Source organism: Streptomyces reniochalinae (assembly GCF_003323735.1).
GTDB classification, from domain to species: Bacteria; Actinomycetota; Actinomycetes; order Streptomycetales; family Streptomycetaceae; genus Streptomyces; species Streptomyces reniochalinae.
In genome coordinates this window covers 1-57,671 of the sequence record NZ_QOIM01000033.1, presented here as the reverse complement: position 1 = coordinate 57,671, position 57,671 = coordinate 1, and the positions used below count along the sequence as shown (strand labels likewise).

The 57,671-nt window shown below is 71.6% G+C and carries 43 protein-coding genes (1 of these 43 running past the window's edge); 32 read left to right on the top strand and 11 right to left on the bottom strand.

Annotated elements, in window-relative coordinates; all coding sequences use genetic code 11:
- Positions 1–2,013: the 3' portion of an ATP-binding protein gene (locus DQ392_RS13650; protein ID WP_114015860.1), read on the top strand. The gene continues 201 nt to the left of window position 1, outside the view; 2,013 of the gene's 2,214 nt are visible here — the last part of the coding sequence; its start codon lies beyond the left edge, outside the window; the stop codon is at positions 2,011–2,013.
- A 73-nt stretch (positions 2,014–2,086) separates the two neighbouring features.
- On the opposite strand, the gene DQ392_RS13645 is transcribed toward DQ392_RS13650, so the two are convergent.
- The gene (locus tag DQ392_RS13645) at positions 2,087–3,838 is read right to left on the bottom strand and encodes a UDP-N-acetyl glucosamine 2-epimerase (protein ID WP_147266527.1); all 1,752 of its coding nucleotides are present in this window, start codon (positions 3,836–3,838) and stop codon (positions 2,087–2,089) included.
- Between the two features lie 378 nt (positions 3,839–4,216).
- Between DQ392_RS13645 and dxr the strand changes: the two genes are divergently transcribed.
- The 6 genes from dxr (at position 4,217) to DQ392_RS13615 (ending at position 11,641) form a co-directional block, all read left to right on the top strand.
- Positions 4,217–5,482 carry a 1-deoxy-D-xylulose-5-phosphate reductoisomerase gene (gene dxr / locus DQ392_RS13640; protein ID WP_114015858.1) on the top strand — a complete coding sequence of 422 codons (1,266 nt, stop codon included), beginning with the start codon at positions 4,217–4,219 and terminating at the stop codon, positions 5,480–5,482.
- On the top strand, positions 5,479–6,783 hold the full coding sequence (locus DQ392_RS13635) for a M50 family metallopeptidase (RefSeq protein WP_114015857.1): 1,305 nt from the start codon (positions 5,479–5,481) through the stop codon (positions 6,781–6,783). Before dxr ends, DQ392_RS13635 begins: the two co-directional genes overlap by 4 nt.
- 170 nt (positions 6,784–6,953) lie before the next feature.
- Positions 6,954–8,111: a flavodoxin-dependent (E)-4-hydroxy-3-methylbut-2-enyl-diphosphate synthase gene (ispG, locus tag DQ392_RS13630; protein WP_114015856.1), complete on the top strand. Its 1,158-nt coding sequence runs from the start codon at positions 6,954–6,956 to the stop codon at positions 8,109–8,111.
- 162 nt (positions 8,112–8,273) lie between these two features.
- Positions 8,274–9,116 carry a GNAT family N-acetyltransferase gene (locus DQ392_RS13625; protein ID WP_114016013.1) on the top strand — a complete coding sequence of 281 codons (843 nt, stop codon included), beginning with the start codon at positions 8,274–8,276 and terminating at the stop codon, positions 9,114–9,116.
- A 143-nt stretch (positions 9,117–9,259) separates the two neighbouring features.
- Positions 9,260–9,829, top strand: coding sequence for a GNAT family N-acetyltransferase (locus DQ392_RS13620; RefSeq protein WP_114015855.1), 570 nt, complete (start codon positions 9,260–9,262; stop codon positions 9,827–9,829).
- A gap of 102 nt (positions 9,830–9,931) precedes the next feature.
- Complete coding sequence (locus tag DQ392_RS13615) at positions 9,932–11,641, top strand: proline--tRNA ligase (protein WP_114015854.1); 1,710 nt, start codon at positions 9,932–9,934, stop codon at positions 11,639–11,641.
- A 37-nt stretch (positions 11,642–11,678) separates the two neighbouring features.
- Here DQ392_RS13615 and DQ392_RS13610 read toward each other — a convergent pair whose 3' ends face one another.
- The 3 genes from DQ392_RS13610 to DQ392_RS35825 all read right to left on the bottom strand — a co-directional run bounded on the left by DQ392_RS13610 (position 11,679) and on the right by DQ392_RS35825 (position 13,881).
- A complete protein-coding gene (locus tag DQ392_RS13610; protein ID WP_114015853.1) occupies positions 11,679–12,632 on the bottom strand; it encodes an aminoglycoside phosphotransferase family protein in 954 nt (317 codons plus the stop codon).
- A gap of 86 nt (positions 12,633–12,718) precedes the next feature.
- The gene (locus DQ392_RS13605) at positions 12,719–13,198 is read right to left on the bottom strand and encodes a ferritin-like domain-containing protein (RefSeq protein ID WP_114015852.1); all 480 of its coding nucleotides are present in this window, start codon (positions 13,196–13,198) and stop codon (positions 12,719–12,721) included.
- Positions 13,195–13,881: a hypothetical protein gene (locus tag DQ392_RS35825; protein WP_114015851.1), complete on the bottom strand. Its 687-nt coding sequence runs from the start codon at positions 13,879–13,881 to the stop codon at positions 13,195–13,197. The genes DQ392_RS13605 and DQ392_RS35825 overlap by 4 nt, the downstream gene beginning before the upstream one ends.
- 389 nt (positions 13,882–14,270) lie before the next feature.
- On the opposite strand from DQ392_RS35825, the gene rimP reads away from it, so the two are divergent.
- The 9 genes from rimP to DQ392_RS13555 all read left to right on the top strand — a co-directional run bounded on the left by rimP (position 14,271) and on the right by DQ392_RS13555 (position 26,683).
- Positions 14,271–14,843, top strand: a complete 573-nt coding sequence (rimP, locus tag DQ392_RS13595) for a ribosome maturation factor RimP (RefSeq protein WP_114015850.1) — start codon at positions 14,271–14,273, stop codon at positions 14,841–14,843.
- Positions 14,844–14,845: 2 nt separating this feature from the next.
- The gene (gene nusA, locus DQ392_RS13590) at positions 14,846–15,868 is read left to right on the top strand and encodes a transcription termination factor NusA (RefSeq protein WP_114015849.1); all 1,023 of its coding nucleotides are present in this window, start codon (positions 14,846–14,848) and stop codon (positions 15,866–15,868) included.
- A 125-nt stretch (positions 15,869–15,993) separates the two neighbouring features.
- Positions 15,994–16,332 carry a YlxR family protein gene (locus tag DQ392_RS13585; protein WP_114015848.1) on the top strand — a complete coding sequence of 113 codons (339 nt, stop codon included), beginning with the start codon at positions 15,994–15,996 and terminating at the stop codon, positions 16,330–16,332.
- Positions 16,333–16,433: 101 nt separating this feature from the next.
- Positions 16,434–19,457, top strand: a complete 3,024-nt coding sequence (gene infB / locus DQ392_RS13580; protein WP_114015847.1) for a translation initiation factor IF-2 — start codon at positions 16,434–16,436, stop codon at positions 19,455–19,457.
- A gap of 232 nt (positions 19,458–19,689) precedes the next feature.
- A complete protein-coding gene (locus DQ392_RS13575) occupies positions 19,690–19,986 on the top strand; it encodes a DUF503 domain-containing protein (RefSeq protein WP_114015846.1) in 297 nt (98 codons plus the stop codon).
- A gap of 209 nt (positions 19,987–20,195) precedes the next feature.
- Entirely contained in the window at positions 20,196–20,672 is a 477-nt protein-coding gene (gene rbfA, locus DQ392_RS13570) for a 30S ribosome-binding factor RbfA (RefSeq protein WP_114015845.1), read from the top strand.
- A gap of 3 nt (positions 20,673–20,675) precedes the next feature.
- Positions 20,676–21,602: a tRNA pseudouridine(55) synthase TruB gene (gene truB / locus DQ392_RS13565; RefSeq protein WP_114015844.1), complete on the top strand. Its 927-nt coding sequence runs from the start codon at positions 20,676–20,678 to the stop codon at positions 21,600–21,602.
- Between the two features lie 369 nt (positions 21,603–21,971).
- The gene (locus tag DQ392_RS13560) at positions 21,972–25,538 is read left to right on the top strand and encodes a serine protease (protein WP_114015843.1); all 3,567 of its coding nucleotides are present in this window, start codon (positions 21,972–21,974) and stop codon (positions 25,536–25,538) included.
- A 197-nt stretch (positions 25,539–25,735) separates the two neighbouring features.
- A complete protein-coding gene (locus DQ392_RS13555) occupies positions 25,736–26,683 on the top strand; it encodes a bifunctional riboflavin kinase/FAD synthetase (RefSeq protein WP_114015842.1) in 948 nt (315 codons plus the stop codon).
- 99 nt (positions 26,684–26,782) lie between these two features.
- On the opposite strand, the gene DQ392_RS35820 is transcribed toward DQ392_RS13555, so the two are convergent.
- From DQ392_RS35820 to eccE, 3 genes are all read right to left on the bottom strand, one after another.
- Entirely contained in the window at positions 26,783–30,037 is a 3,255-nt protein-coding gene (locus DQ392_RS35820) for an SCO5717 family growth-regulating ATPase (protein ID WP_147266526.1), read from the bottom strand.
- Between the two features lie 114 nt (positions 30,038–30,151).
- Positions 30,152–30,856 (bottom strand): hypothetical protein, encoded by a 705-nt coding sequence (locus DQ392_RS13545; protein ID WP_114015840.1) that lies wholly within the window; start codon positions 30,854–30,856, stop codon positions 30,152–30,154.
- The gene (gene eccE, locus DQ392_RS13540) at positions 30,856–32,235 is read right to left on the bottom strand and encodes a type VII secretion protein EccE (RefSeq protein ID WP_114015839.1); all 1,380 of its coding nucleotides are present in this window, start codon (positions 32,233–32,235) and stop codon (positions 30,856–30,858) included. Before eccE ends, DQ392_RS13545 begins: the two co-directional genes overlap by 1 nt.
- Before the next feature lie 451 nt (positions 32,236–32,686).
- Here eccE and eccB point away from each other — a divergent pair, with 451 nt between their 5' ends.
- The 7 genes from eccB to DQ392_RS13510 all read left to right on the top strand — a co-directional run bounded on the left by eccB (position 32,687) and on the right by DQ392_RS13510 (position 40,164).
- Complete coding sequence (gene eccB, locus DQ392_RS13535) at positions 32,687–34,213, top strand: type VII secretion protein EccB (protein WP_114015838.1); 1,527 nt, start codon at positions 32,687–32,689, stop codon at positions 34,211–34,213.
- 13 nt (positions 34,214–34,226) lie between these two features.
- Positions 34,227–35,501, top strand: a complete 1,275-nt coding sequence (mycP, locus tag DQ392_RS13530) for a type VII secretion-associated serine protease mycosin (protein ID WP_114015837.1) — start codon at positions 34,227–34,229, stop codon at positions 35,499–35,501.
- Positions 35,502–35,727: 226 nt separating this feature from the next.
- Entirely contained in the window at positions 35,728–36,204 is a 477-nt protein-coding gene (locus DQ392_RS13525; RefSeq protein WP_114015836.1) for a hypothetical protein, read from the top strand.
- 36 nt (positions 36,205–36,240) lie between these two features.
- Positions 36,241–38,004 carry a hypothetical protein gene (locus DQ392_RS34070; protein WP_147266525.1) on the top strand — a complete coding sequence of 588 codons (1,764 nt, stop codon included), beginning with the start codon at positions 36,241–36,243 and terminating at the stop codon, positions 38,002–38,004.
- A gap of 4 nt (positions 38,005–38,008) precedes the next feature.
- Positions 38,009–39,259, top strand: coding sequence for a S8 family serine peptidase (locus tag DQ392_RS13520; protein WP_245981435.1), 1,251 nt, complete (start codon positions 38,009–38,011; stop codon positions 39,257–39,259).
- A gap of 60 nt (positions 39,260–39,319) precedes the next feature.
- Entirely contained in the window at positions 39,320–39,775 is a 456-nt protein-coding gene (locus tag DQ392_RS13515; protein ID WP_114015834.1) for a WXG100 family type VII secretion target, read from the top strand.
- Between the two features lie 68 nt (positions 39,776–39,843).
- Positions 39,844–40,164 (top strand): WXG100 family type VII secretion target, encoded by a 321-nt coding sequence (locus DQ392_RS13510; protein ID WP_114015833.1) that lies wholly within the window; start codon positions 39,844–39,846, stop codon positions 40,162–40,164.
- 127 nt (positions 40,165–40,291) lie between these two features.
- On the opposite strand, the gene DQ392_RS13505 is transcribed toward DQ392_RS13510, so the two are convergent.
- Together DQ392_RS13505 and eccCa are read right to left on the bottom strand one after the other, a co-directional pair.
- Positions 40,292–40,552, bottom strand: a complete 261-nt coding sequence (locus tag DQ392_RS13505; protein ID WP_114015832.1) for a DUF397 domain-containing protein — start codon at positions 40,550–40,552, stop codon at positions 40,292–40,294.
- A 193-nt stretch (positions 40,553–40,745) separates the two neighbouring features.
- Entirely contained in the window at positions 40,746–44,726 is a 3,981-nt protein-coding gene (gene eccCa, locus DQ392_RS13500; protein ID WP_114015831.1) for a type VII secretion protein EccCa, read from the bottom strand.
- Between the two features lie 268 nt (positions 44,727–44,994).
- On the opposite strand from eccCa, the gene eccD reads away from it, so the two are divergent.
- The 6 genes from eccD (at position 44,995) to DQ392_RS13470 (ending at position 52,095) form a co-directional block, all read left to right on the top strand.
- Complete coding sequence (gene eccD, locus DQ392_RS13495; protein WP_114015830.1) at positions 44,995–46,521, top strand: type VII secretion integral membrane protein EccD; 1,527 nt, start codon at positions 44,995–44,997, stop codon at positions 46,519–46,521.
- Between the two features lie 93 nt (positions 46,522–46,614).
- On the top strand, positions 46,615–46,905 hold the full coding sequence (gene rpsO, locus DQ392_RS13490) for a 30S ribosomal protein S15 (protein ID WP_016470189.1): 291 nt from the start codon (positions 46,615–46,617) through the stop codon (positions 46,903–46,905).
- Between the two features lie 306 nt (positions 46,906–47,211).
- Positions 47,212–49,455: a polyribonucleotide nucleotidyltransferase gene (locus DQ392_RS13485; RefSeq protein ID WP_114015829.1), complete on the top strand. Its 2,244-nt coding sequence runs from the start codon at positions 47,212–47,214 to the stop codon at positions 49,453–49,455.
- A complete protein-coding gene (locus DQ392_RS13480; protein ID WP_114015828.1) occupies positions 49,452–50,834 on the top strand; it encodes a M16 family metallopeptidase in 1,383 nt (460 codons plus the stop codon). The genes DQ392_RS13485 and DQ392_RS13480 overlap by 4 nt, the downstream gene beginning before the upstream one ends.
- 44 nt (positions 50,835–50,878) lie before the next feature.
- Positions 50,879–51,631: a 4-hydroxy-tetrahydrodipicolinate reductase gene (dapB, locus tag DQ392_RS13475; protein ID WP_114015827.1), complete on the top strand. Its 753-nt coding sequence runs from the start codon at positions 50,879–50,881 to the stop codon at positions 51,629–51,631.
- 14 nt (positions 51,632–51,645) lie between these two features.
- A complete protein-coding gene (locus DQ392_RS13470; RefSeq protein WP_114015826.1) occupies positions 51,646–52,095 on the top strand; it encodes a hypothetical protein in 450 nt (149 codons plus the stop codon).
- A 20-nt stretch (positions 52,096–52,115) separates the two neighbouring features.
- On the opposite strand, the gene DQ392_RS13465 is transcribed toward DQ392_RS13470, so the two are convergent.
- A complete protein-coding gene (locus tag DQ392_RS13465) occupies positions 52,116–52,697 on the bottom strand; it encodes a hypothetical protein (protein ID WP_114015825.1) in 582 nt (193 codons plus the stop codon).
- Positions 52,698–52,853: 156 nt separating this feature from the next.
- Complete coding sequence (locus DQ392_RS13460) at positions 52,854–53,090, bottom strand: hypothetical protein (protein ID WP_114015824.1); 237 nt, start codon at positions 53,088–53,090, stop codon at positions 52,854–52,856.
- 322 nt (positions 53,091–53,412) lie between these two features.
- Here DQ392_RS13460 and thyX point away from each other — a divergent pair, with 322 nt between their 5' ends.
- The 3 genes from thyX (at position 53,413) to DQ392_RS13445 (ending at position 57,244) form a co-directional block, all read left to right on the top strand.
- Complete coding sequence (thyX, locus tag DQ392_RS13455; protein ID WP_425470531.1) at positions 53,413–54,105, top strand: FAD-dependent thymidylate synthase; 693 nt, start codon at positions 53,413–53,415, stop codon at positions 54,103–54,105.
- 388 nt (positions 54,106–54,493) lie between these two features.
- Positions 54,494–55,393, top strand: a complete 900-nt coding sequence (gene dapA, locus DQ392_RS13450) for a 4-hydroxy-tetrahydrodipicolinate synthase (RefSeq protein ID WP_114015822.1) — start codon at positions 54,494–54,496, stop codon at positions 55,391–55,393.
- 165 nt (positions 55,394–55,558) lie between these two features.
- The gene (locus tag DQ392_RS13445; RefSeq protein WP_114015821.1) at positions 55,559–57,244 is read left to right on the top strand and encodes a ribonuclease J; all 1,686 of its coding nucleotides are present in this window, start codon (positions 55,559–55,561) and stop codon (positions 57,242–57,244) included.
- Positions 57,245–57,671: the final 427 nt, after the last annotated feature.

The following is a 57,671-nucleotide window of genomic DNA, read 5'->3' as shown; positions in this document are numbered from 1 at the left end:
CGGCGGCGGGCAGCCGCCGCGGCGGAGGGCGCGACGTCCGAGGTGGTGCGCCCGCTGGTCGTCGCCGTCAGCGGCATCGGCGGGGCCGGCAAGACCGCGCTGGGGCTGCGGCTGGCACACGAGGCCCACCGCGAACGCGGCTGCGGCGCCCTCTACGTCGACCTGGACGACTACCGTCGGGAGGGCGGGGTGTCCCCGTCGGACGTGCTGGCCGTCCTGCTGCGCGGCCTGGGCGTCCACGAGCCCTGGCTGGCCAAGGACCTCGCAGGGCGGCACCGCCAGTACGCGCAGCGCACCTGGGGACGCGAACTCGTCGTCGTCCTGGACAACGTGGCCTACGCCAGCGAGGCCGAACCGCTGCTGCCCGTCTCCGCGTCCGCGGTCGCCGTCGTCATCAGCCGCAAGCGGCTGGAAGGACTGACGGGCGCCTTGGAGGTCCCGCTGGGGCCGCTGCCGGGCTCGGCGGCCGAGGGGCTGCTGCACACCCTCGTCGACGGCGCGGGTCCCGCGGGAGGCCGCCCCGAGGTGGTCGCCGAGATCGCCCGCATGTGCGGTGGGCTGCCCGCCGCACTGCACGTCGCGGGGCGCTACCTGCGCACGCACCGGCGCAGGCCCCCCGAGCGGCTCGTCGCCGCGCTGCGCACCGAACTCGACGAGGAGGGCCTGCCCGTGGTCGAAGCAGTCTGGGACGCCGCCTACCGCGAACTGACCGCACCGGCGGCCCGCCTCTACCGGCTCCTGGCCGCCCACCCGGGGCCGTCCTTCACGGCCGCCTCCGCCGTCGCCCTCCTCGGCGCCGAGGACATCGACACCGGCTACGACGCACTGGGGGAGCTGGAGGACGCCCGGCTCGTCGCACTCTGGGAGGGCGGCGACGAGCGGGACGGCGCGGTCCCGCATGCGGCCGAACGCCTCCGCATGCACGACCTGCTGCGGGCCCACGCGCAGCGCTGTGCCCGGCGCGACGGCCGACCGGGAGAGGTGGCGGCGGCGCACCGGCGGGTGGTGCGCTGGTACCGCAGGCAGGCCGAACGCGCCGACGCGCTGGTCGCGGGGGGCCGGATGCGCTTCGCCGACCCGGTTCCGCCCCTGCCGTACGCCCCCGACGTGCCCCTCGGGGACAAGGCGGAGGCTGCCCGCTGGATGGCCGCCGAACACCCCGCGCTGCACGCCTGCGTCCACCTGGCACACGAGGTGGGCGACCCGGAAGCCGACGCCGACGCCTGGGGCCTGTGCGAGCCTCTGTGGACCCACTACATGGACCACCGTCACCACGCCGAGGCCATCGACGCCTTCGGCGCCGGACTCGCCTCGGCGCAGCGCACGGAGAACCTGGCGGCACAGGCGCGGATGCGCTGCCAACTGGCCCGCGCCCTGTGGGAGTCCGGGCAGCTCGCACAGGCACGCGTCGAGATCGACCACGCCGTCAGGGCCGCCGCCGGACTGCGAGCAGAACCGAAACTGCGCGCCTCCACGCTCGAGTTCCGCGGACTGCTGCACCGCGAGGAGGGCGACACGGCTGCCGCCGTTGAAGAGTTCACCGCCTCCCGCCGCATCCACGAACAGATCGGCAACGCCTACGGCGTGCTCCTGCTCGGCTACCTTCTCGGGAAGACCCTCACCGACCACGGCGCACCGCAGCGCGCCGCGGAACTCCTCGAAACCGCCCACCGAGAGGCGCTCGCGCAAGACCGCGAGCGCATGACGGGGCTGACCGCCTACGAGCTCGCCCGCGCCCTGCAACAGGCCGCCGGAGCGAGCGGAGGGGACCTCACGGATCCGACGGACCTCACGGACCTCGCAGGAGGGAGTGGCGGGGACAGCATCAGGTCGCTCTACGAGCGTGCACTCGCGAGCGCCCGCACCCGTGGCGCCGACCACGACGAAGCCAAGGCGCTGCACGCGCTGGCCGATCTCGCCGAGGAGACGCATCAGCCGGAGACGGCCGCGGACCGCCGCGCCGCGGCCCGTGCCATAGAGACCCGCGCGGGAGCTCGGGTGCTGCGGAGCTGACCCGTACGGGACAGCGCCCGAAGCCCGTCCGTGCCACCGAGGACCACTGTGAGGGCGTCTGTGAGGACCACCGCTACGACCACTGTGAGGACACGTCCACCGCGTCCCCCGCGGGGGTGAGGTTCTCCACGGGGGAGAGCACCGCGACGGCCCGCTGCCCGCCCACCCCGCACAAGACCCGCTGTCCGGACCGGACGGGACCGCGCCACTTGGCCAGCCAGGCGTGCACTCCGCACACCACGGCCACCGGATCGGGCGGCGCTCCCTCCGGCTCGATCCGGACGTGCAACAGGCCGCAGCCGCGTACCCGCACCACACAGCGGTACCGACCGAGGAGCGCCGCGGCCGTACGGCAGCCCGGATACCGCGCGAGTACGTCGGCGCTCCACTCCGCCGCCGAAGCCTCTTCCGCCGAAGCCCGTCCTGTCGGTGCCCCTCCTGCCGCGGTCTCGCCCGCCGGTGACTCTTGCCGCATGTGCCGGTAGAGCAGCCCGGCGCTCTGCACGTGGCGCAGGCCCGCCCAGTCGGCCTCGGCCGCCAGGTGGTCCCCTGGCCGGCCGGAGACGGGGCGGCGCACCACCCGAACGGTGGGAAGGGCCCCGGCCCGCTCCTGGGGAACCGTGTGAGCCGGGGCGTCGGCGAGGGCCACGTCCACGGCGAAGGCCCAGGGGGCGGGCGAACGCCGGGCCACGTCGTGGGGGAGCGGCAGGGGTTCCGGCTCGGCCGGCACCCGCGGCGGCGCCAGCCCCAGCAGGCCGTACAGATGTTCCCGTAGTCGGGGCAGGGCGTCCCCTGGCCGGGCGAAGGCACCCGCCGCCGCCTGCCGTACGGTCGCCGTCCGGTGCCCGGCCAGCACCCGCTCCATCTGCTCCTCGTAGGGCGTCCGTTCGTCCAGCCTGGGCGCGCCCTCCATCAGCTCCGCCATGGGGGTGCCACCGAGCAGTTCACTCCCGCCCTCGCAGGCACTCACCACCGGCAGACCGAGCGCCGCCGCGTACAGCGCTGTCGACCCGTGGTCGGAGATCACACAGTCCGCCGCGACCAGCAGCGCGGCCCACTCCTCGTACGGGCGGGGCAGCAGCATGCCCGCCCTCCGTTCCGGGGTGAAGTCCTGGCGGATGCCGAACCGCTCCTTGCGCGCGTGCTCGTTCGGATGGAGGACCAGAGCCGTCTGGTACGCGTCGTGGGGCAGCTCCGTGGCAAGCCGCAGCGGCAGCTGCGGGCGCTGCTCGAGCAACGACTCCTCGCCCCAGGTGGAGACGGCCACCACCAGCCGCCGGCGCCCCGTACCCAGCGTCTGTCGGTACCGCTCCCGGCGCGGCAGGGACTCCAGCATCCTGTCGAGCGTCGGATCGCCCACGACGGCGGCGGGGGCGGCGGCGCGCGGCGAATGCGCGGCGAGCCGGTCGAGCTGGCTGGGGTGGGCGAGCGCGTGCAGGGCCGCGAGGGCCCGTCCGTCAGGGCGCAGCAGCTGCTCGGGGTGCAGGCCGTTCGCCGGGTCCCTCCCGTCCTCCCGGGGCGGGCCGCCGCCGGATCGGGCAGGCATCCGTTTGCCGAAACCCGCCCCGTGCGGCAGCAGGGCCAGCGGCCCGCGCAACAGGTGCAGGGCGCCCCGCGCCGAAGCCGCCAGTACGAGTGCGAAGGGCCGTCGGCGCGCCTCGTCCCACGGCAGTTGCAGCGCCCGCAGCCCCTCCAGTGCGGCCAGTGCGTCCGCGTCGAACTCCGACCCGGGGACGAGCGTCACGTACGGGCGTATGCGGCGGTCGCCCGCCAGCGCCGGAGCGGCGTCCAGCAACCGGTGCAGTGTCGTGGCTGTCCGCACCACGAAGAGCACATCCGCGCCACGCCCCGGCTTCCCGGCTTCCCGGCTTCCCGGCTTCCCGGCTTCCCGGCTTCCCGGCTTCCCGGCTTCCCGGCTTCCCGGCTTCCCGGCTTCCCGGCTTCCCGGCTTCCCGGCAAACTGTCCATTCTAGCTTTCCCCAGCGCTCATGTACGCCGTTTTCCCGGTCGGACGGCGTGCCCGGGTGTTCGCTCGACGGCATGGCCGTGATCGTACTGGGGCGTGCGGCGTCCTCAGGGCGGGCCCCGGAGGGGGCGGGCGGCACGTCGCGCGCCCCCGGGTGCGCCTGTCGTCGGGTACGCCGGGGACGGCGTACCCCGGTGCGCTGTCCTGGCCGGCTCACGGAGCGGACACAATAGGGGCATGACCGACTCCCTCGCTGACCCGCATCTGCGTTATCCCGGCGCCGCGCCGGGAGCGGGCACCGCACCGCGCGACATCGTGATCCTCGGCTCGACGGGTTCGATCGGCACCCAGGCGGTCGACGTGGTGCTGAAGAATCCCGGCCGGTTCCGGGTCACCGCGCTGGCCGCGTCAGGCGGCCGGGCGGAGTTGCTGGCCCGGCAGGCGCGCCAACTCGGCGTCCGTACCGTCGCGGTGGCCCGTGAGGAGGCGCTGCCCGTGCTGCGGGAGGCGCTCCGTGCGGCCTACGGGGCGGGGGAGCCGTTGCCTGAGGTGCTGGCGGGCCCGGACGCCGCGACCGAGTTGGCCGCTTCGGACTGTCACACGGTGCTCAACGGCATCACAGGCTCCATCGGTCTGGCGCCGACGCTGGCGGCGCTGGAGGCCGGGCGGGTGCTGGCCCTGGCCAACAAGGAGTCCCTCATCGTCGGGGGCCCACTGGTGCGGGCGGTCGCCAGGCCGGGACAGATCGTGCCGGTCGACTCGGAGCACTCGGCGCTGTTCCAGGCGCTGCTGGGCGGCACCCGTGCGGAGGTGCGCAAGCTGCTGGTCACCGCGTCGGGCGGGCCGTTCAGGGGGCGGAGCAGAGCGCAGCTGGCGGACGTGACGCCCGAGGAGGCGATGGCCCATCCCACGTGGGACATGGGCCCGGTCATCACCGTCAACTCGGCCACCCTGGTCAACAAGGGTCTCGAGGTCATCGAGGCGCACCTGCTCTACGACATTCCGTTCGAACGTATCCAGGTGGTGGTGCACCCCCAGTCGGCCGTCCACTCGATGGTGGAGTTCACCGACGGTTCGACCCTCGCGCAGTGCGGCCCGCCGGACATGCGGCTGCCGATCGCGCTGGGCCTGGGCTGGCCGGAGAGGGTTCCCGAGGCGGGACCTGTCTTCTCCTGGACCGAGGCGGTGTCCTGGGACTTCTACCCGCTGGACACGCAGGCGTTCCCCGCTGTCCCGCTGGCGTGCCACGTGGGCGCGACGGGCGGCACGGCCCCGGCCGTCTTCAACGCGGCGAACGAGGAGTGCGTCGAGGCGTTTCTTGCGGGAAGGCTGCCGTTCACAGGCATCGTGGATACGGTTGCGGCTGTGGTGGAGGAGCACGGCACCCCGGACGGAACCGGTCTGACCCTTCCCGATGTCCTCGCCGCAGAGACCTGGGCGCGCGCCCGCGCCCGTGAACTGGCGGCACGGCCCGCCACAGCACCAGCGGAGGCTCGCGCATGACGGCGTTCATGACCATCCTCGGCATAGTCGTCTTCGTCGTCGGCCTGCTCTTCTCCATTGCCTGGCACGAGCTGGGGCACTTCTCGACGGCCAAGATGTTCGGCGTCCGGGTTCCGCAGTTCATGGTGGGCTTCGGGCCCACGATCTGGTCCAAGCGCAAGGGCGAGACGGAGTACGGCGTCAAGGCGGTGCCCCTCGGCGGCTACATCCGCATGATCGGCATGTTCCCGCCGGGTGACGACGGGGCGGTGCGCCAGCGCTCCACCTCGCCGTTCCGCGGGATGATCGAGGACGCGCGCGCGGCGGCGTACGAGGAGCTCCAGCCCGGCGACGAGCACCGGATGCTCTACACGCGCAAGCCGTGGAAGCGCGTCGTGGTGATGTTCGCCGGCCCGTTCCAGAACCTCGTCCTGGCCGTGGTGATCTTCCTTACGGTGCTGATGACCTTCGGGATCAACACCCAGACGACCACCGTCTCCACGGTGTCCGACTGTGTGATCCCCGCCTCGGCGCAGACCGACAAGTGCACCGGTTCGGCGAAGGACTCCCCGGCCAAGGCGGCCGGGCTGCGGCCGGGCGACACGATCGTCTCCTTCGACGGCAGGCCCGTGGAGGACTGGGACGCTCTCCAGCAGCGGATCCGGGACACCACGGGGCCCGCCACGCTCACCGTCGAACGGGACGGCGACCGGCGTACGCTGCACGCCGACCTGATCGAGAACAAGGTCGCCAAGACCGACGGCAACGGCGGCTATGTGCCCGACGAGTACGTCACGGCGGGCTTCCTCGGCTTCACCCCGGCCAGCGGCGTGGTGCAGCAGTCGTTCCCGCAGGCCGTGGACCGGATGGGCGACATGATGGTCAACGGCGTCCACGCGCTGGTCGACCTGCCGGGCAAGGTGCCTGACCTGTGGAACGCCGCGTTCGACGGCGGTGAGCGCAAGCAGGACTCGCCGATGGGCGTGGTCGGTGCCGCGCGGGTGGGCGGTGAGGTCTTCTCGCTCGACATCCCGTCGAGCCAGCGGGTGGCGACGATGTTGCTGCTGGTGGCCGGGTTCAACCTGAGCCTGTTCCTGTTCAACATGCTGCCGCTGCTGCCGTTGGACGGCGGGCACATCGCGGGGGCGCTGTGGGAGTCGCTGCGCAGGAATGTCGCCAAGGTCTTCCGGCGCCCCGACCCGGGGCCTTTCGACGTCGCCAAGCTGATGCCGATCGCGTACGTGGTGGCCGGGGTCTTCCTCTGCTTCACTCTTCTGGTGCTGGTGGCCGACGTGGTGAATCCGGTCAGACTCACCGGGTAGCAGGACGTGCGTTCGCTCACCGTGGCGCCCGTGCGATTCCTGCGCGGGCGTCATCTTATGCGGCTTTTTCCGGGGAGTGATGTGCCCGGCGGGTGGCCGGTGCCGTAATCTCGGGGGCCTGGAGCCCGCCGAACCCGGGACTTGAACGACACCGTTGGGGTTGCACGCTGATGACAGCGATTTCGCTCGGAATGCCGGACGTTCCGGCCAAGCTCGCCGACCGCAGGGCCAGCCGGAAGATCCAGGTAGGGACGGTCGCCGTCGGTGGAGACGCGCCCGTGTCCGTGCAGTCCATGACCACGACCCGCACTTCGGACATCGGTTCGACGTTGCAGCAGATCGCTGAGCTGACCGCCTCCGGCTGCCAGATCGTCCGGGTGGCGTGTCCCACTCAGGACGACGCCGACGCGCTCGCCACGATCGCCCGCAAGTCGCAGATCCCCGTGATCGCCGACATCCACTTCCAGCCCAAGTACGTCTTCCAGGCGATCGACGCCGGCTGCGCCGCCGTCCGCGTCAACCCCGGCAACATCAAGCAGTTCGACGACAAGGTCAAGGAGATCGCCCACGCCGCGTCCGCGTCCTCCACGCCCATCAGGATCGGCGTCAACGCGGGTTCCCTGGACAAGCGGCTCCTCGAGAGGTATGGCAAGGCCACCCCGGAGGCGCTGGTCGAGTCCGCGCTGTGGGAGTGCTCGCTGTTCGAGGAGCACGGCTTCCGGGACATCAAGATCTCGGTCAAGCACAACGACCCCGTCGTCATGGTCAACGCTTACCGGCTGCTCGCCCAGCGCTGCGACTACCCGCTGCACCTGGGCGTCACCGAAGCGGGCCCGGCCTTCCAGGGCACCATCAAGTCGGCCGTCGCCTTCGGCGCGCTGCTGTCCGAGGGGATCGGCGACACGATCCGTGTCTCCCTCTCGGCACCGCCGGCCGAGGAGGTCAAGGTCGGCATCCAGATCCTGGAGTCCCTGGGGCTGCGCCAGCGCGGTCTGGAGATCGTCTCCTGCCCCTCCTGCGGGCGCGCCCAGGTGGACGTCTACAAGCTCGCCGACGAGGTCACCGCCGGGCTGGAGGGCATGGACGTCCCGCTGCGGGTCGCCGTCATGGGCTGTGTCGTCAACGGTCCCGGCGAGGCCCGCGAGGCCGACCTCGGCGTGGCCTCCGGCAACGGCAAGGGGCAGATCTTCGTCAAGGGCGAGGTCATCAAGACCGTCCCCGAGGCGAAGATCGTCGAGACGCTCATCGACGAGGCCATGAAGATCGCCGAGCAGATGGAGAAGGACGGCGTCGCCTCCGGCGAGCCCGTGGTGACGACAGCGGGCTGACGCGCCCGCCCGCTGCTTCCCGTACGGCCCGCCGTGCGGCCGACCAGGGCCGTACGGCGGTGCCGTCTCCGGCCGCGGCGGCGTGATGCTCTGGCCCCGGGTACAGTGCGAGCAGATCGTTCCCCACGCCCACGGGCCGTACGGTGAGGCGCCGAGACGTTGCTGACCACCACCTCCCTCAGGGTCGTCGGACCCGCCGAGCTGCCGGAGGCGCTCCGCGTGCTCCGCCGGGAGCCGGTGAACAACGCCTTCGTCACCGCCCGCGTCCTGGCCTCAGGGCTGGACCCGTGGCGCCTCGGTGGCGAGATGTGGGGCTGGTACCGGGACGGCCGCCTGGAGGCCCTCTGCTACAACGGCGCCAACCTCGTTCCGCTGTGCGCGGGCCCCGAGGCGGTCCGCGCGTTCGCCGAGCGGGCGCGCCGCCAGGGCCGCCGCTGCTCGTCCCTCGTCGGCCCTGCGGGCCCGACGAGGGCGCTGTGGGCCGCACTGGAGCCGTACTGGGGCCCGGCCCGCGAGGTGCGGGCCATCCAGCCGCTGATGGTCGCCGACCGGACGCCGGACCGGGTGGCGCCCGACCCGCTGGTGCGCCGCGTCGACAAGACCGAGATGGACCTGGTGCTGCCGGCCTGTGTGGCCATGTTCACCGAGGAGGTCGGCGTCTCCCCGCTGGCCGGGGACGGCGGGCTCGTCTACCAGGCGAGGGTCGCCGAACTCGTCGGTACCGGACGTTCGTTCGCCCGCATCGAGGACGGCCGCGTGGTCTTCAAGGCCGAGATCGGCGCCGCCACCCCCGAGGCCTGCCAGATCCAGGGCGTGTGGGTGGCACCCGACCGGCGCGGCGAGGGGCTGTCCGAGACGGGGATGGCCGCCGTCCTCGCCTACGCGCTGCGCGACGTCTCGCCGCTGGTGAGCCTGTACGTCAACGACTACAACGCCCCGGCGCGCGCCACCTACCGCCGCGTCGGCTTCCGCGAGGTCGGCACCTTCACGAGCGTCCTGTTCTGACCGCTCTGACACGCGTCCGCTGCGCCGAGCGCGGCCCGTCGCCCGGCCCCGGCGCGCGTTCGCGCTCCGCCTCGCGGTCCCGCCCCGGCTGCCGTTGTGCGGCCTCTTCGCGCGGACACGGTGGAGGAAGTAACCTCCCCGCCATGCCGCACACAGCCGGGGCGCAGCTCCCGGACCCCCGGGAAGTGGTCACCGGCCCGCTCGACCTCACCGCCCGCGTCGACGAGGCGCTCGCCGTGCAGGCCGTCGCCTTCGGCCTGACCGACGACGAGGTGGGCGTGCGCAAGTACATCGTGCAGCGCCACATGACCTCGCCGGGCGCGCGGGCGCTGGGCGCCACCACCGAGGGTGACCGTCTCGTCGGCTTCGTCTACGGCATGCCGAACGACCGCTCGCACTGGTGGTCCACGGTGGTCGAGCCGTACCTGCGCCAGGAGGGGAACGAGGGCTGGCTGGAGGACGCCTTCGTCATCACGGAGTTGCACGTCCACCCGGCCTTCCAGCACCGGGGGATCGGGCGGGGACTGATCACTCGCCTCACCGACGGCGCGGCCGAGCCCCGTTCCCTGCTCTCGGCCCTCGACATCGACAGCCCGGCCCGCGCCCTCTACCACGGCCTCGGCTACCGCGATCTGGCACGGCGGGTGCAGTTCCCGAGCGCGCCGCAGCCGTACGCGGTGATGGGGGCGCCTCTGCCGCTGCTCGGGCGGTGACATTCGGTTTCCGTGCGGTCGGTCCGGGCGGATAGGCTCCGCCTCGACGAGTTCCGTCGAGTTCCGTCGATGTCGCCAGTACCGCCCCGAGCAGGAGTCCCCATGGCAGCCCGTGTCCAGCGTTTGTCCCGGTCGATGCTGAAGACGCTGCGCGACGACCCGGCCGACGCCGAGACGCTCAGCCACAAGCTGCTGGTCCGCGCCGGGTACGTCCGCCGTACCGCCGCCGGTATCTGGACGTGGCTGCCGCTGGGCAAGCAGGTGCTGGAGAACGTCACCCGCGTCGTCCGCGAGGAGATGGACGCGATCGGCGGCCAGGAGGTGCTGCTCCCGGCGCTGCTGCCCAAGGAGCCCTACGAGGTCTCGGGCCGCTACGAGGAGTACGGCGACCTGCTCTTCCGGCTCAAGGACCGCAAGGGTGGCGACTACCTGCTGGGCCCCACCCACGAGGAGATCTTCACGCAGGTCGTCAAGGACCAGTGCACCTCGTACAAGGACCTGCCGGTCACGATCTACCAGATCCAGACGAAGTACCGCGACGAGGCCCGCCCCCGCTCCGGCATCCTGCGGGGCCGCGAGTTCACCATGAAGGACTCCTACTCCTTCGACGTGTCGGACGAGGCGCTGGCCGAGTCCTACGCGGCCCACCGCGTCGCCTACCAGCGCATCTTCGACCGTCTCGGTCTGGACTACCGGATCGTCTCGGCGGTCTCCGGTGCCATGGGGGGCTCGGCCTCCGAGGAGTTCCTCGCGCCCGCGGCGGCCGGTGAGGACACCTTCGTGCAGTGCCCGCAGTGCGGTTACGCGGCCAACACCGAGGCCGTCTCGGTCACCGTGCGGCCCGCCTCCACGGAGGGCCACGGACCGGTGGAGAAGCTGGACACGCCGGACACCCCCACCATTGAGACCCTCGCCGCGCACCTGGGCGTGCCCGCGTCCGCCACGCTGAAGAACCTGCTGGTGAAAGTCGACGGCGAGATCACCGCGGTCGGCGTCCCCGGTGACCGCGAGGTCGACCTGGGCAAGCTCGCCGAGCACCTGGCGCCCGCCGAGGTCGAGGTCGTCACGGCCGAGGACTTCGAGGGCCGTGACGATCTGGTCCGCGGCTACATCGGCCCCCAGGGCGGCATGGCGGGCAAGGCCTTCCGCTACCTGGCCGACCCGCGCGTCGCCCCGGGCACCGCGTGGGTCACCGGCGCCAACGAGGAGGGCAAGCACGCCCGCAACGTGGTCTGCGGCCGCGACTTCGAGGTCGACCAGTACCTCGACGTGGTCGTCGTCGAGCCCGGCGACCCCTGCCCGAACTGCGGCGCGGGCATCGAGCTCGACCGCGCCATCGAGATCGGCCACATCTTCCAGCTCGGCCGCAAGTACGCCGACGCGTTCGAGCTGGACGTGCTCGGCCAGAACGGCAAGCCGGTCCGCGTCACGATGGGCTCCTACGGCATCGGCGTCTCCCGCGCGGTCGCCGTGCTCGCCGAGCAGAACGCCGACGAGCAGGGGCTGTGCTGGCCCCGCGAGATCGCCCCCGCCGACGTGCACGTCGTGGCGGCGGGCAAGGCGCAGCAGACCGAGGCGGCGCTCGAGATCGCCGAGCGGCTCGGCGCGGCGGGCGTCCGCGTACTGGTCGACGACCGCGCAGGCGTCTCTCCCGGCGTGAAGTTCACCGACGCAGAGCTGATCGGCGTCCCGACCATCCTGATCGCCGGGCGCGGCATCAAGGACGGCCTCGTGGAGCTGAAGGACCGGCGTACCGGCGAGCGCGAGGAGCTGCCCGTCGACGAGGCGGTCGCCCGCCTCACCCGGGACTGACCCACCCGTGCGGGGCCCCGCCGTGCCGGGGCCCCGGTCACAGCCAGGCGGCGAACTCCAAAAGCATCTCGGCGTCCGGCCCGTTGCCCGACGCGTGGTGGCGGCAGGCGGACTCGACCGCGCGGTAGAGGGCCCACTGGCGCACGCGCTCGCGCGGTACGTCGAGGGAGTCGGCGAGTTTGTTGACGCGTCTGCGGGTGGCGGCCGCCGAGCCGGTGGACGCCATCAGGTCGTGCAGCCGGTCGCGCACCAGCCGCGCCAGGTCGTAGGCGGGTTCGCCGACGAGGGGGTCGGGGCCCACGGTCAGCCAGCGGGCCCGCTGTTCGGGCAGGGCGGCGGCCAGCACGGCGCCCTGCCGGAAGTCGCCGTGCAGCAGCACGTCGGGCCCGGGCGCCGGCTCGGCCAGCATCGCCTCGCGGGCCTCCAGTGCCGCGGCCACCAGCGGTTCCGCGTCCGGGGGCACGGCGGTACGCATCGCCGCCGCCTCGTCCGCCGTGTGCGCCGCCACCGTCTCCAGACGGTGCCCGGCAGGCGGCGGTACCCACAGGCGCCGGACGACGGAGACGGCCTCCAAAGTGGCCTTGGCCTCCGGCAGCGACCGCAGCGACACCTCGCACCGCAGCCGCTCCAGCAGCAGTACGCCCTCCTCCTCGGCAGCGCGCAGCACCTGCACGGCGCCCAGCCCGTGCCAGGCGGTCAGGGTCTCGTGCTCGCGGGCCGCCCGCACGGGCGCCGGCGCCTCCTGCGGGGCGAACAGTTTCAGCGCGCCTGGTGTGCCGTCCGCCTGCCTGACCAGCACGACGAGGCTGCTGCGTCCGCCCGGTGTCACCACCCGTTCCGCTTCCAGATCCCACTGCTCCAGCCATCGCCGTAGCAGCGGGGGCAGCCCCCGCAGCCAGGTCCGTGCGGCGTCGGCCACCTCCGGGTCCGGTTGCGCCTCCAGGGCGCGTACGAGCCGCTGCGGGGGGTCGAGGGGCAGCACGGAAGCCATTCCGGGGCGGACCTTTCGTCAGCGCGACACGACAGTGGGGTCTGGGGGCAGCGGGTTCTGCGGGCGGCCGGGGACGGTCACGACGGTCACAGGGCGTCGGGGGTGCCCGAGCCGTCCGGCCCGCCGGAGGGCGAGGCGGGCGCTTCTCCGGCTCCCAGTTCGGTGAGGCCGGGGAAGGCGACGCCGCTGCCCTTCCAGCGCACCGAGCGGACCGCGGCCTCGCGCAGCGCGTCGGCGGCCGCACGCCGCCGCCTCCCCTCGCTTGCCCGCACCAGGTCGGCGTACACCCCCGCGAGGCGGTCCTCCAACTGGGCCGCGAGGCGCACGGCGGCGTCGCTGTCGGGCACGGCGAAGGGCAGCGCGTACGCGGCGGCGGCCGGCTCCGGGTCGCCGCCCAGCGAGCGGACCGTGCGGCGCAGCGCGTCCCGGCGGGAGCGGTGGGCGTCGTAGCACTCGCGCACCTGGCTCTTGCGGTCGGGGTCTATGCGTCCGCCGACGACTCCGTAGCCGTAGACGGCGGCGTGTTCGGCGCGCAACGCGGCCTGTACGGCGCTCAGTTCCGTCATCCGTCCGTCGCCTCCTCGCCCTTTCCGCCGTCCTGGCCGCCTTCTCCGTCGCCCGGGGCCTTGCCGTGCTCGTCGAGCAGGAGGCTGTGCGCCGCACCGCAGGCGGCTATCGAGGCGAGCACCCTGGCGACCTGGGGCTCCGCCCCGGCCAGCGCCTTCATCCGCGCGGAGGAGAGCCGGCGCTCGGCTTCGGCGAGCGCGGCGAGGGCCTTCTTCTCGTCCTCGGGGACCGAGGAGGTGTCCGGGCTGGGCGGCTTCCCCGACGGCTTGGGGCCGGCGCCGCTGTCCGGCTCCCCCTCCCGCCGGGGCGGGCCCGAGGGGGAGGAGGAGCCGTCTGACGCGGACGGTGCGGGGGAGGGGGAGCCGGTGCCGGACTCGCTGCCGCGCAGCACCCTGGCGTGCCGGGCGACCTCCGCGCGCAGCGGGCGCAGCCGCTCGGCCGTGGCGGGGTGCACCGTGACGGTGCCGTCGTAGCGGGCCAGCAGATGCTCGCTGTCGCGGGCCGCGCGGTCGCGCAGGCGTGCGGCCCCTTCCCGGTAAGCCGCGTCGTCCGTGCCGGCCCTCCCGTCCGTACAGCCCGCGGTGAGCGGCAGCGCGAGAGCCGCGCCACCGGCACCGAGCGCGCCGGTCAGCAGCGACCTGCGGCGCGGCCGGGCCGCTGCCGGTGGCGGCGTGAGCGACATGGGCACTCCCTGGAGGTGGACGGCGGGCTCGGCTCGGGCGGGGACGGGCGGACGGCCCGGTGGGCGGGTACGCGCGGGACGGGGGCCGGACCCGGGGCGCCGTGGCGGCACGCCGCTCACCGCCCCGCGAGAGTACCCGGGCCCCTCCTCCGTGCTGCCGCGGGCCACCCCGCGGCAGACGCGCGCGCACCCGGACGCCGCACACCGGACACCTGAGGCGGCACACGTGACGCTGTCGGCCGGGCGGCTCACCGCGAGGGCTCGGTCCCCGCGGCCGCGCGTTCGGCAACCGGGTCCGCGCAGCCCGCCACAGACGATAGGCTTGGGCGGCGACACGCCCCTGTCACGAGGCCCCCTACAACAGCACACGCGGCCGAGGAGTCACCCGGATGAGCACCACCCAGAGCGAGAGGCTGCGCGGACTGCTGGAACCGCTCGTCAGCAAGAGGGGGTTGGATCTCGAAGAGATCGCAGTGACCCCGGCCGGGAAGCGGCGCGTGCTGCGCGTCGTCGTGGACGCTGACGACGGGGTCCAGCTGGACACCTGCGCCGAGCTGAGCCGTGCCTTCTCCGAACTGCTCGACGAGAGCGACGCGATGGGCGGCGCCCCGTACGTGCTGGAGGTCACCTCGCCCGGGGCCGACCGCCCGCTGACCGAGCAGCGGCACTACCGCCGCGCCACCGGGCGGCTCGTCAAGGCGCAGCTCACCCCCGAGGCCGGTGGCGGCGAGGTGACCGCCCGGATCGTCGGTGTCGACGAGGAGGGTGTCGACCTCCAGGTACCGGGGGTCAAGGGGCGCAAGCCGACATCCCGCCGCCTGGCGTTCGAGGAGATCGCCAAGGCGCGGGTCGAGATCGAGTTCAACCGCAAGGCCGCGGACGCCGCCGGCGCAGCGCGGCCCACGTCCGCGGCTGACGGCGCCGAAGCCGCCGAGGACGACGAGAAAGAGGAGGAGGCGTAGCCGTGGACATCGACATGAGTGCCCTGCGTGGGCTGGTCAGGGAGAAGGAGATCTCCCTCGATCTGCTGGTCGAGGCGATCGAGTCGGCCCTCCTCATCGCGTACCACCGCACCGAGGGCAGCAGGCGCGACGCCCGCGTGGAGCTGAACCAGAAGACCGGGCACGTGACGGTCTGGGCGAAGGAGAGCGCCGAGGAGCTCGAAGAGGGCGCCCGGCCGCGGGAGTTCGACGACACCCCCACCGGTTTCGGCCGCATCGCCGCGACGACGGCCAAGCAGGTCATCCTGCAGCGGCTGCGGGACGCCGAGGAGGAGGTCACCTTCGGCGAGTACGCGGGCCGCGAGGGCGACGTCGTGGCGGGCGTCGTGCAGCAGGGCAAGGACCCCAAGAGCGTGCTGGTGGACATCGGCAAGCTGGAGGCGATCCTGCCCCCGCAGGAGCAGGTGCCCGGTGAGGACTACGCGCACGGCACCCGGCTGCGCACCTACGTGGTGCGGGTGGCGAAGGGCGTGCGCGGTCCCTCCGTGACGCTTTCGCGCACCCACCCCAACCTCGTGAAGAAGCTCTTCGAGCTGGAGGTCCCGGAGATCGCGGACGGTTCGGTGGAGATCGCCGCCATCGCCCGCGAGGCCGGTCACCGCACCAAGATCGCCGTGTGGTCGACGCGCTCGGGGCTCAACGCCAAGGGGGCCTGCATCGGCCCGATGGGCGGCCGGGTGCGCAACGTCATGGCGGAGCTGCACGGCGAGAAGATCGACATCGTGGACTGGTCGGAGGAGCCCGCGGATCTGGTGGCCAACGCGCTCTCGCCCGCACGGGTCAGCAAGGTGGAGATCATCGACCTGGCCGCCAGGTCGGCGCGCGTCACCGTGCCCGACTACCAGCTGTCCCTGGCCATCGGCAAGGAGGGGCAGAACGCCCGGCTCGCCGCCCGGCTCACCGGGTGGCGCATCGACATCCGTCCGGACACGGCGGACGCCGCCGGCGCGGGTGACGGCGCCAGCCAGGTGGCTGACCAGGACTGAGATCGGCCGCCTGCGCGGGATCCGGCCACGGTGTGTGGTCGGGTGCTTGCGTTCCGGCTGCGAATGAGTAACGACGTCCTCACCCCCCACGGGGTTACGGGGCTTCGGGGAGGTAGACTTCATCAGTGTCTGGCCGGACGCGCGCTCGGTCGCGCCCTCAGCGGACCTGCGTGGGCTGCCGGGAGTGCACCGACAAGGGCGCTCTGCTGCGAGTGGTGCTGACCGGGGGCAGCGTGATCCCCGATCTTCGCGGTAGGCTGCCCGGTCGGGGTGCGTATCTGCACCCCGTTCCCTCCTGTCTTGAGCAGGCCGTCCGGCGCCGGGCGTTCAACCGGGCCTTCCGGGGTCCGGGACCGTTCGACGTCGCACAGCTGCGCGAGCAGGTGGAGCGCAGCGCACAAGCACCGAAAGAAGCCCGTACGGAGCGTCCGTACCGGGAGAGGTACCTCGCGAGTGGGAAGTAGGTCGAGATTGCGATGAGCACTCGATGAGTACGCGATGAGTACGCCCATGCATCAGTAGCGAAGGTCCGGCGGACGATCTCCCCCGGGCCGTAAGGAGCGAAGTGGCTAAGGTCCGGGTATACGAACTCGCCAAGGAACTTGGAGTCGAGAGCAAGGTCGTCATGGCCAAGCTCCAGGAACTCGGCGAATTCGTCCGTTCGGCGTCCTCGACGATCGAGGCGCCGGTTGTCCGAAAACTGACTGACGCGTTCGACGCGAGCGGTGGCGCGAAGAAGTCCGCCGCGAAGCCCGCGGCGCCCAAGAAGGCCGCCCCCGGGTCGGCGGCGCCCAAGCCGGGCGCGAGCGCACCCAAGCCGGGCGCACCCAAGCCAGGCCCCAAGCCGGCCCAGCCGGCGCCCGAGGAGCCGGTCACCCCCGCGCCGGGCCCCGCCCAGGGTGAGGCGGCCCCCGCCGAGACCCCGAAGCCGGGCCAGGGCCCCAAGCCCGGGCCCAAGCCGGGTCCGCAGCCTGCCGCACCGGCCAAGCCGGACTTCCAGGCGCCGCCGGCCCCGAGCGGGCCGAAGCCGGGCGGTCCGCGCCCCGGCAGCCAGGGCCCCAAGCCGGGTCAGGCGCCGAGGCCGGGCGGCCAGGGCCGTCCGCAGGGCGGCGGCCAGGGCGCCAAGCCGGGCCAGGCCCCCAAGCCGGGCGGTCGTCCGGCCGGTCCGCGCCCGGGCAACAACCCCTTCACCTCCGGTGGCTCCACCGGCATGGCGCGTCCGCAGGCGCCCCGTCCGGGTGGCGCGCCCAAGCCGGGCCAGCCCCCGAAGCCGGGTGCCCCCAAGCCGGGCCCCGGTGGCGGCGGCGCCCAGGGTGGCCCGCGTCCGCAGGCCCCGGGTGGTCAGCGTCCTTCGCCGGGCAACATGCCGCGGCCGCAGGCCCCGCAGGGCGGCGGTCCGCGCCCCGGCGGTAACCGTCCGAACCCCGGCATGATGCCGCAGCGTCCGGCCGCGGGTCCGCGTCCGGGCCCGGGACGTGGCGGTCCGGGCGGCGGTGGCCGTCCGGGTGGCGGCGGCGGTGGCCGTCCCGGCTTCGGCGGTCGCCCCGGTGGTGGCGGCGGCGGTGGCCGTCCTGGTGGCGGCGGCGGTTTCGCCGGTCGTCCGGGTGGCGGCGGTCGTCCCGGCTTCGGCGGTCGTCCGGGTGGTCCCGGTGGCCGTGGTGGCACGCAGGGTGCCTTCGGCCGTCCCGGCGGCCCGGCGCGTCGCGGCCGCAAGTCGAAGCGGCAGAGGCGCCAGGAGTACGAGCAGATGCAGGCGCCGTCCGTCGGCGGTGTGATGCTGCCGCGCGGCAAGGGCGAGACCGTCCGGCTGTCGCGTGGTGCCTCGCTCACGGACTTCGCGGAGAAGATCAACGCCAACCCGGCGTCGCTGGTCCAGGTGATGTTCAACCTGGGCGAGATGGTCACCGCGACCCAGTCCGTCTCCGACGAGACGCTGCAGCTGCTCGGCGACGAGATGAACTACGTCGTCCAGATCGTCAGCCCGGAGGAGGAGGACCGCGAGCTGCTCGAGTCCTTCGACATCGAGTTCGGCGAGGACGAGGGCGGCGAGACGGCGCTCATGCCGCGTCCGCCGGTGGTGACCGTCATGGGCCACGTCGACCACGGCAAGACGCGTCTGCTGGACGCGATCCGCAAGACCAACGTCATCGCGGGCGAGGCCGGCGGCATCACCCAGCACATCGGTGCGTACCAGGCGGCGACGGAGGTGAACGGCGAGGAGCGCCGGATCACCTTCATCGACACCCCGGGTCACGAGGCGTTCACCGCCATGCGCGCCCGTGGTGCCAAGTCGACGGACATCGCGATCCTCGTGGTCGCGGCGAACGACGGCGTGATGCCGCAGACCGTCGAGGCGCTCAACCACGCCAAGGCGGCCGAGGTCCCGATCGTCGTCGCGGTCAACAAGATCGACGTCGAGGGTGCCGACCCGACCAAGGTCCGCGGCCAGCTGACCGAGTACGGGCTGGTGGCCGAGGAGTACGGCGGCGACACGATGTTCGTCGACATCTCCGCGCGCGAGGGTCTGAACATCGAGGACCTGCTGGAGGCGGTCGTCCTCACGGCGGACGCCTCGCTCGACCTGCGGGCCAACCCCGACCAGGACGCACAGGGCCTCGCGATCGAGGCCCACCTCGACCGCGGCCGCGGCGCCGTGGCCACCGTGCTGGTCCAGCGCGGCACGCTCAAGGTCGGCGAGACGATGGTGGTGGGCGACGCCTACGGCCGCGTCCGCGCGATGCTCGACGACAAGGGCGAGAACATCAAGGAAGCGGGTCCCTCGACCCCCGTCCTGGTGCTGGGTCTGACCAACGTCCCGGGCGCCGGCGACAACTTCCTGGTGGTGGACGAGGACCGCACGGCACGGCAGATCGCCGAGAAGCGCGCGGCGCGCGAGCGCAACGCCGCCTTCGCCAAGCGGACCCGCCGCGTCTCCCTGGAGGACCTGGACAAGGTGCTCAAGGCGGGCGAGGTGCAGCAGCTCAACCTCATCATCAAGGGCGACGCGTCCGGTTCGGTGGAAGCCCTGGAGTCCTCCCTGCTCCAGCTCGACGTCGGCGAAGAGGTCGACCTGCGCATCCTGCACCGCGGTGTGGGTGCGGTCACCGAGACCGACATCGACCTGGCGACGGGCTCCGACGCCATCGTCATCGGCTTCAACGTCCGCGCCGAGGGGCGTGCGACGCAGATGGCCGAGCGCGAGGGCGTGGACGTCCGCTACTACTCGGTCATCTACCAGGTGATCGAGGAGATCGAGGCGGCCCTCAAGGGCATGCTCAAGCCGGAGTACGAAGAGGTCGAGCTGGGTACGGCGGAGATCCGCGAGATCTTCCGCTCGTCCAAGCTGGGCAACATCGCCGGTGTCCTCATCCGCTCCGGCGAGGTGCGGCGCAACACCAAGGCCCGCGTCGTGCGCGACGGCAAGGTCGTGGCGGAGAACCTCAACATCGAGGGTCTGCGCCGCTTCAAGGACGACGTCACCGAGATCCGCGAAGGGTTCGAGGGCGGTATCAACCTCGGCAACTTCAACGACATCAAGGTCGACGACGTGATCGCCACCTACGAGATGAGGGAGAAGCCGCGCGGCTGATGGTTCCCTTCCGCCTGGGCCACCACCCGGAGGGGTGGTGGTCGGGCGACGGGCGGGCGAGATGAGGGAGAAGCCTCGCGGCTGACGCTCTCTCGTGGTCCGGGGCCGACCGGCGGAAGTAATTTCCGTCGATCGGCCCCGGCCGTTGCGTGTACGGTGCGGGGGACGCGTACGCCACCGGCTGCCGCCGGCGGCGCCCCAAGTGCCCCACGGGTGGCATGACCCGCACTGTATGTACGTAGGGACGCTGTCCTTCGATCTGCTTCTCGGCGACGTGCACTCGCTCAAGGAGAAGCGCTCCGTCGTCCGCCCCGTCCTCGCCGAGTTGCAGCGCAAGTACGCGGTGAGCGTGGCGGAGACGGGTGAGCAAAACCTCTACCGCAGGGCCCGCATCGGTCTGGCGGCGGTCTCCGGGGACGCGGGGCACCTGACCGACGTGCTCGACCGCTGCGAGCGGCTGGTCGCGGCACGCCCCGAAGTGGAGTTGCTGTCCGTCCGGCGGCGGTTCCACGGCGAAGACGACGAGTAGGCAGCCGGAAGCGAGACACCCGGACTTCCGGAACCGGCCTCGGGGCCTCTACCGGCACCGGGCCCGAACCTGGATACGGACGGACATCCGGGGCCCGTGCCCGTACGGGGCCCTGGGCCCACGGAGTGGGAAACATACGCGGGAACGCGAACAGACGCAGGAAGCCGCCTCGCGTGCGAGCGGGCGGCGCGGAGCAAGGAGACGGACCAGTGGCCGACAACGCACGGGCCCAGAGGCTGGCGGACCTCATCCGTGAGGTGGTCGCGGAGAAGCTGCACCGGGGGATCAAGGACCCGCGGCTCGGCACACATGTGACCGTCACGGACACCCGGGTCACCGGTGACCTGAGGGAAGCGACGGTCTTCTACACCGTTTACGGTGACGACGAGGACCGCAAGGCGGCCGCGGCCGGGCTGGAGAGCGCCAAGGGCGTGCTCCGCACGGCGGTGGGCCGGGCGGCGGGCATCAAGCACACGCCGAGCCTGGCGTTCGTGGCGGACGCGCTGCCGGAGAACGCCAAGACGATCGACGACGCGCTCGCCCGCGCCCGCGCCGCCGACGAGGAGGTGCGCAAGGCTTCCTCGGGCGCCTCGTACGCCGGGGAGGCGGACCCGTACCGCAAGCCGGGCGAGTCCGAGGCCGACGGTTCCCAGGACGGTGCCGACGGCGAGGACGAGAGCGCCTGAACCGTGGCACGCAAGAGAGACAACGGCCCCGGCGGACTGATCATCGTCGACAAGCCCGCCGGGTTCACCTCGCACGACGTCGTGGCCAAGCTGCGCGGTATGGCGCGCACTCGGCGCGTCGGGCACGCCGGCACGCTCGACCCGATGGCGACGGGCGTACTCGTCCTCGGCACCGAGCGGGCGACCCGGCTGCTCGGGCACCTCGCCCTCACCGAGAAGGAGTACGTGGCCACCGTCCGGCTCGGCCAGGAGACGGTGACCGAGGACGCGGAGGGCGAGATCACCGGCGCCAGGGGTGCCAAGGGACTGGAGCGGGCGCGTGTGGACGCCGCCGTGGCCGCGCTGACGGGCCGGATCGAGCAGGTCCCCTCAGCGGTCAGCGCCGTCAAGGTCGACGGCAAGCGTGCTTACGCGCGGGTGCGTGAGGGCGAGGAGGTGGAACTGGCGGCGCGGCCGGTCACCGTCTCCTCGTTCCTGGTGCACGACGTGCGCGAGGAGGAGGCCGAGGACGGTACCCCGGTCACCGACCTGCTGGTCTCGGTGGTCTGCTCGTCCGGCACGTATGTGCGGGCGCTCGCCCGAGACCTGGGAGCGGCACTCGGTACGGGCGGCCATCTGACAGCACTGCGGCGCACGCGCGTCGGCCCTTACGGGCTGGACGGCGCGCACACGCTGGCACAGCTCCAGGAGCGGGTGGACGCGGAAGAGCCGCTGCCCGTCGTCCCGCTGGGGCAGGCCGCGGCGGCGGCGTTCCCCCGCTGGGACGTCGACGAGGACCAGGCGCGCCGTATCGGGAACGGCGTGCAACTGCGCATGCCGGCGGCGCAGTTCGGCCCCGGCCCTGTCGCGGTATTCGCTCCCGGGGAGCGGTTCGTCGCTCTGGTGGAGCAGCGGGACGGCAGGGCCAGGAGCCTGGCCGTCTTCGTGTGAGGACGCTTGTGGCCGCCGTCGCCCCGCGCTGCGCCGGCCACCGCGTCGGCGACCTCCCCGTCTTCGTGTGGGTGAGGGCGCTGCCTGGGCCGGCCGTACCTTCGTCTTCGCTTCCGTCTTCGTGTGGGTGACGGCGCTGCCTGAGCCGGCCGTGCCTTCTCGCGAGTCTCCGTGGGGTGACGGTTCCGCGGGAGACGGATGTGCCTTCGTCTTCGTGTGGGGGACATCGCTTCACCCGGTCGGGCGGGCGCTCGGTGTGCAGCGCGGGCGCGGACGGGGGCGCTTTTCGTGCCGGACCTGTCGCCGCTGACCAGCACCGCTCTACGGTCGAGTCTGCGAGGTGGGCGGGGTCGGCGCGGAGGTGCACGGATGTCGGCGGTGTGCGGCAGACTGACGCTGGTGCGCGTGTGCGACCTGGCGGGCCGGGAGCGCGGGGTCGGCTTCCTCGCCGACGAGTTGGGCACCGTCGTCACCAGCCACGAAGCCGTGGACGGCCTGGCCGAGGTCGTCCTCCACGCGGGCACCGGCACCTGCCTGGCAGCGGACGGCGACATCACCCAGCTGCCCGAGTGGGACCTGGCGCTCGTCCGCACCCAGGGACTTGATCTCGCGCCGCTGGTGATCGGACGCGAGCGCCCGCACGCGGGCGGCCCGGTCGGCCTGCTCACCCCTGACGGCACCGTCTCCGCCACCCTGAGCGGGCCCTCGGGCGCCGTCTACACCTCCACCGTCCGCCACCACCGGCTGGAGCGCCTGCTCAGGCTCGACCTGCCCGAGGCGGACCGCACCCGTCTGCGGCTGTCCAGCAGGGCGACAGGCGCCCCCGTCGTGGACTCGGCCACCAGCGCCGTCCTCGGTGTCCTGGGCACCGCCCTGCACACCCCCCAAGGGGCCTCCCCCGCCCTCGCGGTGCCGCTGCACGCCGCCGCCGAGCTCACGCCCGACGGGCCGCTCGGCCTGCTGCTGCGGCGCAACGCAGCCTGTGCGCCCGGATTCGGACCCGACCTGAACCTGGCCGGGGTACTGCGGCTGGCCGCGGCCTCGGTGAGCCGCGCGACGGAGCGCTGCGCGCACGCGGTCGCCCGGCCCCTGGTGGCCGACACGCTCGACCGGTTCGCGTGCAGCCCGGCCACCGTCATCGCCCTGACCGGCGACCCCGGCGCGGGGCGCACCACCGAGCTGGCCGCCCTCGCCGCCCGCCGTGCGCGCGGCACCGTCCCCGCTCCCAGCGTCTGGCTGCGCGGCGCCGATCTGCGGCCGGACGACGGCGGTCTGCGGGACGCCGTCGGCCGCGCCCTCGCAGCGGCAGGCCGGGACCTCGCCGCTTGTTCACCCGACGCCCGCGCGGGGGCCCCGGACGGCACATCCGGCACAGGTGACCCCCGTGACACGGATCCCGACGTGGCGGCCCGTCTGGCACGTGCGGCGGGTCGTCCGTTGCTGGTCCTCCTGGACGCGCCGGAAGAGATGCCGCCTTTCCTCGCCTCGCGGCTGCGCCAGTGGGTTCAGCGCACCGCCGGCTGGCTGCGCACGACCGGCGTGCGGATCGCCGTGGCCTGCCGTCCCGCTTACTGGGAGCAGACGGGACCGCTGTTCCCTCCGGACATGCTGTTCACCGCGCCGGGGGCTGCCGGAAGTGTCCGGCTGGGCGCGCTGTCGCCGCACCAGGCCGCCCGCGTCCGTGCCGCGTACGGCTTGCCCGACGATGCCCTGGGGCCCCGCGACGCGGGGCACCCTCTGGCCATTCGGATGCTCGCCCAGGTACGTGCCGCACAGGGCCTCCGTGGCGGCGAGAGCGCCGAGCGGCAGCGGGAGGGAAGCGAGTCCCTGTCCGCGGAAGGTGCGCCCGAGTCGCTGTCCGGGGGAGGCGCCTCCGAGTCGTTGTACGCCGGGAGCGCGCGCCCGTCGCGGGGAACGGGGACGGTGCCGCGGCCGGCCCGGCACGAGATCCTCTCCGCGTTCTTCGACCTGCTCTGTCTGCGCGTCGCACACCGTCTCGCCTCTCGGGGGGCGGGAAGCGACGCGACGGCGGCCGACGCCGGCGGAAGCCGCACTGCGGAAGGGGACCCAGCGACGCCACGCCGGGCGGCGCCGCTCCCCGCGGCACCACGCCCCGCGACCGTCCGCAGGCTGGCCGCGCGGGTGTCGGGCCGGCTGCACGACGCCGCGCGGCGCTGCCTGGAAGACGGAGGCGGCGAGTTGAGCCGTGCGCTCTTCGACGAGCTCTTCCCCTGGGGCGGCGGATGGGCCTCCGCCGTGCTCGCGGAGGGCGCCCTCGCCCCGGCGGGCGACGGATACCGCTTCGTGGACGAGGAACTCGCCGACTGGCTCCAGGGCGGCCATCTGCTGCTCGACGCGGCGTTGGAGAGGCTCGTGCACCGCAGGAGCGGTGCTGTCGCGGCGCCCGTGCCGCGACACCGGATCGGGCCCGTTGTCCAGGCGCTCCTGCTGTGCGACCGCAGGGAGGGTCCGGAAGCCCTCGCGCCACGCCTGCGGCGGCTGGTGGGCGCCCTCGGAGCAGGCCGCACGGACACCGACGCGGCGTGGTGGGCCGCGCGCCTGCTGTCAGAGACACTGCGGCGGATGCCGGACGCGCGTCCGTATGCGCGGGTGCTCAGGAGCCTGGCCGAGCACGTGGCCGGCCGCGAGCCCGGCGGGGAGTCCGACGCCGCGACGGAGGAAGGGCTCGGGCCCGGCTTCTGGCGTGCGCTGCCGTTGAGGGCCGCCCCCAAGGCGGAGCTGCTGCGCCTGCTGCTGCCCGCCGACCCGCCCGCGGACGCTCTGGGGCGGGGCCAGGGCCGCCGCCGGGACCGGTACGTGGACGTACTGGGCGAACTGCTGGCAGCCGAGCCCCGCACTCTCCAGCCACTGCTGTGCGAGTGGTTCAGCGACCTGCGGCCGCTGCGCAGACGGGCCGACATGCGGATCGAGCCCCCGCCCACCGTCGCAGGGGCCGCGCAGGCGCTCCTGCACACCCACCGCGGGCGCGCCGTGGACGAGCTGTGTGACGCGCTCGCGGCGGCCGCGCATCCCCGCGCCGACGACCTGCTCGCCGAGCTGGCCGACGACGAACCCTCCGCGCTGTGCACAGCGGTGCACCGGTGGGCACGGGACCCGCGCGACCAGCGGGCGGTGACGTCCGCCACCTACGCGCTACGGCTCGCCCGCCGGAACGGCACGGAGAGCGACCGCGAGTCGCTGCGCCGGGCCGCCCGCGCGCCGCTGAGTCGCGCGCGGATCCACGACTCCCACGAGGTCGCGCTCACCGTCCTCGTCCGTGATCCGCGCAGCCGTCCGCGCCACCTGGAGGCCGCGCTGCGGCGTTTCGCCGAGACAGGCGGCAGCGAACTGGCCGCCGCGCTCGGCAACGCGTGTACGACCCACCCGGAGCAGGTGTTCGCCGCCTTCCACACGCTCTTGACCGATCCCGCCTCCGCCGCGGCGCGCTCCCAGGCGGTACGGTCCCTCGCCTGCCTGCGTACCCCCGCTCTCGCCCGGCGGGCGGCGACGCTGGTACGGCAGCACGCCGCGGTGAGCCCCTGGCCGGCCTGCGAGGATGTGGCCGCCTATGTGGCGATCAGGCTCCGCCATGGTCCCGCCGCCCGCGCGGTGCTGCGCCCCTTGGTGGGGGAGCTGCTGCGCGACCAGGGGACCGCGTTCCGTACGCGGCTGGCTCGTACGCTCGGTGCCGGACGAGGCCGCCTCCGCGACGAACTGCTCGACCTGCTGGTGGCCGGCGAGTCCGAAACCTCCGTCCTGGAGGCCGCGCTGGAGGCGGTGATGCGGGGCACGACGGTGCCGGCCCCTCGACAGGGGGGTGAGAACCCGGAGGATCAGCTGGTACGGCGGATCGGGCTCCGCATGGGCACCACCGCGCGGGGTGCCGCCGCCTTCGACCGGACGCTTGCCCGGCTCGCCCCTGAACGGTCCGGGTGACCCGGCGGCGGAACGACCGCCCGAGGAGCGGCTCTGCGGGCCGCTGCCGCCTGCCCCTCGGGGGTCCCCCGACCGGCCCTGGAGGTGGGTCCGTGCGGGGCTCAGGCGCACGGCATGGCACCCTTGGACCGGCGAGACCGATCGTCATCACCATCGGCTGAAGACACTGGCGAACCAGGTAGCGACGAGGAGCAGACGTGCAGCGCTGGCGTGGCTTGGAGGACATCCCCGAGGGCTGGGGGCGCAGCGTCGTCACCATCGGCTCGTACGACGGGGTGCACCGGGGGCACCAGCTCATCATCGGGAAGGCGGTGCAGCGCGCCAGGGAGCTGGGGGTGCCCGCGGTCGCTGTCACCTTCGACCCGCATCCCAGCGAGGTGGTGCGGGCGGGAAGCCACCCTCCGCTGCTGGCGCCGCACCACAGGCGTGCGGAACTCATGGGCGAACTGGGCGTGGACGCCGTCCTCGTGCTGCCCTTCACCGCCGAGTTCTCCCAGCTCTCGCCCGCCGACTTCGTGGTGAAGGTCCTCGTGGACAAGCTCCACGCGCGCAGCGTCGTAGAGGGGCCCAACTTCCGTTTCGGCCACAAGGCGGCAGGCACCGTGGAGTTCCTCGCCGAACTGGGGGAGACCTACGACTACGAGGTGATCGTCGTCGACCTCTTCGAGCGTGACCGCAGTGGTGAGGCGTTCTCCTCCACCATGGCGCGGCGGCTGGTCGGAGAGGGCGATGTGCGCGGCGCCGCCGAAGTGCTGGGCCGTCCGCACCGGGTCGAGGGGATCGTGGTGCGAGGAGCGCAGCGCGGCCGCGACCTGGGCTACCCCACGGCGAACCTCGACACGCTCGCGCACACCGCCGTCCCCGCCGACGGCGTGTACGCCGGCTGGCTCACGGTCGAGGGCGAGGCCATGCCCGCGGCGATCTCCGTCGGGACGAACCCGCAGTTCGAGGGCACCGAGCGCACCGTCGAGGCGTATGCGATCGACCGCGTCGACCTCGACCTGTACGGCATGCACGTAGGGGTCGACTTCCTCGACTACATCCGGGGCCAGGAGAGGTTCGACACGCTCGGCGCGCTCACGGCACGGATGGCGCAGGACGTGGACGAGGCCCGGGCGAAGGTCGCGGCGGCTGACGGGAGCTGAACTCTCCCGCACCGAGGGGCCTGCGGATGTCTCCGCAGGCCCCTTGGTGTGAGATGGCACCCGGCCCAGGCTCAGCCGCGTTCCGGGCCGGGCCGGTGGCTACTGCTGCCAGCCGCTGCCGGGTTGGGGCTGCCCGGGCCGGCCCGCGCCGCCGGGCGGGCCGGGGTATCCGTAGCCGGGGCCCCCACCGTAGGGGGGCTGTTGCTGAGCGGGCGGCTGGGCGCCGGGTGCGGGAGCGCCGGGCTGCCCCATCGGGGCCTGGCCTGGCACACCGCCTTGACCGGGCATCGGCGGGGCGAGTTGCGGCGGGGGATTGCCGTCCGCCGTCCACAGCCCCTGCTCGCGCTGAGCACGCACGAAGTCCTCGGCGATCATCGCGGACAGGTTGAAGTACGCCTCCCTCGTGCGCGGCCGCATCATGTTCAGATCGAGCTCGGCACCGGCCGACAGGTGCTCGTCGAACGGGACGGTCACCACGCCGCGGCAGCGCGTCTCGAAGTGGGAGACGATGTCCTCGACCCTGATCATCTTTCCGGTCTCCCGCACCCCGGAGATCACGGTGATGCTCCGCTGCACGAGGTCCGAATAGCCGTGTGCGGCCAGCCAGTCCAGCGTGGTGCTCGCGCTGCTCGCCCCGTCCACGGACGGGGTGGAGATGATGATCAACTGGTCGGCCAGGTCGAGCACTCCCCGCATGGCCGAGTACAGCAGGCCCGTGCCCGAGTCCGTCAGGATGATCGGGTACTGCTTGCCCAGGATGTCGATGACGCGCCGGTAGTCGTCGTCGTTGAACGTCGTCGAGATCGCCGGGTCGACGTCGTTCGCCAGGATCTCCAGGCCGGACGGAGCCTGCGAGGTGAACCTGCGGATGTCCATGTAGCTGTTGATGTACGGGATCGCCGTCACCAGGTCGCGGATCGTCGCGCCCGTCTCACGGCGAACCCGGCGGCCCAGCGTGCCCGCGTCCGGGTTCGCGTCGATGGCGATGACCTTGTCCTGGCGCTCGGTGGCGAGCGTGGACCCCAGAGCCGTTGTCGTCGTCGTCTTGCCGACGCCGCCCTTGAGGCTGATGACGGCGATCCGGTAGCACGACAGCACCGGAGTGCGGATCAAATCCAGCTTCCGCTGCCGCTCCGCCTCCTCCTTCTTGGCACCGAACCGGAAGCGTCCGCCCTTGTTGCCCGACTGAGGACGCGGCTTCTTCTTGCTGTTGATCAGCCGGTCAGAGGACAGCTCGACCGCTGCCGTGTACCCCAGCGGCGAGCCCGACTGGTCCATCCGCCGCGGGTCCACAGGGCCCGGGTGCGGCTGGACCGGAGCCTGCGGCTGAGCCGGTAGCTGGCCCTGGGGGTGAGCGGGGTGCTGCGCCGGGGGTTGTGCCGGGTGCTGCGCCTGGGGCTGTGCTTGGGGATTCGGCACCGGATGTGCCGGGGAGGCAGGCGGCTGGGCCTGCCCCTGGCCTTGGGCCTGCCCTTGGGCCGGCAGTTGGGGCTGCGGCGGTTGCTGGTGCTGCGGCAGCTGTTGCTGCGGTTGTTGCTGCTGCGGCGGAACGGGCTGTCCGGGGAGGTGGCTCTCTCCCGGGGCCGGATACTGTCCGGGCCGGCCCTGCGGAGGCACGGGCAGTTGCTGCTGCCCGTACTCCGGCTGACCCGGCTGCGCCTGCTGCTGCGGCGACGGGTAGCCCGGCTGTCCCTGCGGTTGCCCCGCCGACTGTGCGGGCGGTACCGCGGCACCACCGTGGGGCTGCTGCTGTGCCGCCGGGGCCTGCGGGTAGCCGTAGCGGCTCTCCTGTCCGTACTGAGGCCCCTGCTGCTGCCCCTGGAGACCGGGCTGCGGCGGCTGTTGAGGCTGCTGCGGCGCGGGAGGGGAGGCAGGGGCGTCGGTGCGCGCCGGGTCGGCGGCCGGCGCGGGCGGCGCGGGTGCCGCGGGCTGGAAGTCCGGCGGCAGCGGCGGAAGTGACTGTGCACCAGCCGCACCGCCCGCCGTACCGCTCGGGCCGGCAGCCGGCGAGCTGTCGGCGGCGGGGGAGGCGGACCAGGGGGCCGCCCCTTGCGGCGGGGCGGGAGTGAGGGGGTGAGGCGGCACCTCGTCCTGCGGTTCCGCGTCCCGCGGCTCGGCGGGTGCAGGCGCGTGCGAAGCGTCGTAGCGGCGCTCCGAAGAGGGGGCCTCCAGGTCGAAATCGTAGGAGGCGGGAATCGCGTCCTGCGGCTCCCGCCCGCTGTCCGTACGCTCCTCGCCGTCAGGGACGGCCACGTCCTGGGAGTCGTCGGCTGCTGCGGTGGCCTCGTCCTGCCTGCGCTCTTCCTGCTCCGCGTAGGCGGCGATCTCCCGGCGCAGCTCGGACGCGGAGAAGCGCATGGTCGCGCCGTCCTCGCTCTGTGCCCGTGCCGGCGTCTCCGGGCGCTCTTCCGGCGTCTCCTGAGGCTCCTCGGAATCCGCGCCCGACGAGTGGCGCCAACTCGGCGTGACGTCGTCCGCTTCAGCGGTGCCGGTCGCCTCGCCCTCCCGCTCCTCTTGCTGCGTCTCGTAGTCCTCCGCGTCGCCGGAGCCGGACGGCGGTGCGACGTCGTCCCGGACAGCGGGGTCCGCGTCGTTGTCGCGCTCGCCTGTTCCCGGCACGGGCCCGGGCGTCGACTGCTCGGAGATGCCGGGCGAGTCCGCGCCGAAGGAGTCGGGCCCCAGCCCGTCGTCCGCCTCGTCCGTCTGCTCGCCCGCCCGAGCCGCCTGCGGTGCGAGGGCACCGCCCTCCTCGGCGGGCACATCGGCGAACTCGGCGGAGGGAGCGGGGGCGGAGTTCAGTACGTCCGCCTCGTTGTCACTCGTCCCTGCCGCCTCGTCTCCGCTGTCCAGCACCGAAGCGTCGGAGTCCCGCACGGAAGCGTCGGAATCCCGCGCCGAAGCGTCGCTTTCCCGCACTGGAGCGTCACTGTCCCCCTCCGGGGCGTTCTGCTCGCCGAACGGCTGGAGCGGGGGAAAAGCGGGCAGTTCGGATTCGGGGCCCGCACTGCCTGTTGCGCCGACGCCAGGGGCCGTGTCGGGGGCGGGTGGCGCGGTGGGCGGGGGCGGCGGTGTGGGCGAACTCGCCCACCAGTCGCCCTGTTGGGCACGCGCATCGGCGCCCTCCGCCCCGCCTGCTGAGGACTCCGCGCTGTCCGTCCCGGCCGCGCTCCCCGAGGGCGCCTCGGGCTCCGGTCGGCCGCCACTCGCGTCCTGCGTGTACCAGGCGGGCGGTGTGTAGTCGATGGTGAACTGGCCCGTCGACTCCACCTCGCTCTCGGCATCCGCTTCCGCGTCGAGCTGATCCGAGCCGGGCATGGTCCCGCGGACGCGGATCTCGTCCCGGTCGCTGCTCACAATGCCTCCTGCTGTGGTCATTCACCCCGGTTTTGCCGCGCGCCCGCCCACGCGCGTCCATCCAGCCTAATCATCACAACTACCGCTACGGGAGTGCGGTCCGCGGTCGGACGCTCAGTCGAGCCGCCGCGCCGTCCCCAGGAGCCCCGACTCGGCGTCCGTCGGCTGCGTCAGCGCGTAACTCCGCTCGCGGCGCGTGCACCACAGGGTGACGCCGTCGCCCAGCGTGGACAGCGCGTCCACGTCCTGCTGCGGAAGCTGCATGATGCGGCCGATCTGCTGGGCCTCGTCGGGCGACACTCGCTGGATTCCGGCCAGCCCCGCGCCCCGGAGCAGGCGAGGGGCCACCGGGCTCAGATACGGCAGCAGGGTCAGCACCGACTGCCACGGCATGGAGGCGACCCGGCCGCGCGGTGGCCGCATCCCGCAGTCGCGGACGACCAGCACCGGACTGCTCACCGTGGGCCCCATCGGCGGCACGCGTCCGACGTCGTAGAGCGTGATGCACTCCTGCCCGGCGCCCGCCGCCTGCACCAGGTTCGTCCACACGTGGGCGCGGCCGGTCTCCACCGCGACCCGGGCGCCCGTGCCGGCGAGCCGCAGCGCCAGCACCTGTGCCGTCCACAGTCCGCCGACGAGCACCACGTCGTACGGCCTCGGGTGATGGAAGCCGACCACTTGGGGGCGGCCCTCCGCGTCGTTGCCGACGACCACGCCGTCGTCCCCGATCGGCAGCGACAGGGCGGCCAGATGGTCCGCGGGAACCGCGTGTTCGGTGCGGCGCGGGCCGAGCAGGCCCTGGCCGTAACGGCTCGCCATCAGCGCACCCCTCCCAGCGGCAGCGTCGCGAGCGCGCCGGGAAGCTGCTCACGGTCGAGCCGCAGCAGGCTCAGGCGGGCCGAACGCGCCGACCGCTCCAGCTGGCGGCGCGCCGCGGCCAGCTCGTTGTCCGAACGTCCCGTCAGACGCACGTACCCGCTGACGGTGACGGCGCTGCGCCGTGCCGAGCGGCCCAGCGTCAGGCTGAACGTCGTCGTCAGGGTCGGCACGGACGTCAGCAGCGCCACCAGGCGCGGCAGCGGTGTGGCAGCTCGCCCCAACTCGGGCCAGCGGCCCACCGCGTAGGAGGTGTGCCAGCGGTCGTCGCACCGCCAGGCGCGGGCCGTCTCGGCCGTGCGCCGCGCCGGTGCCGCGTCGGGCCGGCTCGCGCGGGCCGTCGCCACCGGATTGACGCACGCCGAGGTCGACAGCGCGGCTATCAGCTCCTGCTCGTTGAGCACCGTCGCCACGAAACCCGCGCCCGTGACGCGGCTCGCCAGGTGGTCGGCCGCGCGTACCAGACAGCGCTGTGCCCCCTCCAGCCCGCCGCCGCGCGCCTCGACCGCCTCCGGTGACAGCTCGGGGTCGAATTTGAGCGCCACCCAGGTCAGCCGCAGGGCGGGCGACCCGGTCTGCTCCTGTAGCGGCCCGTAGCTGCGCCGCGCCACCGACTGGTCCGGCAGGTGGGGCGCGGGAGCCGGCTGGACGTGCTGGACGATTTGCACCGATTCCAGCGCGATCCCGTCGACGTCGAGCGCGTCGTGCATCAGGCCCAGGGGGAGGACACGCGCGCCGAACGCCGGACGCAACGCACTGGGTGCCGCCTCGATCCGCACGAGCGCGGTCAGGAACGTGCCGTCCCCCAGCATGCCTATGGTGCGCCGCTTCTTGTCGAGATACGCGTACGTGCGCAGCCCCGGGGCCGTCTCCACCAGGGGCAGGAAGCCGGCGTCGACGCGCTCGCCCTCCTCGTCCAGCACCATCGCCGCCGTCAACGGCAAGGCGGCGGCGCGCCGTCGGGCCCGCAACGCCAACACCGTGCTTCCCCAGTCGCGCAGCGAGCGCTGGTGACGGCGGATGACCGCCAGCGCCACGAGAGCGGCGGCGACCACGACGGCCGGCACGAGCAGCAGCCGGTCGACGGCGGCCGCGATCAGCAGGACGGCGGCGGCGAGCTCCAGCAGCACGAGCTGTTGCAGATGGAGGGGGCCGAGACGGCTCGTCCGCGACTCGGTGCGCAGCGTCGTCGAGGCGGGGACCCGGGGCCGGGGCTGGGCTGCCCGCGTGGCGGACGCGTCGGCCCCCGGGCGCCGGGAAGCCCCCGGCCCAGGGCGCCCCGCGGTGCTCGCCGCACCCCGCGCCCGCGTCGCAGATCCCATCCCGGAAGTCCCCCTAAAAGTCCGAATCGACCCCACTCGTCGGGGGCGTTGGGCGGGCGATCACGATACCGGAGCGGCACGAGTCGATCCCCAACGGGCATAGTAGGGGTCCGGTCCGACAATCGGCAGCGCTCCCGGGCGCTCCCGGCTCGGGCACCAGCGCTGTGCGGAGCGCGCGGGGTCGCTTGTGCGTGGAGCGACCGTGCGGGGAACGTGTCCCACGAGCGGACGGGCGCGATCCGCGGTTCGCGATCGTGGTCCGTGGTTCGCTTTTCGTGCTCCGCGCGCGGGGGCGGGGCGTGGGCGCGTACGGGTTCGAGAGCGGGCCGGGAGCGGACCGGCGTGGACCGGATACGGTCCGGCGAGCGGGATGGTTCCGGACCGTCCTGGGCCCGTCAGGGCCTCGGCGGTGCGGGGGACAGCAGGGACTTCCAGGGAGCGTCTTTCACTCATGGCATCACGGCGCGACGAGCTCAACGCCTACACCTTCGCGAAGAAGCGGCTGGTGGCGGCGTTCCTCCAGCCGTCACCGACAGGCACGGAGGAGGGCGCGCCCCGCCCCCTGCGCGGCATTCTGCCCGGCATGGTCGTCGGCGCCCTCATCCTCGCCGGATTCGGGGCGTGGGGCATGTTCAAGCCGAAGGCACCCGAGGGCTGGGACAAGCCCAAGGAGAAAGTCATCATCGGCTCCGAGTCGACCACCCGTTACGTCGTCCTGAAGACCGACGGCAAAGCACAGCTCCACCCGGTGCTCAACCTCGCCTCCGCCAAGCTGCTCCTCGACCCCGGCAAGGGAGAGGTCGTCAAAGTCGACGAGAAGGTGCTCGACAACGGCGACATCCCGCACGGCGCCACCCTGGGCATCCCCTACGCACCCGACCGGCTCCCGGAAGCCGGGGAGGCGGGCCAGAAGAAGCGCTGGGCGGTCTGTGAGCGCCCAGGCGAGGGCGGACGTGCCGTACAGAAGGCGGCCTTCGTCCTGGCCGATCGCGACAGCGGCAAGGTCGAGGGCGGCAACCGTCTGCGCGCAGGGGAACTCATCTACGTACAGGGTCCCGACAATCGGCTCTACGTCGTCGACAGGCAGGGCACCAAATACCGTGTCCCCAACGACGAGACGCTGCTGCGCGTCCTGGCGGACAACCGCAAACCCCAGCGGGTCTCCCGCCAGTGGCTGGCCACCCTGCACACGGGTGACGACATCGCCTTCCCGCAGATCAGCGGAACCGTCGGAGCGGACGCAGGCGTCCAGGGGCTCGGCTCCCGCACCAACCGCGTCGGCACGGTCATCCAGGCCCCCTCGGGCAACCACTGGCAGCACTACGTCGTACTGCGGGGCAGGGTCATGCCGATCACCGACTTCATGGCCCAGCTCCTGCTCTCCTCCAAGCAGCTGCTGCCGCTCCAGCAGAACAGCCAGGCCCTCAAGGCCAACGCCAGCGCCTTCTCCCCGACCAAGGAGTACTACGGCAAGTCGCTGACGTGGCCCGACCAGAAGGCACACGCCGTCAACTCCGCCAACACGCAGTCCGACAGCCGCAACGTCGCCTGCAACGTCCTGCGCAAGGTGGACGGCAAGACCGGCAAGACCACTCTGAGCACCTGGTCAGGCACGGCGTTCCCCGCCCAGCTGCCCGCGGGCACCTCCAGCGCCTACGTCACGCCCGGCACCGGCCAGCTCTTCCGCCAGATCAAGGGGCGCAGCACGCGGAGCGGCGGCATGTTCCTGGTCACCGACACCGGACTGCGGTACGCCATGCAGGCCAACGCCGACAGCGCGCACGACGACTCCGGCATCGGTGAGGACAAGAAGAAGAAATCCAAGGAGGAACAGCAACAGCAAGAGGACCAGAACGCGCAGCGCAGGCTCGGCTACGAGAAGGTGAAGCCCGCCCTCGTCCCGGCGGAGTGGGCCTCCTTCCTGCCCACCGGGCCGCGCCTGTCGACCGGCGACGCGCTCCAGCCGCAGGGTTCCTGAGGAGGGTAGGACGATGCGCAGCTCCACCCCGGCTCTCGCGGCGCTCCGCCGCCTGGCGGCAGCAGCCGCGGCGACCGCCCTCACCGCCTCCGGCCTCACCCTCGCGGCAGCACCGCCCGCCGCCGCGGACACCAGCGCACAGTGCAGCTTCCCCGCCAAGCCCTACAAGGGCCGCCCCTGGTCGCTCCAGAGGGTTCTCCTCAACGAGCTGTGGCAGGAGACCGATCAGGGCGCGGGTGTCCGCGTCGCCGTCATCGACACGGGCGTCGACGTCGAGAACGAACAGCTGACAGACGCCGTCGATGGCGGAGCCGGCAAGAACTTCCTCCCCAAGAAGCGCAAGAAGGACGAAACAGGCCGCACCACGCCGCGCGGAAAACCCACCACCGACGAGGTCGGACACGGCACGAAGGTCGCCGGCATCATCGCCGCCCGCCCCTCCGACGACACCGGCTTCGTCGGACTGGCCCCCAAGGCGACGATCATCCCCGTCAAGCAGAACGACGCCAACGGCAGCGGCACAGCAGGAAGTCTCGCCCGGTCCATCGACTACGCCGTCGAAGCCGACGCCGACGTCATCAACATCTCGCAGGACACGGCCGAAGCCCTCCAGTCGGACTCCTCACTCGAAAGATCCGTCCAGCGCGCCCTGGCCGCCGACGTCGTCGTCGTCGCCTCCGCCGGCAACGACGGCCTCGGCGGCCAGGTCAAGAAGACCTACCCCGCCTCCTACCCCGGCGTCCTCGCGGTCGCCTCGTCCGACCGCAACAACGAGCGCGCCCCCTTCTCCCAGTCGGGCGAGTTCGTGGACGTGGCGGCACCCGGCGTCGACATCATCTCCACCGTCCCCAAGGGCGGTCACTGCGCCGACAACGGCACCAGCTTCTCCGCCCCCTACGTGGCGGGTGTGGCGGCACTCCTGCGGGCCAAACACGACAAGGGCGCCGACCGCTGGACCCAGGAGAACATCGTCGCCCAGATCGAGCAGACCGCCGAGCGCTCCATCCCCGGCCACGACCGCCTCGTCGGCTGGGGCGTCGTCGACCCGGTGGCCGCCCTCACCGAGGACAGCAAGCGCATCGACCACCCCGTCGCCCAAGAAGGCGTAGAAACCGGCGAAAAGCCGGCTCCCGCCGCACTCGAACTGGGCGAAACCGAGCAGGAACGCAACGAACGCCTCGGCACCTACGTCCTCCTCGGCGGCGGTACCCTCGTCGCGATCGTCGCGGGCTCCTCCCTGGTCTACCGCGACTGGCGCCGCCGCAGGCACCGCACAGGCACCCGCTGAGGACCTCCTCACACGTGGGCCGACGCCATGTCGGATGTCGGTGCCCGCTGGTATCAAGAGAGATGTGTCACGCACAAGCAACAGCCCTGCTACGACAACTACCCCGCTGCGGATTTGCAGTTGGGATCCACCTAGGGTGTGGCTACAGTGACACACAGCGCACAGTGGGCAACGGCAGCCGCCACAGCAGAGCCCGCGACGGGTGGACGCGCACGGGGAGGGCGAGATGAGCGAGCCGAAGGGCACGCCCAAAAGTGAACCGAAGGGCAACAAGCCTGATCTTCTGCGGGGCGAGGAAGTCCTCAAGAAGTTCAAGAAGAAGATCGACGACGCCCTGAAGGAACTACAGGACTCCGCGGGCGGCCGACTCGCGCTGGAAGCCCAACGGCTCACCCCGGCCTCAGTCCACGGAGAAGTCGCCTTCCCCGAGGCGACAGGCGTGCTCGCGCAGTACAACAGGGTCCACAACCACCTGAGCGAGCTGTCCAGAAAGCTCGACGACCAGATCTTCATGTTCGGCATCGCCGTCTCCGACGCCGACAAGGGCTTCGACCAGATGGACGAGGACGAGAAACGGCGCTTCTGGGCGATCCAGGCGGAGTTGGAAGAAGAGAAGCGGAAGGCCGAAGCGGCCAAGCACGACAAGAATGAGACGAAGAAAGCCGACGCTCCTCGAAACGAGCAGTCCCAATCCCAGTACTGAGCATCAGACGTCGGCGAAATTGACGGAGGCATACCCGTGGGTGGAACAGACGGTGGCGGCGCGCCCAAGCCCGGGGCGCCCGACCTGGAAAACCCCAGCGCCGGTGCGAACATCGCCATGCGCGACCTGGCGCGGTACGGGCTGGTCATGTCCCCGTTCGCGGTGCTCTACCTTCCCGGGGAGACGACCGACTTCGAGAAGAAGTCCCTCGGCGAGCTGCTCGACATGGTCAGGACCGCGAAGCCGTCCGACCTGGAGTCGGTGGCCAACGCTCTCTACAACGCGTCCAAGGCGATCAAGTCGGCCGGCTCGTGGCTACAGACGGAGGCCGAGCGCGCCGAATGGGAGGGCGAGGCGGAGCGGGCCTGCAAGAAGTGGGCCATCCAACTGGGCAAGAATACCCAGCACATGGGTGGCTACGCGGAAACCGTCAGCACCGAGCTTTCCGTGATGAGTCTTGGGCTGGCAGGGACCCAGGGCTCGATGCCCAAGGACGAAGAGGTCGAGATCCGCGATGTCGAGGAGATCCCGAAGGACAAGCGGAACGAGGACAACCCCAAGTACAAGCAGTACAAGAAGAACCACAACGCCGCCCTGATCCAGATGAACCGGATCGCGTCGTACTACGACGTCTCGAGCCGGAACATGGCAGCGGCGGAGGGGATGATTCCGCACTTCGAGCAGATGCCGAACATCGGTGTGCCGAAAGCCGAGCCCCTGCCCGGCGGGTCAGGGCCAGGGGGCGTTCCGTCTTCTGGTCAGGAGGCGACTCCCGTCAGCAGGAACGCCAGCGTCACACCCGGAGGGTGGGGCGGCCCGACGGACCCCGGGGGCACGGACGGCAGTCCTGTGCATCCGACGCAGCCGCACAGTGGTCTCGACGCCCCTGTACGAACACCGCTCCACCCCGACGCGGGTGTCTCCACCGCTATCGACACGGCGACGATGCCTCATACGCCGATCGACCCCGTTCAGACGCCTACGTCTCCTCCCGGCCCCACCGCTCCAGGACCTACGACCGGGCCTGGCCAACCGCCGACGCTCCCCGGACCACTGCCCACGACAGGCAGGATCACTGGTCCTGGTATGTCCAAGCCCCCTGGCCCGGTACGCCCGTCTTCCCCTCCCATGCGTCCGGGCCCAGTACCTCCGCCTCCGACGGGACGGCAGACGACAGGGCCGACCGGGCGCTCGCCGGTGACCGGGCTGCCCACGAACGCTGCGTCCAGGGACCCGCAGGGCACGGGGGGGCGCACCGGGCCGATGGGGCGCCCCGGGATGATGCATCCGGGCATGACGCATCCCAACAACGGAACTAAGAATGCCGGCCGTGGACCCGCCTCGGGGACCGCGCGTGCCTCCCAGCCCGGCGGAATTGTGGGAGGAACGCCGAGCCGTGCCACTCCGCGTCCGAACTCTCCCGGCATCCCGCGCGGAACGGTCGTCGGCAACGAGGGCGGCACCCCTGTCAGGCGTGCTCCGACGGGAGTGCCGCCGATCGGTAGCCGAGCGTCTGAAACGGACTCGAAGAAGAACTCCCAAGGCCGGAGGGTGGCTTCCACCCCCGGAGGCATCGTCGGCACGCCCCGTAAAAAGGAGTCAGACCGGAGGCGTGGCGGCCGTGAGTTCACTTCGGGGGGCTCCGGACTCGTTCGGGAGGATGGAGGAGATGGGTCGTCGACGGATGGCATACCCAGCCCTCCGGAGGAGGACAGCCATGCGACGCGTTCGGATGGCTCAGCAGCGCGTGAGGCTCCGCCCGTCCGTCGGCCCAACTCCGTGCCCCCGGTGATCGAGTAACAGAATGAGTGATTCCGTGACGCTTGGCGGGCATCGACCCACTCTGGCTGTGTGGCAGCGTTCCGTATCCGGGGCGATGGCACTCGGCGTTTTCGTCGCGCTGCAATGGAATGCGGCTTCGACTGCCACCGCTCAGGACGTGCGATCACAGCAGTGGTACCTGAAAGCGATGCAGGCCGAGAAGATGTGGAAGGTCAGTACCGGTAAGGGCATCACCGTCGCAGTCGTGGACACTGGCGTTGATTCGTCGACGCGTGCCTTGAAGGGGCAGGTCCTGCCGGGGCGCGACTTCGCCAATGCGTCTGGCGACGAGACCAAGGACGACACCGGTCACGGCACGACTATGGCCGAATTGATCGCGGGAACAGGGGAAGGCGGCTCCCTCAAGGGCCTCGCGCCTGACGCGAAGATTATCCCTTATCGAGTGGGTCTCGACGGTGTGAAAGGCCGCGAAAAGGGTGCGCTGTTCTCTCATGCGGACAAGGCCGTCAGAGCCGCCGCCGACAGCGACGCGCAGATCATCAACATGTCGTTCGGAGGGCCACCTGGCCCTGAGCTGGGGAAAGCAGTCGAATACGCCGCCAAAAAAGGCAAGATCATGTTCTCGTCCGCCGGAAACGAGGCGAATGAGGGAAATCTACAATCATACCCCGCGGGTTATCCTGACGTCGCCGGAGTGGCCGGGACTGGGAGTGACGGTAAGGTCAGCAAGTTCTCCTCTTACGGGGACGAGGTCACCCTCGCTGCACCAGGTGAAGGCCTGCCTGGCTGGTGTGACGCCAAGCGGGCGAATTATTGTAGTAAGCAACAAGGCACCAGTATGGCCAGCGCGGTCGCCTCTGCTTCCGCTGCCCTGATCTGGTCCAAGCATCCGGACTGGACCGGCAACCAGGTTCTTCGCGTCCTGACGAAGACGGCCGGTCTCGCCGGCAACGAGAAGACTCAGAGCAAATACCTCGGCTACGGCGCTGTCCGCCCCCGCCTCAATCTTCTGGAGGGAAAGGGCGACCCGGGTGATCCGGACATCAGCCCTCTCACCAACGAAAAGACGGGCCCTTCGACCGCGAGCGCCGGGCCCAAGTCGTCCGACGAGAAGAACTCGGGGAAAGACGATGCCCCTGACAAGGTCGAGGTGGCAGACTCGAAGTCGCAGGAAGAGGACAGTGGTTGGCTACTCCCCGCGGGCGGCATCGCGGCGGGGGTCATCGTCCTCGCGGGGTGCGGCTTCGCCGTCGTACGCCAGAGGCGGAACTAGTGCGGCAGTACGCCGCGTCGTAGACGGAACGAACAGACCCAAGAGAAGGAAGGCATTCTCATGGCGGAAGTTGCAGGTTACGGCCAGAAGCTCGATCCTGGCGAGTTCGCCAAGTTCAAGAGCAACCTGACAGAGATCAGCGGTCAACTGCACACGAACGTCCGGCACCTGCAGACCCTCATCGGAATGGTCAGCGCCGGCTGGACAGGTGCCGGCGCTTCCGCCTTCCAGCGGGCGCAGAACAGCATCAACAACGATCACCACGCCATCAACCAGATGTTGAACGGACTCATCGACGCGGCTCACGGCACGTCGAAGATGGCCGGTGGTAATGAGGACGAGATCGTCAACGCGTTCCGCGGGATCGATGTCAACGGCTCCGAAGCGGGCGGTCACATCAGTGCTGACAGCGGCCTGCACGGAATCAATGCCGGCCTCGACGGCGGCGGAGGAGCAGATTACAACGGCCGGGAGGTCGGGACTCCGGGGCCTGGCAGCAAACTGAACGGCGTCTGACCGCCCCCGCACGCTCCGTACCGCGCCCGCACCATGACCGCACTTTCCTGTACGTGATCGGAGAAGGCATGTCCGCTGAAGACCCGCTGAGCGCACTCAAGGTCAACTATTCCCACCTCGACGAGATCGCCGAGCAGATCAAGCTTCGCAAGCAGATGGTCCTCGACCAGATGGAAGCGCTCTGGCGTGAGGTCCAGAAGACCGAAGAAGTCTGGGAGGGCGAAGCGAAACAAATGTTCCGTGCTGTCGACAAGCAGTGGCAGGCTCGTGCCAACGACATCAAGGAGCAGCTCGGCCGCATCGAGGCCCTGGTCCGAGACGGCAGTGGTAAGTACCACGCTACCGACCTCAAGGCCAGCCGCCTTTTCGAGCAGATCGGCGGTTGGTGAGCCTTAGGGCCGTAGTAAGCGGGCGGGGTTGCGGGAAACCGTGGCCCCGCCCGCTGTTTTGCCCTGGCCGGAAGGCGAGTTGGAGGCGGCCCGTGCGGGGTCCGCGGGGCTCATGGCCTCCGCCCCCTCATTCCGCCACGCCTCCATTGCGCACCGTCGGCTCCAGGTCGAATTCGCCGTCGCGTGCGCCCAGGACGAAGGCGTGCCATTCGGCGGCGGTGTAGCGCAGGACGACGTCCGGTTCCTTGGAGTTGCGCATGGCGACGGCGCCGCCGGCGATGTGGGCGATCTCGACGCGTTCGTCCTCGGGGCTGCCGGGGGCGCTTTCCCAGACGGCGTCGGAGATGTCCAACGCGTACAGCTCTTCTTTTTCTTGCTGAGTACCCACCGGTGGCTCTCCCTTCGCGCGCTTCGTTCGGGTCAAGACTACTGGGCGTGGTGGGTGGCGCACAGGCCGTCCGCCCGAGAGAGCACTCTTTCCGTGCTCGCACCCGTTGTCCGGTGCGGATGCCCGCCCGAACCCGTGCTCCCTCAACGAGTCAGGCCACCCCCGCACCCCACCCCGCCCCACTCCCTCACCTCTACTGCTCGTCGGGCAGCCACCCCAACTGCACCAGGGGGGTTCCGCGCTTGCGGGAGACGAAGAAGCCGCGGCCGGGGGGCATGGGGCGGGGGCGGACGTTGCCGAGGAGGTCGCCCTCGTTGGGGTCGCCGGACAGGAGGACGCCCTGGGCGCCCAGTTCCTTGATGCGGGTCATGAAGGACTCGAACATGGAGCGTGAGGCGCCGGCCGAGCTGCGGGCGATGAGGAAGCGTACGCCGACGTCGCGGGAGAAGGGCAGGTGCTCGGTGAGGACGGAGAGGGGGTTGCCGCTGGAGGTGGCGACGAGTTCGTAGTCGTCGACGACGATGAAGATCTGCGGCCCGCTCCACCAGCTGCGGTCCCTGAGCTGCTGTGGTGTGACGTCGGGGGAGGGCGCTCGCCGGTCCATCAGGTCGCGGAGCGCGTTCATGTGCGTCTCCATGGTGTTGGACATGGGCGCGTATTCGAGCAGGTGCGTGTCGGGGATGGCGCCGAGGAGCGAGCGCCGGTAGTCGCCGACGACGATCTTCGCCTCGTCACCGGAGTAGCGCTGGGTGATCTGTTGGACGAGGAGCCGCAGCAGCGCCGTTTTGCCGGATTCGCTCTCGCCGAAGACGAGGAAGAACGGGTCGGTCTCGAAGTCGACGAAGACGGGTTCGAGGTTGTTCTCGTCGATGGCGAAGGCGACGCCGCGTTCGGGGTGCTCTCCGCCGCCGGGGAGCCGCGCCGCGGGGAGTTCGCGGGGCAGGAGCCGGACGCGGGGGGCCGGGTCGCCCTGCCAGTGCGCGCCCACGGTGCGGCACATCTCGGCGCTGGCGTCGGCGAGGTCGTCGTCGGAGCTGACGCCGTCGATGCGGGGGACGGCCGTCATGAAGTGCAGGGCTTCCATGGTCTGGCCGCGTCCTGGGACGCCGGCGGGCACGTTGGCGGCGACCTTGCGGTTGAACTCGGAGTCCATCGTGTCGCCGAGCCGCAGCTCGAGGCGGTTCATCAGCAGGTCCTTCAGCGCGGCCCGTACCTCCATGTTGCGGGAGGCGGTGATGACCAGGTGGATGCCGTAGCCCAGGCCCCGGGCCGCGATGTCACCGACGATGTCGGTGAGGCCTTCGTAGTCGTTGCGGAAGTTGCCCCAGCCGTCGAGGACGAGGAAGACGTCGCCCCAGGCCTGGTCGGTGATCTGGCCGCGGGAGCGGCGCCTGCGGTAGGTGGCGATGGAGTCGATGCTGTGGGCGCGGAAGTACTCCTCGCGGCGGTTGAGGATGCCGTAGACCTCGGCGATCGTGCGGCGGACCCGTTCGGGGTCGAGGCGGGAGGCGGTGCCGCCGACGTGGGGCAGGTCGGCGACCGCGGACATGCCGCCGCCACCGAAGTCGAGCCCGTAGAACTGGACCTCGGTGGGTGTGTGGGTGAGGGCGAACGACGAGATGAGGGACCGTACGAGGGTGGATTTGCCGGACTGGGGTCCGCCGACGACGAGCATGTGGCCCGCGGCGCCGGAGAAGTCGAGGTACAGCGGGTCGCGGCGCTGCTCGAAGGGCTTGTCGACGAGGCCGACAGGGACGACGAGCTGGCCGAGCCGCGGGTAGTCGGGGACGGTCAGGCCGCGGCCTTCGACGGGCGCGAGTCCGGGGAGGAGCTCGTCGAGGGGGGAGGCGTTGTCGAGCGGGGGCAGCCACACCTGGTGGGCGGGTGTGCCCTGGCCTTCGAGGCGCCGTACGACGACGTCGAGGACGGTGTCGGCCAGCGCGTCGTCGTCGGCGCCGCCGACGGGCTGGGCGGGCACGGGGGCGACGGTGTCGGGGTCGGGGCGCTGTACCGGCACCTCGGCGGCGGTGAACAGCACGGGGCGCCGGTTCCCCCCGACGGGTCCCCTGGCGGTGGCTTCGCCGTCGCTGCCGGCGCGGTAGACGCCGGAGACGTAGGCGGCCTTGAAGCGGGTCATCTCGTCGGTGCCGAACTTCAGGTAGCCGGAGCCGGGTACGGACGGCAGGTGGTAGGCGTCGGGGACGCCGAGTGCGGCGCGGGACTCGGCGGCGGAGAAGGTGCGCAGGCCGACGCGGTAGGACAGGTAGGTCTCCAGGCCGCGCAGCCTGCCCTCTTCCAGGCGCTGGGAGGCGAGCAGCAGGTGGACACCCAGGGAGCGGCCGATGCGGCCGATCTGGATGAACATGTCGATGAAGTCGGGTTTGGCGGTGAGCAGCTCGCTGAACTCGTCGATGACGAGGACGAGTGAGGGGACGGGGGAGAGGGGCGCGCCCGCGGCGCGGGCCTTCTCGTAGTCGTGGATGTTGGCGTAGTTGCCGGCGTCGCGGAGCATCTCCTGGCGCCGGTTGAGCTCGCCGCGGATGGAGTCGCCCATGCGGTCGACGAGGGTGAGGTCGTCGGCGAGGTTGGTGATGACGGCGGCGACGTGGGGCATGTGTGCCATGCCGGCGAACGTGGCGCCGCCCTTGAAGTCCGCGAGGACGAAGTTCAGGGTCTCGGAGGAGTGGGTGACCGCGAGGCCGAGCACGAGGGTGCGCAGGAGTTCCGACTTGCCGGAGCCGGTCGCGCCGACGCACAGCCCGTGGGGGCCCATGCCGTCCTGCGCGGCCTCCTTCAGGTCGAGCATGACCGGCTGTCCGTCCTCGCCGACGCCGATGGGGACGCGGAGCCGTTCGGCCTGGGAGCGGGGCCGCCAGGTGCGCGAGACGTCGACGGAGGCGGCGTCGCCGAGGCTCAAAAGGTCGGTGAACTCCAGTTTGGCCAGCAGCGGTTCGTCGCCGTCGTCACCGGAGCCTGCGCGCAGCGGGGCGAGTTGCCGGGCCACGGCCTCGGCGGCCGGGTAGGAGAGCGTGTCGGGGGTGCCGTCGTAGACGAGTCCGTGGCCGGACTCCAGGCGCAGGGCGCGTGGCTGCACGACGACGGAGAGGCCGCCGCGCGCCACGTCGATGTCGCCGGGGACGATCTCGACGATGGTGACGCCCTGGAGGCCTTCGGGCGCGGCCAGCAGCGAGTTGGGCAGGACGGCGGTCCCGTCCAGTACGACGACGAGGTGGGGCGCCTCCAGTACGGGGTCGGCGGCACCGTTGAACCGGGGCCGTCCCTCCAGGCGCGCGGCCAGCAGCTCCTCCATCTGGAGGGTGTCGGAGACGATCAGCCGGCGGGCGCCGGCGCCGTCGGCGGCGTCCTTGGCCTGCGCGTGCGGCAGCCACTTGGCCCAGTCCCAGGAGGCGTAGGACTCGCGTCCGGCCGCGACCGCGATCACGAGTTCCTCGGGGGAGTGCAGGGCGGCCAGCGAGCAGAGCATGGCGCGCACGGCCCCGTAGAGGGTGTCGGGGTCTCCGCTGAGCGTCACGTGGTAGAAGGCCCGCAGGGAGACCGCCATGGGCAGGTTCTCGAGGGTGGCGTGGGTGTTGAGGAACTGGTGCATGGCGCCGACGGTCAGCGGCTCCAGTTCGTCCACGGGCGCGGTTTCGGGTGCGGCCAGGGGGGTGGCCAGCTGCTGGGCGCCGAGGCCGACGCGCACCTGGGCGAAGTCGCCGTCGGAGGGGCGCCGCTCCCACACCCTGCTGCCCTCGGCCACCAGTGACCACAGCTGGTCGGGCTCGGGGTGCAGGTAGAACTGGGCGTCGCGCTGCTTGAGGGCCGTCTTGCGCACGGTGCGGCGCGTCTGCGCCAGGTACTTGAGGTAGTCGCGGCGCGACTGCGCCATCTCGCCCTGGGTGCCGCGGCGCATCCTGATGACCATGGCGATGACCATGGCGAGCGTCGAGAACAGCATCAGGACGCCCATGATCTTCATCATGGGGTGGGAGTTCATGCCGGGCATGAGGAAGTAGACGCTGGACCCGCCCATGCCGAGCATCGGCAGGAGTTGCAGCCACATGCCCTCATGCTGGCCGCGCGGCAGTTCGGGCGGCGGCTGCAACTCCAGTTGCTCGCCCGGTACTTCCGGGGGCAGTGCCCGAGGCGGACGCTTGACGACGATCTGGGTCACTCGCGCACCAATTTCCCTTGCGTTCCCTGGTGTCCCTTGTGGCGGAAGGGACTTTCCCGGTGCGGCGCCCCATGGCGATGGTCCCCCCTCCGCGCCTGGCGATCCTAATGGCAGAGTGAGTTGACCGGGACCGGTAGGGTGGCGCGCGCTGCCGCCGCGACCGCAGCAGTCGCTCACACAGGCGTTCGCAGCCCGACACACCCGCACACACAGCAGGTGCTCAGCAGCGCGGGCAGGTGCCCGGCAGGCTTTCGAGGGGGACACACAGGTGAGTACGACGGCTTCCGCCGCCGCCACCGGGCCCGGCGGGCAGCCGGGCGCCGGGGGTGCTCGAGGAGCGGCAGGCCCGCACGGGCGGGCGGTCGGAGCAGGCCTGGACACCGGTTTTTGCAGGGTGACCATCGTCGCGCCCGACAGCCGGATCGACGTCGCGCTCCCCGAGGACATCGCGGTCGCCGATCTCTACCCCGAGATCCTCAGGCTGTCGGGGCAGAGCCCGGCCGAGGGCGCCCCCGTCGGGTACCACCTGGTGCGCCGCGACGGCACCGTGCTGGACAGCTCCCGCTCGCTGACGGCCCAGCGCATCCTCGACGGCGAGGTACTCAGCCTGCGCCCGTTCGCCGAGTCGCTGCCGCCTGCCGTCTTCGACGACGTCTCCGACGCCGTCGCCTCCGCGGTCACCAAGGACCGCAAGCTGTGGGGCGACGGCATGATGCGCGCCGCCGGGCTGATCGGCGGCGGTGTGCTGCTGGCGCTGACAGCGGTGGTGCTGTGGTTCTCCGACCCGGTGGGCCACGACATGCACGGCCTCGCGGGGATCCTCGCGGCCGTCGCCGGTGTGCTGCTGCTGGCGCTGTCCGCCGTGCGGGCCCGGGTCTACGGTGACCGGCCCACCGCCGTCACGCTGGGGCTCGGAGCGATGCCGCACCTGATGGTGGCAGGCAGCGGTCTGCTGCCCCTGGACGAGGGGCACGGGGTGGGCAGGCTGCAATTCCTGCTCGGCTGCGTGAGCGTCCTGCTGGCTGCCGCCGTCCTGGTCGCGCTGACACCCAACGGTGACGGGCCGTTCGTCGCCGCCGCCTTCACGGCGACCATCGGTACCGTGATCACCTTCATCGCGATCGTGACCGACATCCGTCCGGTGGAGACCGCCGCCATCTGTGCCCCGGTGGCGGTCGGCGTGCTGGCGTTCCTGCCGGGCCTCTCGACCCGCTTCGCCCGCCTGCCCATCGGGTACGAGACCACCCGCACCGGGATGAGCGACTACGACGCCGACCCGGACGCGGCGCCGCAGACCCAGGGCCCGATCGACGCCGAGCGCATCGCGGCCCAGGCGCGGCGCGGCCACGAGCTGCTGGTCGGCCTGGGCGGCGGCTGCGCGGCCGTCGTCACCGTCTCCTGCGCGGTGCTCGGCTTCTCCGACTCGGGGTGGGGACAGCTGCTCGTCCTGGCGACGGGCATCGCGATGCTGCTGCGGGCCCGGCTCTTCCGCTACACCTCGCAGGTGGCCAGCTCGCTGGTGGCGGGTCTCGCCGCACTGGTGCTGCTGGGCGTGGGCCTGGCGGGCGACTTCCCCGCGGGCGGCGACGCGCTGCGTACCGTGTGGCTGAGCGCCGCGCTGGCCGTGGGCGCCGTGCTGGTGATCGCCATCGGGCTGACCGTGCCGAGCAAGGGCGTGACCCCCTTCTGGGGGCGGTTCGTGGAGATACTGGAGACCTTCGTCCTGCTCACGCTGGTGCCGCTGTGCCTGGCGGTGATGGACGTCTACTCGGCCGCCCGGAGTCTCACCAGCTAGCCACTGGTACCCTGTACCGGCCTGTCGAGTATCGAAGAATTCCCTGTGACACAGACCAGGGACGCTCGGCGGTCACGACCCCTAGGAGTACGAGTGTCGTCTCTCGACGCCGCGACGAAGAAGCAGATCATCTCCGAGTTCGCCACCAAGGAGGGTGACACCGGCTCCCCCGAGGTCCAGGTGGCGCTGCTCTCCCGTCGCATCAGCGACCTGACGGAGCACCTGAAGACCCACAAGCACGATCACCACTCGCGCCGCGGTCTGCTGCTGCTGGTCGGCCAGCGCCGCCGCCTGCTGCAGTACCTGGCCAAGAAGGACATCCAGCGGTTCCGTGCGCTGGTCGAGCGCCTCGGCATCCGCCGCGGCGCGGCGGGCGCCCGCTAGCAGCTGAGGAAGGGAGCGGTTCCCGTTCGGGGGCCGCTCCCTTCGACGTATCAGAGCACAGCCGTCTCTCATGGGACGGTGAGGCTTTGTAGTCTTGTCACGCGAGACATCGCACAACGACAGTACGAAACAGAGACGAGACGGAAGCGCAACCCGACGCCGGTCCTCGGTAGTGGCCCCCGGACCCGTGGAGGTCCACGGCGGCTCCGGGAGCTTCGATCGAAGACCGGCCCGCACCGGAGCGCTCCGTCGAGCACACGGTCCGCTGCGAGACGTGCAGCGGACGACGACGAGGAGATATTCCTGGTGGAGAACGAGACCCACTACGCCGAGGCCGTCATCGACAACGGCGCCTTCGGCACCCGCACCATCCGCTTCGAGACGGGCCGCCTGGCCAAGCAGGCCGCCGGTTCCGCCGTGGCGTACCTGGACGACGACACCATGGTGCTGTCGGCCACCACCGCCTCCAAGCAGCCCAAGGACCAGCTGGACTTCTTCCCCCTGACGGTCGACGTCGAGGAGCGGATGTACTCGGCCGGGAAGATCCCCGGCTCCTTCTTCCGGCGTGAGGGCCGCCCCTCCGAGGACGCCATCCTCACCTGCCGGCTGATCGACCGTCCGCTGCGCCCCTCCTTCAAGAAGGGCCTGCGCAACGAGATCCAGATCGTCGAGACGGTCATGGCGCTCAACCCCGACCACGCCTACGACGTGGTCGCCATCAACGCCGCCTCCTGCTCCACGCAGCTGTCCGGCCTGCCCTTCTCAGGACCGATCGGCGGCACCCGCGTCGCCCTCATCCGCGGCCAGTGGGTGGCCTTCCCGACGCACAGCGAGCTGGAGGAGGCCGTCTTCGACATGGTCGTCGCCGGCCGCACGCTGCCCGACGGCGACGTCGCGGTGATGATGGTCGAGGCCGAGGCCACCGAGAAGACCATCGAGCTGGTCAAGGGCGGTGCCGAGGCGCCGACCGAGGAGGTCGTCGCCGCCGGTCTCGAGGCCGCCAAGCCCTTCATCAAGGTGCTGTGCCGGGCCCAGTCCGACCTCGCCGCGAAGGCCGCCAAGCCGGTCGCCGAGTTCCCGATCTTCCTGGACTACCAGGACGACGTCCTCGAGGCGCTCACCTCCGCCGTGCGCGACGAGCTCGCCCAGGCCCTGACCATCGGCGGCAAGCAGGAGCGCGAGAGCGAGCTGGACCGCGTCAAGGCGGTGGCCGCCGAGAAGCTGCTCCCGCAGTTCGAGGGGCGCGAGAAGGAGATCTCGGCCGCCTACCGTGCGCTGACCAAGACCCTGGTGCGCGAGCGCGTCATCAAGGAGAAGAAGCGCATCGACGGCCGCGGTGTCACCGACATCCGCACCCTGGCCGCCGAGGTCGAGGCCATCCCGCGGGTGCACGGCTCGGCGCTGTTCGAGCGCGGCGAGACGCAGATCCTGGGCGTCACCACGCTGAACATGCTGCGCATGGAGCAGCAGCTGGACACCCTCTCGCCGGTGACCCGCAAGCGCTACATGCACAACTACAACTTCCCGCCCTACTCCACCGGTGAGACGGGCCGCGTCGGTTCGCCGAAGCGCCGCGAGATCGGCCATGGCGCGCTCGCCGAGCGTGCGCTGGTGCCGGTGCTGCCGACCCGCGAGGAGTTCCCGTACGCGATCCGCCAGGTGTCCGAGGCGCTGGGCTCCAACGGTTCGACGTCCATGGGCTCGGTCTGCGCCTCCACTATGTCGCTGCTGAACGCCGGTGTGCCGCTCAAGGCCCCGGTCGCCGGTATCGCCATGGGCCTGATCTCCCAGGACATCGAGGGCGAGACCCACTACGTGACGCTGACCGACATCCTCGGTGCCGAGGACGCCTTCGGCGACATGGACTTCAAGGTCGCCGGCACCAAGCAGTTCGTCACGGCGTTGCAGCTCGACACCAAGCTGGACGGCATTCCGGCGTCCGTGCTGGCCGCGGCCCTCAAGCAGGCCCGCGACGCGCGGCTGCACATCCTCGACGTGATGAACGAGGCCATCGACGTTCCGGACGAGATGTCCCCGAACGCGCCGCGGATCATCACCGTCAAGATCCCGGTGGACAAGATCGGCGAGGTCATCGGCCCGAAGGGCAAGATGATCAACCAGATCCAGGAGGACACCGGCGCCGACATCACCATCGAGGACGACGGCACCATCTACATCGGTGCCGCCGACGGCCCGGCCGCCGAGGCGGCGCGCTCCACCATCAACGGCATCGCCAACCCGACGATGCCCGAGGTCGGCGAGCGCTACCTGGGCACGGTCGTCAAGACGACCACCTTCGGTGCCTTCGTCTCGCTGCTGCCCGGCAAGGACGGTCTGCTGCACATCTCGCAGATCCGCAAGCTGGCCGGCGGCAAGCGCGTGGAGAACGTCGAGGACGTCCTCGGTGTCGGCCAGAAGGTCCAGGTCGAGATCGCCGAGATCGACCAGCGCGGCAAGCTCTCCCTCATCCCCGTCATGGACGAGGCCGAGTCCGACAGCGGCTCCGCCGAGGGGGACGCGGAGAAGTCCGAGGACGAGTCCGCGAAGTGACCCGTACGTCCCGTACGACGGCCCGCCCCGCCTCTGAGGCAGGGCGGGCCGTCGCCCGTACCACCACCCTGATCAAGGGCGAGAACGGCGCGGGCACCGTCCGCAAGACCGTGCTGCCCGGCGGGCTCCGGGTGATCACCGAGTCCGTGCCGACCGTGCGCTCCGTCACGCTCGGCATCTGGGCGCACGTCGGCTCCCGCGACGAGACCCCGGCGCTGGGCGGCGCCACGCACTACCTGGAGCACCTGCTCTTCAAGGGCACCGAGCGGCGCAGCGCGCTGGAGATCTCCGCCGCGCTCGACGCGGTGGGCGGCGAGATGAACGCCTTCACCACGAAGGAGTTCACCTGCTACTACGCGCGGGTCCTGGACGCCGATCTGCCGCTGGCCGTCGACGTCCTCTCCGACATGCTGACCTCCTCCGTCATCGAGCGGGGCGAGGTCGAGGCCGAGCGTGGCGTGATCCTCGAGGAGATCGCCATGACGGAGGACGACGCCGGCGACTGCGTCCACGACCTGTTCGCGCACACCATGTTCGGCGACACCCCGCTGGGGCGCCCCGTGCTGGGCACCGTGGACACCGTCAACGCGCTGACCCGCGACCAGGTGGCGCGCTTCTACAAGAAGCACTACGACCCGACGCGGCTGGTCGTCGCCGCAGCGGGCAACCTCGACCACGCGCAGGTCGTCAAGCGGGTGCGCGCCGCGTTCGAGGGTGCGGGCGCGCTCGCCCGCACGCGGGGCGAGCAGCCGGTCGGGCCCCGCTCGGGCAGCCGCTCCCTGCGCACCGGCGGACGGGTCGACTTCGTCGACCGGGCCACCGAGCAGGCCCACGTGGTACTGGGGCTGCCCGGGGTCTCGCGGCACGACGAGCGCCGCTGGCCCCTCGCGGTACTGAGCACCGCGCTGGGCGGAGGCATGAGCTCCCGGCTCTTCCAGGAGATCCGCGAGAAGCGCGGCCTGGCCTACAGCACCTACGCCTACACATCCGGCTACGCGGACTGCGGCCTGTTCGGGGTCTACGCGGGCTGCCGTCCTGGACAGGTGTCCGACGTGCTGAAGATCTGCCGCGACGAACTCGACCAGGTGGCGCGTGACGGGCTCACCGACGACGAGTTGCGGCGCGCCATCGGGCAGCTGTCAGGCTCTACGGTGCTCGGCCTGGAGGACACCGGCGCGCTGATGCACCGCCTGGGCAAGAGCGAGCTGTGCTGGGGCGAACAGATGTCCGTGGACGGCATGCTCGCGAAGATCCACGCCGTCACGCCCGACGACGTGCGCGAGGTCGCCCGCGAGGTGCTGAGCCGCCGCCCCTCGCTGTCGGTCATCGGGCAGCTCACCGACCGCCAGGCCGACCGCCTGCACGAGACCGTCGCCTGACGTCCGCCCCACCTGCCCCACCCACCACGTAAGGAACGAGCACAATGAGCAAGCTGCGCGTAGCCGTCCTCGGCGCAGGCGGCCGGATGGGCTCCGAGGCCGTGCGAGCGGTCGAGAACGCCGACGACATGGAGCTGGTGGCAGCCCTGGGCAGCGGGGACGCGCGCAGCGCGCTCACCGACGCGGGCACGCAGGTGGCCGTCGACCTGACCCGCCCGGACGCCGTCATGGGCAACCTGGAGTACTGCCTGGCGAACGGCGTCCACGCCGTCGTCGGCACCACGGGATGGACGGACGAGCGGCTGACGGCGGTGCGCGCCCAGCTCGCCGACTCTCCCGGCACCGGCGTGCTCATCGCCCCGAACTTCGGCATCGGTGCCGTGCTGACGATGCGCTTCGCCCAGCAGGCGGCCCGCTTCTTCGAGTCCGTCGAGGTCGTCGAGCTGCACCACCCGGGTAAGGCCGACGCGCCCAGCGGCACGGCCGTGCGGACCGCACAGCTGATCGGGCAGGCCCGCGAGTCGGCCGGGCTGCCGGCCCAGCCCGACGCCACCACCCAGTCGCTGGAGGGTGCTCGGGGCGCCGACGTGGACGGCGTACCGGTGCACGCGGTGCGGCTGCGCGGTCTGGTCGCCCACCAGGAGGTCCTCTTCGGCGACGAGGCGGAGACGCTCACCATCCGCCACGACTCCCTGCACCGCAGCTCGTTCATGCCCGGCGTCCTGCTGGGGATCCGCAAGGTGCCGGCCAACCCGGGGCTGACCTTCGGCCTCGAACACTTCCTCGACCTGGACTGACGGGGTACGGCACCGTGCGCGCGAAGCTCACCTACTTTCTGCTGGCCGCCGTCCTGGTCGTCTACTTCGTCCTGGTCGGCAGCCGGGGTGTCCTGCTGATCGAGCAGGGCACCCCCGTCACCGTGCCCTTCGGCGTCGCGGTGCTGGTGCTGCCGTTCATCGGCGCGTGGTTCCTGTGGCACACCACGCGCTTCGCCCGCCGCGCCGGACGGCTCGCCCGCGAGCTCGAGGCCGAGGGCGGACTGCCCCTCGACGAACTGGAGCGGACACCGTCAGGCCGCATCGACCGGGCCTCGGCCGACGCCGTCTTCGCCCGCCGCCAGGCCGAGACGGAAGAGCACCCGGGGGACTGGCGCTCGTGGTTCCGGCTTGCCGTCGCCTACCACGACGCCCGCGACACCCCCAGGGCCCGGAAGGCCATGCAGCACGCCATCACCCTGCACGAGTCCGCCCCCCGCGACTAGCCGGCCGCCCGTCGACGCCCTCAGCTGCGGGACTCCGCCGCCCAGCTCTCTATGACGTCGGCGGCCCGTTCGAAGCCGGGGCGGCGCGGGAGGAAGTCGGCGTTGTGGTCGGTCAGCAGTATCCGCCGTTCCTCGGCGTCCGATCCCGCTGCGCCGTTGCCGGCCCGCGTCCGGGGATACAGGACCAGGGCCTGGCCCTGCACCGTGCGCGGCATCCCCAGCCATCTGACGGGCCGCTGCACCGTGCGCACCACCCCGACCTCGGCCCAGCGCAGCGTCGTCGTACGCAAGAGCCCCGCCTGGCGCAGGCCGTGGGAACTGACCCACACACCCGCCCGGAGCAGCCGGACGGCCAGCACGATCACCAGCACGCCGCAGCCCGCGCAGACCGCAGCGCTGGGCAGCGAACCGGCGAGGGCGATGACCAGGGCCGAGAAGAGCACGTACGAAGCGAGCAGAAGGAGCAGCGCTCCGCCGCCCACCCGCCACGGGCCGGGGCGGTAGGGCCGCCGCCACAGGTCGCGGTCGGCCTCGGCGAGCGTCACCGACTGCGCCGCCTGGACGCGGTCCTCACGGTCGGCCGTCACAAAGGGCAGGGGCACGGCAGGGTCCTCGCTCGCTCACGACAGGGGGCGGCTCGGGGCCGTCCCACGGCTGGGCTGCCGCCGCGGGCGGGCGCGGCGGTGTGAGCGGTGACATTAGCGAGGGCAGGCGCGGGCGGCCACCCCCGGGTGCCGTTCCCAGGGGCGGCCGTGAGGTCAGCGGCCTTCGGCCGCCGCCGGGTGGTCCCGGTCGGGGACCTGGTTGTCGGTGAGCGCGGGTGAGCCGAGCAGGACGGAGCCGACGAGGCCGGCGACGATCGTCACTCCGACCAGGGCGCTGCCGGCGACCTGGCGGAAGCTGCGGCGGGCACGGGGCGGCGGGGTGACATTGCTGCGGAACCGGTCGGCCTGAGCTATGAAGGCGAACGGGACTGTCTCTCCGCGGCGGGACATGACGGGGCGCTCCTGCATGATCGTTCTGGGCGGTCGGTCGCTTCTAGAGGGATAACGTCCGGGGCGGCTTCCGAGTGCCCGCTGCCGCCGGACCCATGTGAAAAATATCAATCGCGGGGCGAGGGATTGTCACCGGGGGTGCCGTTTCTTGGCCCCGAGTCTCGTTTGTCCGGTTAAGAGTCGCCATAACGGCCTATCGCACCGGCCTTCCGAGGCTGTCAGCCCCTCCCCGTAGGCTGTTCCCGCCCTGGAAGACGTACGTGGAAGGACCCCGCAGGTGACCGACACCTCCGCCCCGCTCGCCCCGAGTTTCCGCAGCGACATGACGGTCGAGCTGGTCAAGCACAGCGCCGCCGACACGGACGTGCTGTGGGCCGCCCGGGTCTCCACCGCGGGGGAGCAGTCCCTGGACGAGCTGAACAAGGACCCGGAGCGCTCCAAGGGCCTGATCAACTTCCTGATGCGGGACCGGCACGGCAGCCCCTTCGAGCACAACTCGATGACCTTCTTCATCAGCGCCCCCCTCTTCGTCTTCCGCGAGTTCCACCGGCACCGCGTCGGCTGGTCCTACAACGAGGAGTCGGGTCGCTACCGGCAGCTCCAGCCCGTCTTCTACGTGCCCGGAGCCTCCCGCAAGCTCGTCCAGCAGGGCCGCCCGGGAAAGTACGAGTTCGTCGAGGGCACGTCCGAGCAGCACGCACTGACGGGCCGCGCCATGGAGGGCGTGTACCGCACGGCGTACGCGACGTACCTGGAGATGCTGGAGGCAGGCGTCGCCCGCGAGGTCGCCCGCGCCGTCCTGCCCGTGGGCCTCTACTCGTCGATGTACGCCACGTGCAACGCACGCTCGCTGATGCACTTCCTCGGGCTGCGCACCCAGCACGAACAGGCGAAGGTGCCCAGCTTCCCGCAGCGGGAGATCGAAATGGTGGGGGAGGCGATGGAGGAGCAGTGGTCGAAGCTGATGCCGCTGACCCACGCCGCGTTCAACGCCAACGGACGCGTCGCCCCCTGAGCGGGCCGCGGGGCCGCTGAACACCGGCCGGGCCTTCCGGCGGCGGCCCCCCCCGCCGCGTCGTCCGCCGGACGGCCACCTGGCGGCACCGCCCGCCGGGGCGGTCGCCCGACGGCACCCTCCGGCCGGGGCGACGGCACCCTCCCGCCCGTGGCGTCCACCCGTCCGCGTCTCCCGCCGGACGGTCACCCGGCTGCGCTCCCCGCCCTCCGGTCGGAGCCCCCGAGGAGGTGTCCGTATTGCGGCGGTTCGAGATGTTCATCTAGGGTGATTGTGCGGTCCCGGCACTGCCTGAACCCCCGAGCAGGCAGTGCCGGGGCCCTCTTCCCCACCGGATCGGACGCCCCGAGGCGGCGCGGCGGGGTCCGCTGCGAGTAGCGTGGAGCCCATGGCTCCGACCTCCACACCGCAGACGCCCTTCGGGCGGGTCCTGACCGCGATGGTCACGCCGTTCACCGCGGACGGTGCGCTCGACCTCGACGGCGCGCAGCAGCTCGCTGCTCACCTGGTGGACGCCGGCAACGACGGGCTCGTCGTCAGCGGCACCACCGGAGAATCCCCGACCACCTCCGATGCGGAGAAAGCCCAGCTCGTCAAGGCGGTCGTGGAGGCCGTGGGCGACCGCGCCCACGTGATCGCGGGAGCAGGCACGAACAACACGGCGCACAGCATCGAGCTGGCAGCCGCCGCGGAGAAGGCCGGCGCCCACGGGCTCCTCGCGGTGACGCCCTACTACAGCAAGCCTCCGCAGGAGGGGCTGTACCGGCACTTCACCGCCATCGCCGACGCGACGGAGCTGCCGGTGATGCTCTACGACATCCCCGGCCGCAGCGGCGTCCCGATCAACACCGAGACGCTCGTCCGGCTCGCCGAGCACCCCCGTATCGTCGCCAACAAGGACGCCAAGGGCGACCTCGGCCGCGCCAGCTGGGCCATCGCCACCAGCGGCCTCGCCTGGTACAGCGGCGACGACATGCTCAACCTCCCGCTGCTGTCCGTCGGCGCCATCGGCTTCGTCTCCGTCGTCGGCCACGTCGTCACCCCGGAGCTGCGCGCACTGCTCGAGGCGCACCTGAGCGGAGACGTCGCCAAGGCCACCGAGATCCACCAGAAGCTGCTTCCCGCCTTCACCGGCATGTTCCGCACCCAGGGCGTCATCACGACCAAGGCCGCGCTCGCCCGGCTGGGCCATCCGGCAGGACCGCTGCGCCTCCCGCTGGTCGAACTCGCCCCGGAGGAGCTGGACCAGCTCAGGCACGATCTCGCCCACAGCGGGGTACACCTGTAGTCCTCAGACTTCCCACAACTGCATACCGCCGGACACCGGCACAGTGCACGACCCAACGGAACACGCACGTCACGTACGCACGCCCCGCGCGTGCCCGTACGCATCATGAATACCGCGCGCCACGTACCCAGGCGGGTGCGTGGCGCGCGTGGTAAGGAGAGTCTTTTGAGTCATCCGCATCCTGAGCTCGGTCCGCCTCCGCAGCTCCCCAAGGGCGGCCTCCGCGTCACCCCCCTGGGGGGTCTCGGCGAGATCGGCCGCAACATGACCGTCTTCGAATACGGCGGCAGACTCCTGATCGTCGACTGCGGCGTCCTCTTCCCCGAGGAGGAGCAGCCCGGCATCGACCTGATCCTGCCCGACTTCACCACGATCAGGGACCGCCTCGACGACATCGACGGCATCGTCCTCACCCACGGGCACGAGGACCACATCGGCGGTGTCCCCTACCTCCTCCGCGAGAAGCCGGACATCCCCCTGATCGGCTCCAAGCTCACCCTCGCCCTCATCGAGGCCAAGCTCCAGGAGCACCGCATCCGGCCCTACACGCTGGAGGTGGAGGAAGGCCACCGGGAGCGCATCGGCCCCTTCGACTGCGAGTTCCTCCCCGTCAACCACTCCATCCCCGACGCCCTCGCCGTCGCCGTGCGCACCCCGGCCGGCATGGTCGTGCACACCGGCGACTTCAAGATGGACCAGCTCCCGCTGGACGGCCGCCTCACCGACCTGCGCGCCTTCGCCCGCCTCGGCGAAGAGGGCATCGACCTGCTGCTCAGCGACTCGACCAACGCCGAAGTCCCCGGCTTCGTCCCGCCCGAGCGTGAGATCTCCTCGGTGCTGCGCCAGGTCTTCTCCAGCGCGCAGAAGCGCATCATCGTGGCGAGCTTCGCCAGCCACGTGCACCGCATCCAGCAGATCCTGGACGCCGCACACGAACACGGCCGCCGCGTCGCCTTCGTGGGCCGCTCCATGGTCCGCAACATGGGCATCGCACGCGACCTGGGCTATCTCAACGTCCCCGCCGGACTCGTCGTGGACGTCAAGACGCTCGACGACCTGCCCGACGACGAGGTCGTCCTGGTCTGCACCGGCTCCCAGGGCGAGCCCATGGCGGCCCTCTCCCGGATGGCCAACCGCGATCACCAGATCCGCATCGTCCAGGGCGACACGGTGATCCTCGCCTCGTCCCTCATCCCGGGCAACGAGAACGCCGTCTACCGCGTCATCAACGGCCTCACCCGCTGGGGCGCCAACGTCGTCCACAAGGGCAACGCCAAGGTCCACGTCTCGGGCCACGCCTCCGCGGGCGAACTGCTGTACTTCTTCAACATCTGCCGGCCCCGCAACCTGATGCCCGTCCACGGCGAGTGGCGGCACCTGCGCGCCAGCGCCGAACTGGGCGCGGCCACAGGCGTCCCCCAGGACCGCATCGTGATCGCGGAGGACGGTGTCGTGGTGGACCTGGTCGACGGCAAGGCCAAGATCACCGGCAAGGTCCAGGCCGGCTACGTGTACGTCGACGGCCTCTCCGTCGGTGACGTCACCGAATCCTCCCTCAAGGACCGCCGCATCCTCGGGGACGAAGGCATCATCTCCGTCTTCGTGGTGGTCGACAGCACCACGGGGAAGATCGTCGGCGGCCCCCACATCCAGTCCCGGGGCTCCGGGATCGACGACACCGACTTCGCCGCCGTCATGCCGAAGATCGACGAGGCCCTCGCCAAGTCCGCCCAGGACGGCATCGCGGAGACCCACCAGCTCCAGCAGCTGGTGCGCCGCACGGTGGGCAAGTGGGTCTCGGACAGCTACCGCCGGCGCCCGATGATCCTGCCCGTGGTCGTCGAGGTCTGACCTTCGTCGGGGCTCCGCAAGAGCCCCGACGGGAGCGGGGCGCCCTCGATTTGCCTCCGGGCGCTCCGCTCCAGTACGTTTACGGCTCCACCGCACCGGGAACCCGGGGCCGCTTACGGTCCCCAGGGGACCGGTACCCAGGAATCGGAAAAACGGCCCGGAAAATGAGCCGGAAAGATTCTGGTAAGGTTGGAGACACCGAAAGGGCAAACGTCCGGAGAAACCGGTGAGACGGTTTTGAAGGAAGCGTCCGTTCTTTGAGAACTCAACAGCGTGCCAAAAGTCAACGCCAGATATGTTGATACCCTGACCTGCCGGGTTGTTCCGGTGGGTTGAGGTTCCTTTGGAATACACAACAGAGGACGCTGTGAGCCGGGGGATTATTCCTCTCCTGGTTCCGCTCTTCCTGTGGATGGTTTGAAGCATT

Bases quoted from the DNA above. Each gene is read 5' to 3' on its own strand.
- dxr (WP_114015858.1), top strand. From the start codon at position 4,217: ATGACCGACTCCCTCGCTGACCCGCATCTGCGTTATCCCGGCGCCGCG.
- DQ392_RS13635 (WP_114015857.1), top strand. From the start codon at position 5,479: ATGACGGCGTTCATGACCATCCTCGGCATAGTCGTCTTCGTCGTCGGC.
- ispG (WP_114015856.1), top strand. From the start codon at position 6,954: ATGACAGCGATTTCGCTCGGAATGCCGGACGTTCCGGCCAAGCTCGCC.
- DQ392_RS13620 (WP_114015855.1), top strand. From the start codon at position 9,260: ATGCCGCACACAGCCGGGGCGCAGCTCCCGGACCCCCGGGAAGTGGTC.
- DQ392_RS13615 (WP_114015854.1), top strand. From the start codon at position 9,932: ATGGCAGCCCGTGTCCAGCGTTTGTCCCGGTCGATGCTGAAGACGCTG.
- DQ392_RS13610 (WP_114015853.1), bottom strand. From the start codon at position 12,632: ATGGCTTCCGTGCTGCCCCTCGACCCCCCGCAGCGGCTCGTACGCGCC.
- DQ392_RS13605 (WP_114015852.1), bottom strand. From the start codon at position 13,198: ATGACGGAACTGAGCGCCGTACAGGCCGCGTTGCGCGCCGAACACGCC.
- DQ392_RS35825 (WP_114015851.1), bottom strand. From the start codon at position 13,881: ATGTCGCTCACGCCGCCACCGGCAGCGGCCCGGCCGCGCCGCAGGTCG.
- rimP (WP_114015850.1), top strand. From the start codon at position 14,271: ATGAGCACCACCCAGAGCGAGAGGCTGCGCGGACTGCTGGAACCGCTC.
- DQ392_RS13575 (WP_114015846.1), top strand. From the start codon at position 19,690: ATGTACGTAGGGACGCTGTCCTTCGATCTGCTTCTCGGCGACGTGCAC.
- DQ392_RS13560 (WP_114015843.1), top strand. From the start codon at position 21,972: ATGTCGGCGGTGTGCGGCAGACTGACGCTGGTGCGCGTGTGCGACCTG.
- DQ392_RS13545 (WP_114015840.1), bottom strand. From the start codon at position 30,856: ATGGCGAGCCGTTACGGCCAGGGCCTGCTCGGCCCGCGCCGCACCGAA.
- eccE (WP_114015839.1), bottom strand. From the start codon at position 32,235: ATGGGATCTGCGACGCGGGCGCGGGGTGCGGCGAGCACCGCGGGGCGC.
- eccB (WP_114015838.1), top strand. From the start codon at position 32,687: ATGGCATCACGGCGCGACGAGCTCAACGCCTACACCTTCGCGAAGAAG.
- mycP (WP_114015837.1), top strand. From the start codon at position 34,227: ATGCGCAGCTCCACCCCGGCTCTCGCGGCGCTCCGCCGCCTGGCGGCA.
- DQ392_RS13525 (WP_114015836.1), top strand. From the start codon at position 35,728: ATGAGCGAGCCGAAGGGCACGCCCAAAAGTGAACCGAAGGGCAACAAG.
- DQ392_RS13520 (WP_245981435.1), top strand. From the start codon at position 38,009: ATGAGTGATTCCGTGACGCTTGGCGGGCATCGACCCACTCTGGCTGTG.
- DQ392_RS13515 (WP_114015834.1), top strand. From the start codon at position 39,320: ATGGCGGAAGTTGCAGGTTACGGCCAGAAGCTCGATCCTGGCGAGTTC.
- DQ392_RS13510 (WP_114015833.1), top strand. From the start codon at position 39,844: ATGTCCGCTGAAGACCCGCTGAGCGCACTCAAGGTCAACTATTCCCAC.
- dapB (WP_114015827.1), top strand. From the start codon at position 50,879: ATGAGCAAGCTGCGCGTAGCCGTCCTCGGCGCAGGCGGCCGGATGGGC.
- DQ392_RS13460 (WP_114015824.1), bottom strand. From the start codon at position 53,090: ATGTCCCGCCGCGGAGAGACAGTCCCGTTCGCCTTCATAGCTCAGGCC.
- thyX (WP_425470531.1), top strand. From the start codon at position 53,413: ATGACGGTCGAGCTGGTCAAGCACAGCGCCGCCGACACGGACGTGCTG.
- dapA (WP_114015822.1), top strand. From the start codon at position 54,494: ATGGCTCCGACCTCCACACCGCAGACGCCCTTCGGGCGGGTCCTGACC.